Source organism: Bordetella petrii, from assembly GCF_000067205.1.
Classification (GTDB): Bacteria; Pseudomonadota; Gammaproteobacteria; order Burkholderiales; family Burkholderiaceae_B; genus Bordetella_A; species Bordetella_A petrii.
In genome coordinates, this window is record NC_010170.1 from 627,294 (window position 1) to 684,964 (window position 57,671).

Genomic DNA, 57,671 nt, shown 5'->3' on the forward strand with positions numbered 1-57,671 from the left:
TTGGGGCACGCCGATGGCCTCGTGCGGCAGGGCCTGGGTGCTCATGCGCACGCGCCCGGCCTGCTGCGAGCGATAGATGCCCGGCACGCCGTGCTGATGCAACAGGCCGCCCCACACATTGTTGGCCAGGATCATGTACTCGGCCACCATGCGGTCCAGCGGCGCATTGCGCTGGCGCGGCACCAGCCGCACCGGCGTGTCGGGGTTGTCCGGGTCGCCATCCAGGTAAAAGCTGTATTCCACCCGCGAATTGTTCTCGGGCTTGCCGCGCACGATGTCGCGCTGCGCCGACAGCGCGCTGGCCAGCCGCCACAGCGGCCGCAGCCAGTGCCCGTACGGCAGCGGCGCGTCCGGATCGTTCAGGGCGGCTTCGGTGACCTGCCCGTCGAGTTCGTTGTGGCGCAGGTTCTCGCGCACCACCACGCGCTCGACCCGCGTTTCCGTCGCCGAGATTTCGCCCGTGGCGGGGTCGGCCGTCACGTACAGCGAGAGCGCCGGCACCTCGCGGCCCGCATCCAGCGAGAACGCCTGGATGACGTGGTCGGGCTGCATGGGAATTTTCTCGCCGGGCATGTACACGGTAGACAGGCGCGCCCGCGCCAGCTTGTCGAGCTCGCTGCCGCGCGTCACGGCCAGGCCCGGCGCGGCCACATGGATGCCGACCCGCACCTTGCCGTCGGGCAGGGGGGTAACCGACAGGGCGTCGTCGATTTCGGTGGTGGTGATGTCGTCCACCGAATACAGTTCGGCATCGGCCAGCGGCAGGTCGCGCGCCAGCGGCGGGATGGCGGCATCCGGAAACCCGGTGCCGCGCGGAAAGTAGGTGGCCAGGAAGCGTCGCTTATGCAGAGCCAGCGGGTGCGGCCAGGCGCCCAGCTCCAGCAGCAGGCGGTCGGGGCTTTTCTGCTGCCGCGCGCAGGCGGCGTCCAGGGCCTTCCATTGCATGCTGTTCTTGTCGGGGCGAATCAGCAGCGATTCGGCCGCCTGGGCGATCTCGCCGGGCAGGCGGCCCGCCGCCATCTCGTCGACCCACTGCTGCTGCTGTTCGGCCTGCTTCTGCTTTTTTTCCAGCGCCGCCAGGGCCGCGGCCAGGATGTCCGGCGGCGCCGGCCGGTAGCGGCCCTTGCCGCGCCGGTGGAAGTACGCCGGCGCGCCGTGCAGGCGCATCAGCAGCGCAGCCTGTTCCACCGCGCTGGGCGCGTGCCCGAAATAATCGGCCGCCAGGGCGGCCGCGTCGAATTCTTCCTGCGGCGCGCATTCCCACAGAAACTGCAGATCCAGCGCGTCGGCGGCCTGCGCCGCCTCGGCCAACAGCGCGGCCGGCGCCGGCTCGGCGAACGTGAACAGCGTGTTGGCGCGCTTGATCTTGCTGCGCTTGCCCGATTCCGACTCCACCTGCAGGCTGGCGTCGGTTTCTGACAGGATGTTGGCAGCCTTGAAGCCGCCGTCTTCTTCGTAAAACACGTACATAATCAGTCCATCGAGGGCGCGGCATCCGCACCGGCCCGCGCGGGGCGGGCTTCTGCTTGTTTATATAGCTGGAATGGGGTTCAGGTCAGGCGCCGGGAGCCTCGAAGGCAAAATCCAGCACCTCGGGCAGCCAGCGCTCGAAATCCGACAGGCCATGGTCGCTGCCCGGCACGATGCGTTGCCGGCAACCGGCGTAACGCGCCTGCATCTCGCGCCAGTCCAGCACTTCGTCGCCGGTGGCCGCCACCAGGAAATAGCGCTCGGGCTTCGTCACGGCCGCCACGCGCACGGCGGCCAGTTCGTCGACATATTCGGCTCGGAATTCGAACGGCGCGTCGGAATGATACATGCGATGCTGGCCCACCTGGGTGGCCAGGTCGCGCGCCGCTTCGACGGCGGGGTTCAGCAGCACGGCCTTGCAGTCCAGTTGCTCGGCCAGCCAGGTAGCGTAGTAGCCGCCCAGCGACGACCCGATAATGGTAAGCCGGCGCGGGCTGTCGGCCTGGGCCAGTTGGCCGCGCGCCAGGCCCAGCGCCAGGTCGAGCGCCTGGCGGGGGCTGGCCGGCAATTGGGGGCACTGCCAGTCGCGCTCGCCCGCCAGGCCGCGCTCGCGCAGGGCTTGCGCCATCAGGCGCGCCTTGAACGACGCTGGCGACGACCGAAAACCGTGCAGGTACAGGATCATGGCGCCCCTCGCCGCGCCAGGGCGTCGAGCAGCTTGCCATGCACGCCGCCAAAGCCGCCGTTGCTCATGACCAGCACATGGTCGCCGGGCTGGGCTGCCTGGGCCACCGCGGCCACCAGAGCGTCCAGGTCGTCGTAGCTGCTGGCGCGCTCGCCCAGCGGGGCCAGCACCTCGTCCGGGTTCCAGCCCAGCGCATGCTTGCCGCTGCGCGCGCCGAAGCAGAACACCCGGTCGGCCCCTTGCAGCGCCGCGGGCAGGCGGGCCGCCATGGCGCCCAGCTTCATGGTGTTCGAGCGCGGCTCCAGCACGGCCAGGATGCGCGCCTGGCCCACCTGGCGGCGCAGGCCTTCCAGGGTGGTTTCGATGGCGGTGGGGTGGTGCGCGAAATCGTCGTAGACCTTGACGCCGCCGGCCGTGCCGCGCAGTTCCATGCGGCGCTTCACGCCGCCAAACCGGCTCAGCGCCGCCACGCCTTCGGCCGGGTCCACGCCGGCATGCTCGGCCGCTGCCAGGGCCGCCAGGGCATTCAGGCGGTTGTGCTCGCCGCCCAGCGTCCAGCGCACCGTACCGATGGCCTGGCCATGGCGCAGCACCTCGAACGCGCCGTCGGCGTCGGCCGGGCCGGCCTGCCATGCGCCGCCGGCGCCGAACCGCACGGTTTCCGACCAGCAGCCACGCGCCATGACGCGGTCGAGCGCGGCGCTGCCGGTGGGCAGCACGATGCGTCCGCGTTCCGGAATAGTGCGCACCAGATGATGGAACTGGGTCTCGATGGCCGCCAGGTCGGGGAAAATGTCGGCGTGATCGTATTCCAGGTTGTTCAAGATCGCCGTGCGCGGACGGTAGTGCACGAACTTCGAGCGCTTGTCGAAGAACGCGGTGTCGTATTCGTCGGCCTCGATCACGAACGGCCGCACCGCCGGGTCGTAGCGCGCCGACACTTTCAGGTCGTGCGCCACGCCGCCGATCAGGAAGTTCGGCCGCAGCCCGGCCGCTTCGAGTATCCAGGCCAGCATAGAGCTGGTGGTGGTCTTGCCGTGCGTGCCGGCCACCGCCAGCACGTGAGCCCCGGGCAGCACGTTGTCGCCCAGCCATTGCGGGCCCGACACATAGCGGGCGCCGGCATCCAGAATGGCCTCCATTAGCGGGTTGCCGCGCGTGACCACGTTGCCGATCACGTACAGGTCGGGCGCCAGGGCCAGTTGCTCGGACCCATAGCCTTCGATCAGGTCGATGCCCTGCTCGGCCAGCTGGGTGCTCATCGGCGGGTACACGGCGGTGTCGCAGCCCGTGACCCGGTGGCCGGCCGCCCGTGCGATCAGCGCCAGGCCGCCCATGAAAGTGCCGCAAATGCCAAGAATATGCAGGTGCATTGATGTTCTCCTGGGCGCATTGTAGAGGCTCGATCCACCCGCCGCCGCCAGCGGTTATGATCCGGGCATGAACCGTCGTATCTTCTTGTATGCCGGCGCCGCGGTGGCCGTCGCCGCAGCCGGCGGCTACGCTTACCGCCAGCGTGGCGGGCAGGCCGCCCACACTCCGGCCCCTGCCCCTGCCGGCGATCCCGTCGCGGCGCTGCAGGCGCTGTCGCTGCCCGATCTCGATGGTCAGCCCCACAGCTTGTCCCAGTGGCGGGGCCGGCCCATGGTGGTTAATTTCTGGGCAACCTGGTGCGCGCCGTGCGTGAAAGAAATGCCCGAATTGCAGGCATTGCATCAAAAATATCCGGCCATCCAGTTTGTGGGCATTGGCGTGGATAAAGCCGAAAACATGCGGCAATTCCTGCAAAAAGTGCCGGTGTCCTATCCCTTGCTGGTCATGGGCGCGGGCGCTGTCGATACCCTGCGCACCCTGGGCAACCCCGCCGGCGGCCTGCCATTTACCCTGGTTTTCGATGCAAATGGCCGAATTAACCGAAAAATCCTGGGCCAGATCCAGTCCGACGACCTCGATCGCACGCTGCAGGACCTGGCGGCCTGATGTCTCCCGCGACAGTGGCGCTAAAATAGGGCCACTACCGCGTAGCTGTTGGACAAATGATGTGAATAGGCGTAAAAAGGCGGTTTATCGATAGTTTTGCCGACACTTTGCGGCTGGCCTTCCGGCGCAACCCACATGGCGCAACAGATCCTGGTATTGCACGGCCCCAACCTGAACCTGCTGGGTTCGCGCGAGCCCCATCTCTACGGCAGCCTCACGCTGGCGCAGATCAACCAGGGCCTCGAAACGCTGGCTGCGCAACTTGGGGTGGGGCTTACCGCGTGGCAAAGCAACCACGAAGGCGCCCTGGTCGAGCGCATCCAGGCGGCCCGGCAAGACGGCACCGATTTCATCATCATCAACGCGGCAGCCTACACGCACACCAGTGTTGCCGTGCGCGACGCCCTGGCGGCGGTTGCGATCCCTTTTATTGAAGTACATTTGTCGAACTTGTATAAACGCGAGCCGTTCCGGCAGCATTCTTACCTGTCCGATCTGGCCGTCGGCCTGGTCTGCGGCCTGGGTGCCGACGGCTACGAGGCGGCAGTGCGTTATGCGGCACGGCATTAGTGCGGCACTCCAGTCTCCGGATTCACCTTTACTTTCACTACACGATACGGCGCGGCCCTGACGCAGACGCGCCGCTAACATTAATCGGGAAGCAGCTTCTATGGACCTCCGAAAACTCAAAACCCTGATCGACCTGGTGGCGGAATCGGGCATTGCCGAGCTTGAAATCACCGAAGGCGAAGGCAAGGTCCGCATCGTCAAGTTCTCGCAGACCCTGCAGCCGGTGGCCTACCATGTGCCCGAAGCGCCCGCGGCCGCCGCCGCGCCGGCCCCCGCGGCCGCCGCGCCGGCTCCCGAAGCCGCACCCGTGCCCCAGGGCCATGTGGTCAAGGCGCCCATGGTGGGCACCTTCTACCGCGCGCCCAACCCCGGCGCCGCGCCCTTCGTGGACGTGGGCCAGTCGGTCAAGGAAGGCGACGCGCTGTGCATCATCGAAGCCATGAAGCTGCTCAATGAAATCGAGGCCGACAAGTCCGGCGTCATCAAAGAGATCCTCGTCGAAAACGGCGAACCCGTCGAATACGGCCAACCGCTGTTCGTCATTGGCTGATTGCGCATATGTTTGAAAAAATCCTGATCGCCAACCGCGGCGAGATCGCGCTGCGCATCCAACGCGCCTGCCGCGAACTCGGCATCAAGACGGTGGTCGTGCACTCCGAGGCCGACCGCGACGCCAAGTATGTGCGCCTGGCCGATGAGTCCGTGTGTATCGGGCCGGCGCCGTCGCGCGAAAGTTACCTGAACATGCCGGCCATCATCTCGGCCGCCGAGGTCACCGATTCCGAGGCCATTCACCCCGGCTACGGCTTCCTGTCGGAGAACGCCGATTTTGCCGAGCGGGTCGAGAAAAGCGGCTTCGTGTTCATCGGGCCGCGTCCCGAAACCATCCGGCTGATGGGCGACAAGGTCAGCGCCAAGCGCGCCATGATCGAGGCCGGCGTGCCGGTGGTGCCGGGTTCCGAGGGCGCGCTGCCCGACGATCCGCAGGAAATCCTGCGCGTGGCCCGCGAAGTGGGCTATCCGGTGATCATCAAGGCGGCCGGCGGCGGCGGCGGGCGCGGCATGCGCGTGGTGTACACCGAAGCCGCGCTGCTCAACGCCGTCACCATGACGCGCTCGGAAGCCGGCGCGGCCTTCAACAACCCCGAAGTCTACATGGAGAAGTTCCTCGAGAACCCGCGCCATGTGGAAATCCAGATACTGGCCGACGGCGGGCGCAATGCCGTGTGGCTGGGCGAGCGCGACTGCTCCATGCAGCGGCGCCACCAGAAGGTCATCGAAGAGGCTCCCGCGCCGGGCATCGCCCGTCGCCTGATCGAGCGCATCGGCGACCGTTGCGCCGACGCCTGCCGCAAAATGGGCTATCGCGGCGCCGGCACGTTCGAGTTCCTGTATGAAAACGGCGAGTTCTATTTCATTGAAATGAACACGCGCATCCAGGTCGAGCACCCGGTCACCGAGCTCATCACCGGGGTCGACCTGGTCCAGCAGCAGATCCGCATCGCCTCGGGCGAAAAATTCCTGCTGCGCCAGCGCGACATCCAGTTCAAGGGCCATGCCATCGAATGCCGCATCAATGCCGAAGATCCGTTCCGCTTCGTGCCCAGCCCTGGCCGCATCACCAACTGGCACACGCCGGGCGGCCCCGGGGTGCGCATCGATTCGCACGCGTTCAACGGCTATTTCGTGCCGCCCAACTACGATTCGATGATCGCCAAGGTCATCACGTACGGCGACACGCGCGATCAGGCGCTGGCCCGCATGCGCATTGCGCTGTCCGAGATGGTGGTCGAAGGCATTTCCACCAACATCCCGCTGCATCGCGAACTGCTGCAAGATGCCCGCTTCATTGAAGGCGGCACCAGCATCCATTATCTCGAGCACAAGCTGGCCCAGCGCCCTTGATGCCCAGGCGGGCCCCTGCGGCCCGCCTCACCGGAAGAACCCGCCATGCGTGAACTTGTGCTTCATTGCCTCGAGGCGCAGGCCGAAGCGCTGTCCGATGCGCTGCTCGAAGCCGGCGTGCTGTCGGTCTCGGTGGAAGACGCCGACCTGGGTACCGACGCCGAGCGCCCCCTGTTCGGCGAACCGGGCACCGAACCCGACGTGCAGGCCTGGGAGCGCAACCGCGTCGTGGCGCTGCTGCCCGATGGCGCCGACCCGGCCCAGGTCTACGAACAGGCCATGGCCGGCGCGGGGCTCGACCCCATCCAGGCCGGCGGCTGGACCCTGCGCGACGTGCCCGATGCCGACTGGGTGCGGCTGACGCAATCGCAGTTCGGCCCCATTCACATCGCCCGCCGCCTCTGGATCGTGCCAAGCTGGCACCGTGACGACCCGGCCGTGCCGGGGCCGTCCGCGCCGGCCGAAGACGCCATTCACATCGAGCTGGACCCGGGCCTGGCCTTCGGTACGGGCAGCCATCCCACTACCCATTTATGCCTGGCCTGGCTCGAAGCCGAGCTGCCGGCCGGGGCCACCGTGCTCGACTACGGTTGCGGCTCCGGCATCCTGGCCATCGCGGCCCGCAAGCTGGGGGCCGGCGCCACTGACGCCGTCGATATCGACCCGCAGGCGGTGCAGGCCACGGCCGACAACGCGCGGGTCAACCAGGTCGACCTGCAGGCCATGTTGCCCGATGCGCTGGGCGATGGTACGTACCAGGTAGTGGTGGCCAACATCCTGTCCAATCCGCTGAAGGTGCTGGCCCCCATGCTGGCCGGGCGCGTGGCGGCGGGCGGCCAGCTGGTGCTGTCGGGCGTGCTCGAGCGCCAGGCCGACGAAGTGGCGGCCGCCTACGCGCCGTGGCTGGCCATGTCGGTCTGGCAGGCCCGCGATGGCTGGGTCTGCCTGCACGGACGCAAGACCTGAACGCGCCGCATGGGGTACGCGCCATGGCCATGACGACCCGCTGCCCGCAATGCGGCACCGCCTTCAAGGTGGTGCCCGACCAGCTTCGGGTGCGCAACGGCCTGGTGCGCTGCGGCGCCTGCAGCACCGTGTTCGATGGCCGGGCGTGCCTGGTGGCGCAGATTCCACAGGCGGCCCCGGCCGGCTTGGCCGTGCCGCCCGACCGGTCTCGGCCGCCAGCGCCACCCGCCCCGGCCGCGGTGCCCCCCGCAATTTCTGAAGCCCGGCCCGAGCCCGCCTTGGGGACCCTGCCGCCGGCCGTGCTGCGCGGCCGTCCGGATATCCGCAAGCATGATCCCTACGTCGGCGGGCACGCATCGCAAGATGATGACGATGCCTACGACGACGACCGCCTTGCCGATGACGAACCCGGCTTGCCGCAACCCCTTGCCGAAGCCCCTGCCGGCACGGACGCCGACCAGGACGCCGAAACCGGTACCGACGCAGAAATCGACGCAGAAGGCGACGCAGAAGCCGAAAACGACGCGGCAGCCAACGCCGGCGATCACGTCGAAGTCGAGCCGGTCGTGCTGGGCGAGGCCCGCACCCGTTACTACGGCGCCACCGATGTCGGCCGCACTCCGCCCGAATTCCTCGACACCGACCGTCAGGCTCGCCGCCATCTGGTGCGCAGCCTGTGGGGCTACGCCTGCGTGCTGGGCCTGTTGCTGCTGGCCCTGCAGGTGGTGTATGTATACCGCTCGGCCATCGCCACCGCGGCGCCGCCGCTGCGCCCGCTGCTGACCAGCCTGTGCCAGCCGTTGGGCTGCCAGATCGGCTATGCGCGCCGCATCGAACGCATTTTCATTACATCGTCGTCGCTGCAGCCGCCGCGCGGCCAGGCAGGGGCGCCCGCCGACGGCCACAGCCACCTGGTGCTGAGCGTGTCGCTGCGCAACCGCTACGACCAGCCCCAGCACTGGCCCGCGCTGCGGCTCGACCTGACCGATCTTTCCGATACCGTGGTGGTGCGCAAGGTGCTGCAGCCCCGCGACTACCTGCCGCCCGGCCAGGCCGAAGGCCCCTTCGAGCCCGGCGCCGAGATCAACGTCACGGTGCCCATTGAAGTGGCCGGCGTGCAGGTCAACGGCTTCCAACTCGACAAATTCTTTCCCTGAAGGATGACAAGCATGACGGCTCCCGTTCTGGTTTGCGGCTCGATGGCGTTCGACACCATCGCAGTGTTCGATGGCCGGTTCAAAGAACACATCCTTCCCGACCGCATCCAATCGCTCAGCGTGTCGTTCCTGGTGCCGGCCATGCGCAAAGAGTACGGCGGATGCGCCGGCAATATCGCCTATAACCTGAAGCTGCTGGGCGGCCACCCGGTGCCCGTGGCCACGGTGGGCGACGATGCCGCCGATTATCTGGAGCGCTTCACGGGCCTGGGCATCGACACCTCGCGCCTGCGCGTCATGCCGGGCACCTTCACGGCGCAGTGTTTCATTACCACCGACCTCGAAGACAACCAGATCGCGGCGTTCCACCCCGGCGCCATGGAGCTCTCGGCGCAGAACGACCTCAGCGGCGCGCGGGCGGACTGGGCCATCGTGGCGCCGGACGCCAAGGCCGGCATGTTTGCCCACGCCGAACGGCTGCACGCCGCCGGCATTCCGTTCATTTTCGATCTGGGCCAGGCCATGCCGCTGTTCGATGGCGCCGACCTCGACCGCATGCTGGGGCTGGCCCAGGCCCTGACGGTGAACGACTACGAGGCTGGCGTGGTCGAGCAGCGCACCGGGCGCAGCATGGCCGACATTGCCTCGCAGCTGCAGGCGGTGGTGGTAACGCGCGGCGGCGACGGCGCCACGTTGTTGACGGACGGCGCTACGGTGCACGTGCCGCCGGTGCGCCCCGCGGCGGTGGTCGATCCCACCGGCTGCGGCGATTCGCATCGCGCCGGACTGCTGTACGGGCTGACCAATGGCTGGAGCTGGCTGGACAGCTGCCGCCTGGCCAACCTGATGGGCGCCATCAAGATTGCCTCGCGCGGGCCGCAGAACCATGCCCCCAGCCGCGGCGAGATCGATGCCCAGCTGCGCGCGGCGTACGGCATCGGCCTGCCGGCCTAGGAACCCGGCGCGGCAAGGGCGGTCAGAAATCCTGGCGGGCCGCCCCGCAGGGTGTTACAGCCCCGTTACGCTGCGCTGCGGCAAGCGCTCTAAAAGTTGCATGCTGTTTCGTACCCGTATTTTTAGCGCACGCGAGAGTATTATCAGATGCATAAAATAGTGGTTACCTATGAAGGAGTCCACATGAGCCAAACCCTGTCCTCTCCCGTCATGGCGCCGCGCGCCGGCCGCTGGCTGGCCGTAGCGGCGGTCGTCGCTTCGATGGCCGTGCTGGGTGGTTGCGCCAATCGCAGCGCCTCTAGCGGCGTGTATTCGTACGACCAGGCCCAGCGCGAACAGATCGTGCGCATCGGCACGGTCACGGGCGTGCGCCCCATTACCATTCAAGACGATAAATCCAGCGGCGTGGGCATGATCGCCGGCGGCGCGCTGGGCGGCGTGGCAGGCAACGCAGTGGGTGGCGGCACGGGCCGCGCCCTGGCTACCGTAGGCGGCGCCATCCTGGGCGCGCTGGCCGGCAACGCGGTTGAAAACCGGGCGGGCCGCGCGTCCGGTCTGGAAATCACCGTGCGCCTGGACAACGGCGAAACCCGCGTCGTCGCCCAAGAGGCCGACGTGCCCATCAGCGTGGGCCAGCGCGTACAGGTAATCAGCGGCGCCGGCCCCACCCGCGTGGCGCCGTATTGATATTTTCCCCCCCGAAGCGCTACGCGCTTCCCCCGGGGGGCGACGCTGGCGGACCGGCCAAGCCGGCTCCGCGGCGTCCCCGCTTCAGCGGCGCCTGCTTTTAGCGTCTAACTTCGCTTCCCGCGATGCCTGTTTTAGCGGCTGATTTCGCATTCAGCGGCGCCTGTCGCAGCGTCTGGTTCGCATTCAGCAGCACCGCTGGGTCATCAGATATCTGATCGCCACCGGAAGGGCATATGCCCCCAGGTGTCTGACTCCCGCAGGGTGTCAGACACCGCCCAGAAAAGAACCGCAGGTGTAATCCGGCTACCAGTCCCACGTCGCCCGCCAAAGGCGGGGGCGGTGCGTTGGGCGGCGGGGTAGCCTGCGCAGCAGGCCTCGGGCGCCTGGTTGCGCCCGAGCCCGACGCACGTGCGCCGCCCCCGCCTTTGGCGGGCGGCGTGGGACGACCGCAAGAACTCAACCCCAGGCAGCAAGCCGCTACCCTTATACCCCCACCAACCCATACGTCAGCCGCGCCAGCATCATCAGCGCGATCTGCGCCAAAATCAGCAGCACCAGCGGCGAGAAATCGATGGCCGAGCTGCGCGGCAAGATGCGTCGGATGGGTTCGAGCAGCGGGGCGGTCAAGGTTTGCAGCAGCGCCATCAGCGGCGACATCGGGTTGATCCACGACAGCACCGCCTGCAGCAGCGTCAGCCATACGATCAGGTTCAGCGCCCACTTCGCCACCATCAGCAGCGATGAACCCAGCGCCGCCGGGATCAGCGAGGCTGGGATCAGCGCGCCCACGGCCAGCATCCAGACCAGCACCAGATAAACCAGCGCCGTCAGCCAGGCGGCGAACAGGCTGGACCAGTCGATAGAGTGGCCGGCCGGAATCAGTTTGCGAATGGGCAGTACCAGCCAGTTGGTGACCTGGAAAATGCCTCGTGCCAGCGGATTGAACGGGTGCAGGCGCACGGCGTGGATCCAGGCGCGCGCGATCAGGGCGGCGCCGAACAGCGTAAAAGTGATTTCAAGCAGGAAGCGGAGGATATCGCCGAACATATGGGACAGTCTGCCAAAAGGTAACTGCTTATTGTCGCACGGCCTCACGGCAGTGCGCGCGGGCGGGGGCACGCCCACAAAGCGCGTCGCGGCATACCACAGCCGCCAGAAAGCAAAAACCGCCTGGCCGAAGCCAGGCGGTTTGAGGATACCGCTAGTGAACGGCTACCGTCCGTATTACGGACGGCCGCCCGTCGGGAACGGCCACGACGCGGCGGGGTTCAGCGCGGTTTTCGCGCCCGGGGCGGCCGCCGTGGAAGGCGGCGTGGCGGGCTTCTTGGGGGCAGCCTTTTTAGCGGCAGGCTTCTTGGCGGCAGCCTTCTTGGCGGCAGGCTTCTTCGCAGCAGCCTTCTTCGCCGGCGCCTTCTTGGCTACCGCTTTCTTGGCAGCTTTCTTGGCGGGGGCCTTTTTGGCCGCTTTCTTGGCAGGCGCCTTCTTGACCGCTTTCTTGACGGCCTTCTTGGCTACTGCTTTCTTGACGGCTTTCTTGGCCGGAGCCTTTTTGACCGCTTTCTTCACGGTCTTCTTGGCAGCGACTTTCTTGACAGCCTTCTTGGCAACCGCTTTCTTCACCGCCTTCTTGGCAGCGGCTTTCTTCACGGTTTTCTTGGCGGCGGTCTTCTTCACTGCCGGCTTCTTGGCTGCCGTTTTCTTCACGGCGGGTTTCTTGGCCGCAACCTTCTTGGCCGCAACCTTCTTCACGGCGACTTTCTTGACGGCCTTCTTGGCCGGGGCTTTCTTGGCCGCGGCCTTCTTGGCGGCGGGTTTCTTCACCGCTTTCTTGGCGGCTTTCTTGGCTGTTGCCATGGTCATGCTCCTTAGGTTCAGGGGTCCCAGAACTTAAACCCGTGCCACCATCCGCCGAAAAACGGATCGCGCCCGGGCTATTCATCGGCGCATGCCGCTGTCCCATGCGGGCGACAGCTACTACGGTTTGCGCTAATGAATTCGGCACAGCCATTTGATATGGCCCCCGCACTATGCGCGAGCCATCTCAAATGGCGCCGGCAGGCGCCCGACATCGGGCGACCTACCGCTTGGTACTGCGTATTCGAATACCCAGGCCGACGGAGCCGGCATCGGGTCGCCACGCAAGCCACTGCGCGCGGCGACCGATGCGCATCATTCCCAGCTCAGCGTTCCGCCGGTCTGGTATTCGATCACGCGTGTTTCGAAAAAGTTGCGTTCCTTTTTAAGGTCGATCATTTCCGCCATCCACGGGAAGGGGTTTTCCTCCTGGGGATACAGCGGTTCTATCCCAATTTGCTGGCAACGGCGATTGGCGATGAAGCGCAGGTACGACTTGAACATAGGTGCGTTCAAGCCCAGCACGCCGCGCGGCATCGTGTCTTCGGCGTAAGCGTATTCGAGTTCTACCGCCTTCTGGAACAGGCCGCGGATTTCCTCGCGGAATTCCGGCGTCCACAGATGGGGGTTTTCCAGCTTGATGGTGTTGATCAGGTCGATGCCGAAATTGCAATGCATGGATTCATCGCGCAGGATGTACATGTATTGCTCGGCGGCGCCGGTCATCTTGTTCTGGCGGCCCAGCGCCAGGATCTGCGTGAACCCCACGTAGAAGAACAGGCCTTCCATCAGGCACGCAAACACGATCAGCGACTTCAGCAGTTTCTGGTCGGATTCGGGGGTGCCGGTATGGAAGGTGGGGTCGGCGATGGCTTCGATGAACGGAATCAGGAATTCGTCTTTGGCGCGAATGGACGGGACTTCGTTGTAGGCATTGAAGATCTCGGCTTCGTCCAGGTCGAGGCTTTCGACGATGTACTGATAGGCGTGCGTGTGGATGGCTTCTTCGAACGCCTGGCGCAGCAGGAACTGGCGGCATTCAGGCGCCGTGATGTGGCGGTAGGTGCCCAGCACGATGTTGTTCGCGGCCAGCGAGTCGGCCGTGACGAAGAAACCCAGGTTGCGCTTGACGATGCGGCGTTCGTCCTCGGTGAGCCCGTTGGGGTTCTTCCAGAGGGCGATGTCGCGCGACATGTTGATTTCCTGCGGCATCCAGTGGTTGGCGCAGGTGGCCAGGTATTTTTCCCAGGCCCATTTGTATTTGAACGGCACCAGCTGGTTGACGTCGGTCTTGCCGTTGATGATGCGCTTGTCGGCAACCTTGACGCGATGCGCGGCGGCATCGTCGCTGCTTTGCAGGCTGGCCGCATGCTGCGGCGCGGCCGGGGTAGGCAGTGCCGCGTCGCCGAACACGCCGGTGGCGGCGCGGGCCGGCTGCCCGCCCGCCGCGGGGGCGGGCGATTGCGCCGGTTGCACTGCGAGTTTGTCGTCTTCCCAATTAAGCATGAATGAATTCTCCGGGCGGTGGTTTACTGGCAGGCTTCGCACTCTTCGAAGCCGGGATCACCCGGCCGCATGGTGCAAACCGCCCCGAGGACTTCGGGTTCAGGCAAGTTGGGGGCTGCCGCCGTAACCGCCGTGGCGGCCTGGCCGGCGCTGACGGCGTTCAGTTCGCCGCCGCGGCCCGTGGATTTTTCGGCGCTGGTGGCGCCCAGCGTGCGCAGGTAGTAGGTGGTTTTCAGGCCACGCTGCCACGCCAGCTTGTAGGTGTCGTCGAGTTTCTTGCCCGAGGCGCCCGCCATGTAGATGTTGAGCGATTGGGCCTGGTCGATCCACTTTTGGCGACGCGACGCGCACTCGACCAGCCAGCGCGGTTCGACTTCGAACGCGGTGGCGTAGAGTTCGCGAAGTTCGGAAGGTACGCGATCGATACGGGACAGGCTGCCGTCGAAGTACTTGAGGTCGGCGACCATGACTTCGTCCCAGAGACCGAGTTTCTTCAGGTCACGCACGAGGTAATCGTTAACGACCGTGAACTCGCCGGAGAGATTCGATTTGACGTACAAGTTCTGGAAAGTAGGTTCGATGCACGCAGATACGCCAATGATATTGGAAATTGTCGCAGTTGGGGCAATTGCGATGCAGTTCGAGTTGCGCATGCCGTGTTCTTTGATGCGCGCACGCAACGCATTCCAATCGAGCGTGCTCGATTCATCGACTTCAACATGGCCGCCGCGTTCGTCGCGCAGCATCGCCAGCGTGTCTTGCGGCAAGATGCCGCGCGACCACAGCGAGCCTTCGTACGAAGGATAGCGGCCGCGTTCTTGCGCGAGTTCGCTCGATGCCCAGTACGCGTGATAGCACACGGCTTCCATCGAGCGGTCGGCGAATTCGACGGCGGCTTGCGAGGCGTAGGGCACGCGCATCATTTGCAGGCAGTCTTGGAAACCCATGATGCCCATGCCCACCGGACGGTGGCGCTCGTTCGAGTCCTTGGCTTTCTTGACCGCGTAGTAGTTGATGTCGATCACGTTGTCGAGCATGCGCATGGCGATGCCGACCGTGCGCTTGAGCTTGTCGTGATCGAGCTCAAAGCCGCCAGCGGCAGCCGGCTTCATGTGCGCGACCAGGTTCACCGAGCCCAGGTTGCAAACGGCGATTTCAGAATCGTTGGTGTTCAGGGTGATCTCGGTGCACAGGTTCGAGCTGTGCACCACGCCCACGTGCTGCTGCGGCGAGCGGATGTTGCACGGGTCCTTGAACGTGATCCAGGGGTGGCCGGTTTCGAACAGCATCGACAGCATCTTGCGCCACAGCGAAATGGCCGGCATTTTCTTGAACAGCTTGAGTTCGCCGCTGGCCACCTTGGCTTCGTAGCCCAGGTAGGCCTGCTCGAAGGCCTTGCCGTACTTGTCGTGCAGGTCGGGGCAGTCGGACGGCGAGAACAGGGTCCATTCGCCGTTTTCCATGACGCGCTTCATGAACAGGTCGGGAATCCAGTTGGCCGTGTTCATGTCGTGCGTGCGGCGGCGTTCGTCGCCGGTGTTCTTGCGCAGCTCGAGGAATTCTTCGATGTCCAGGTGCCACGTTTCCAGGTACGTGCACACCGCGCCCTTACGCTTGCCGCCCTGGTTCACCGCCACGGCGGTGTCGTTGACAACCTTCAGGAACGGCACCACGCCCTGGCTTTCGCCATTGGTGCCCTTGATGTGGCTGCGCAGCGCGCGCACCGGGGTCCAGTCGTTGCCCAGGCCGCCGGCGTACTTGGCCAGCAGCGCGTTTTCCTTGATGGCGTCGTAGATGCCTTCCAGGTCGTCGGACACGGTGGTCAGGTAGCACGACGACAGCTGCGAGTGCAGGGTGCCCGAGTTGAACAGCGTGGGCGTGGAGCTCATGAAGTCGAACGACGACAGAATCTCGTAGAACTCGATGGCGCGCGCTTCGCGGTCGGACTCGCGCAGGGCCAGGCCCATCGCCACGCGCATGAAGAACACCTGCGGCAGTTCGATGCGGGTGCCGCGGATGTGCAGGAAGTAGCGGTCGTACAGGGTTTGCAGGCCCAGGTAGCCGAACTGCAGGTCGCGGCGGGCGTCCAGCGCCGCGCCGACGCGGGCCAGGTCGTACTCGGCCAGCTTGGCGTCGAGCAGGCCGCCTTCGATGCCGCGCTGGATGAAGGTGGGGAAGTACTCGGCGTAGCGCGTGGCCATGCCGGCCTGCGACACTTCTTCGCCCAGCACTTCCTTGCGGATCGTATGCAGCAGCAGGCGCGCGGTGACCTGGCTATAGGCCGGGTCTTTTTCAACCAGCGCGCGCGCCGACAGGATGGCGGACTTGAACACCTCGTCGACGGGAATGCCGTCGTACAGGTTCTTGACCGTTTCCTTCAGGATCGCTTCGGTGTCGATGAACTCGCTCAGGCCTTCGCCGGCGGCCTCGATGGTGGCGCGCAGCGCGGCCAGGTCGAGCGGGCGGCGCACGCCGTTGTCGACCACGTTCAGGTGGCTTTCCTGGGCGACGGCCGGCGCGGTTTTTTCCAGCACTTCGGCGGCGGCGGCGCGCTCTTGCGCGCGCTTTTCACGGTACAGCACGTAGGCGCGGGCCACATCGTGCTCGCCCGAGCGCATCAGGGCCAGTTCGACCTGGTCCTGGATGTCTTCAATATGGAAGGTGCCGCCGGCCGGGCGGTTGCGCACCAGGGCGTTGACCGCCTGCGAGGCGAGGGTCTCGACCAGTTCGCGCACGCGCGCGGAAGCCGCGCCCTGGCCGCCGTTGACGGCCAGGAAGGCCTTGGTCATGGCGATGGCGATCTTGCTGGGCTCGAACCCCACCACGGAGCCATTGCGCCGGATGACGTTGTAGCTGGCCCACTGGCCGCCGTTGGCGTCGGCGGGAACATCGGTTTGGGAGGGCGGCACGGCGGAAGGCCGGGTCACAGAGGCGATCGTAGTCTGCATGGAAGCTCCTGTGGAAATAGCGGATAACGCATGGGACGTGCCCATGCCGGGTGCTGATGTATCTGGAGAGGGGGGTCGTACGGTGCCGGTGCGAACGCCCGGCTGCGCCAGGCGGAAGTGAATCCGACTATTCTGACGACCACTACATATAGTGTAACACCCCTCGTATGGCACTAATTCTAGTGATGAGGGGAGGGGGGAACAAGGAGAACTCGATCCTCGTTCCCCAATTAATTGCGACTAAATGTAACGCGCTAGCTGGTAAGGCGCGTATGGCATGGTTTTCGCATTTCAGGCCCCGATTTCATGCGCTTTTGCGCGCGGAAACCGCCGGAGAGCCCGATGGACCATAGTGTTGCAACATCTGCTCCAGGCGCTGCCGGTAGTGTGTCACGCTAGCCACCTTGACGTGCCCAAAGCCCCGCACCTGCTCGGGCAACGCCGCGATACCCGCCGCCTGGACCAGGTTGGCCGGCGACAGGTGCTTCAGCAGAGTCTCTACCGTCTGGCGGTACTCCTGGATCAGCTGGCGCTCCATGCGCCGTTCGGCGCTGTGGCCGAACGGGTCCAGCCAGGTGCCGCGCAGGCCCTTCAGACGCGCCAGGAGCCGCATGGCCGGCCAGGCGGCCGGCCCCAGCGCAAGCTTGCGGGGAATGCCGGTGTGCGGGTCCTTGCGCGCCAGCAGCGGCGGCGCCATATGAAAGCGCAGGGTGTAGCCGTCTTCGAACTGCTCGCGCAGTTGCTGCCGGAAGCTGCCGTCGGTATACAGCCGCGCGACTTCGTATTCGTCTTTATAGGCCATCAGCTTGAACAGGCTGCGGGCCACCGCCATGGCCAGCCGCGGCGTGCGCGCCGTGGGCGCCAGCTCGCGCTCGCGCTGCGCCACCCGGTCGACCAGTTCCCGGTACTGGCGGGCGTACGCGGCGTTCTGGTAGGCGGTCAGGTCGCGCTCGCGGCGCGCCACGGCGCGCTCGAACGATTCGGGCACGTGCAGCTGCACCACCTGCGCCGCCGGGCGCAGCGCGTCTTCGAGCGCCTGTGGCTGGTGCGCCGCCAGGCGGCCGGCCTCGAAGGCGTCCCGGTTGGCCTGCACGGCCACGCCGTTGAGCTCGATGGCGCGCGCCAGCGCGGCGTGCGACAGCGGCACCGCGCCGCGCTGCCAGGCGTAGCCCAGCATGAACATGTTCGACAGAATGCTGTCGCCGAACAGCGCCAGCGCGGCCTGGTGCGCGTCGAGCGCGGCCGTGCGGGCCTCGCCCGCGGCATGGCGGATCTTGGCCAGCAGCGCTTCGGGCCGCAGCGCCGCATCGGGGTTTCGGGTGAATTCCGATACCGGCGCCACGTAAGTGTTGACCACCACCTGCGTGTGCCCGCGGCGCAGCGCGCCCAGCGAATCGGGCGCTACCGCGGCCACCGGGTCGCACAGGATCGCGGCGTCGGCCTGTTGCCAGTCGAGCCGCACCGGGCCTTCGGGGGCGTGGGGCGGGGCCAGCCGGATGTGGCTGACGACCGTGCCGCCTTTCTGGGCCAGGCCGGTCAGGTCCAGCACCGAGGCAGACAGGCCCTGCAGGTGCGCGGCCACTGACACGATCGCGCCTATAGTAATGACGCCGGTGCCGCCCATGCCCGCCACCAGCATGCGGTAGGGTTGCTCGGGCGCGTGGGCGGGCGGCAGGGGCAGCGCGTCCAGGTGCCGCCGCCAGGCCGGCGCGCCGGGCGTCGGGGCGGCCCGCTTGCGCAGCGTGCCGTCCAGCACCGACACGAAGCTGGGGCAGAAGCCTTCGGCGCAGGAATAGTCTTTATTGCAGCTCGACTGGTCGATGGCGCGCTTGCGGCCATAAGGGGTTTCCAGCGGCACGATAGACAGGCAGTTCGACTGCACGCCGCAATCGCCGCAACCTTCGCACACGGCGCTATTGATCAGCAGGCGGCGCGGCGGGTCGGGAAACTGCTGCTTCTTGCGCCGCCGCCGCTTCTCGGCCGCGCAGGTCTGGTCGTGGATCAGCACGGTGACGCCGGGCGTGGCGCGCAATTCGCGCTGCAGGGCGTCGAGTTCGCGCCGATGGTGCACGGTGACGCCGGCCGGCAGCTCCACCCCCTGGTATTTGGCGGGTTCGTCGGTGGTGACCACGATGCGCGCCACGTTTTCGCCGCGCAGTTGCTGGCAAATCTGCGGCACCGAGATCGGGCCGTCCACCGGCTGGCCGCCGGTCATGGCGACCGCGTCGTTGAACAGGATCTTGTAGGTGATGTTGGCGCGCGCCGCCACCGCCTGGCGGATCGCCAGGTAGCCGGAATGATAATAGGTGCCTTCGCCCATGTTCTGGAACACGTGCGGCATCTCTATATAGCGCGACAGGCCGATCCAGTCGGCGCCTTCACCGCCCATCTGGGTCAGGCCGCCGGTATCGCGGTCCATCCACGCGGCCATGTAGTGGCAACCCACGCCGGCCAGCGCCTGGCTGCCTTCGGGCACTTTGGTCGAGCTATTGTGCGGGCAGCCCGAACAGAAATAGGGGCGCCGGCGCATGCCATCGGCGTCGTTGGACAGCGGCGCCGGACAGGCGAGCGCGGCCGGGTCGGCGGCGCTGCGCAGGCCGGCCGTGCGCGCCAGCCATGCGGCCAGCGGCGCAGCCAGCAGCGACGGCCGCAGTTGCCCGGCCGATGGCACCAGGGGCTCGCCATCCAGGCCGGTCTTGCCGGCCACGCCGGGGCGCGCGGGCAAGTTGTACAGCAGGTCCTTGATCTGGCCCTCTACCACCGCGCCTTTTTCTTCGATCACCAGAATATGCGACAAGCCGCGCGCGAAGTCATGCAGCCGGCCGGCGTCCAGCGGCCAGGTCAGGCCAGGCTTATAGATGCGCACCGGCGTATCGGCCGCCCACGGGTCGATGCCCAGCCGGGCCAGGGCTTCCAGGGTATCCAGGTGTGCCTTGCCCACGGTCACCAGGCCCACGCGCGCGTGGGGCGCGGCGCAGACCAGGCGGTCGATTGAATGGCGCCGCGCGAAGGCGCGCACGGCGCGCAGGCGCTTCTGCATGCGCAGTTCCACCGCCGGCGAAAGAAAGTCGCGCGCGGTGTATTCCAGCGCTTCGGGCGGCAGGTCGGGATCGGCCGGCATGTCGTAGCGGGCGGGCGGCGCCGGCGTATATGCCTGGCCGCTTTCCACCGTTTCGGAAATGGCCTTGAACGCCACCCACGCGCCGCTGTAGCGCGACAGCGCCCAGCCCCACAGCGCAAAGGTCTCGTATTCCTCGATGGAAGCGGGGTGCACGATCGGCATCTGCCAGCCGATCAACGAGGCTTCGCTGGCGTGCGGAATCGACGACGACACGGCCGTATGGTCGTCTCCCACCACGACCAGCACCCCGCCGTGGCGCGAGGCGCCGGCCGCGTTGCCGTGGTGCAGGGCGTCGCCGGCGCGGTCCACGCCGGGGCCCTTGCCGTACCACAGGGCGAACACGCCATCGACCTTGCGGTCGGCGCGCACGCCGGCCTGCTGCGTGCCCATGACGGCGGTGGCGGCCATGTCTTCGTTGATGCCGGGCACGAAGGTGATCTGGTGCGCATCGAGAATGGGCCGGGCCTTCCACATGGCCATGTCGACCCCGCCCAGCGGCGAGCCGCGATAGCCCGACACAAAACCGGCGGTGTTCAGGCCGCGTTCGCGGTCCAGCCGGCGCTGGGCCAGCAGTACGCGCACCAGCGCCTGCGTGCCGGTCAGGAATACGCGGCCGCGTGTACGCGTCAGGTTGTCCTGCAGCTGGTAGTCCAGGTCCAGGGCCGGTTCGGCCGCGGGGGTTCCGTCCATGATGGGCGCTCCTATTCGTTCTTACCATGATAGGTGCGCGCAACTGCCTGTTTATTGCGTTATTGGATCGTGTAATCCCTATAATTCGAAATGAACATTTCGTTTGGCGCTATTTGGCACTCAGGAGCAAACATGGACAAGACCGACATCGGCATTCTGCGCGCCCTGCAGGAAGACGGCCGGGCTTCGGCCCAGCAGTTATCCGAGCAGGTGGGCCTGTCGGCCGCGCCGGTGTGGCGCCGCGTCAAGGCGCTGGAATCGGCCGGGGTCATCCTGGGCTATAGCGCGCAGGTGGATCGCGCCAAGGTCGGGTTGCAGGGCTGCATGTTCGCGCAGATCAGTCTCGAGCGGCATTCGGCCAGCACGGTCGAAACCTTCGAGCGCTCGGTGCGCGATGCGCCCGAGATCCTCGAATGCTATGCGGTCACGGGCGATTCCGACTTCCTGCTGAAGATTCTGGTGGAAAGCCCGGAGGCTTACGACCGCTTTCTGCACCGGTTCCTGTTCAACCTGCCGGGCATCCGGCAGACGCGCACCATCGTGGCGCTGCGTGAGATCAAGCATGAGGTGCGCTTGCCGCTCAGCGCGGCTTGATGCCCGGGATGTCCTCCCACTCCCCTTCGGCAAGGAACTGTTGCTCTTACACACCATCTGCAAGTTGGTGTCATTGCATCCCAAGGGCGCCGTCATTAGAGTCCCACCTGCGCGAACGCACGTCCGGGCCGGCTTCTTGCTACCGGGCGGCGCGCGCTGTTTCGAGGACGTCATGAATAAAGTGTTGTGGTTTCGCCGTATCGGCGCCGTGGGCGCCGCGTTGATCCTGGCCGGCTGCGCGGCCCGCAAAACCGGGCAAGCGCCGTCGCCGGCCGCGCCCGCCGCGGCGCCGCCCCAGGTGGCCTGCACGCCGGCCGAGCCGGGCAGCCGCATGGTCGGAACCTGGCAGTCGAACACCCGGCCGCGCGGCGTGTCGGGCGAGTTCAGCGCGCTGTACACCCTGGCCGCCGACGGCACCATGACCTACACCACCCAGCTCAAGATCGGCAAGCGCATCCGCCCCGGCCTGCGCGAGGCAGGTTGCTGGCAACTGGCCGAGGGTGTCCTTACCTTGCAGACCACACGCTCCAACGGCGAAGCCGTCGATACGGCCGACCCCATCTACCAGAACCGCTACCGCGTGGAAAAGGCCGACGACAAGCGCCTGACGCTGCGCGAATTGCGCGCGGGCGGGCAGGTGGTCACGGCGCGCCGCATGCCGCCGGGCTACCACCTGCCTTACTGATATGCCGACGCCGACAGGCAGTTCACAGAATCGTGCCATTGCGCTGCTGGCGCTGGCCGCTTTCGTCAGCGCCAGCGCGTTCCGCATCTGCGATCCCATGCTGCCCCGGCTGGCCGCCGATTTCGGCACTTCCACCGGCCAGGCCGCGGCCACGGTGACCGCCTTCGCGGTGGCATACGGGCTGCTGCAGATGTTCTTCGGGCCGGTGGGCGACCGCTACGGCAAGTACCGCGTGGTGGCCGTGGCCACTTTTGCCTGCGCGATCGGCAGCATGGGCGCGGTGCTGGCGCCGTCGCTCGACGTGCTGGTGGTGTGCCGCGCGCTGTCCGGCGCGGCGGGCGCCGGCATCGTGCCACTGTCGATGGCCTGGATCGGCGACAACGTGCCTTACGAGCAGCGTCAGGCCACGTTGGCGCGGTTTCTTACCGGCACCATCCTGGGCATGGCGGCCGGCCAGCTGGCTGGCGGCTGGTTCGCCGACACGGTCGGCTGGCGCTGGGCATTCGGCGCCCTGGTGGCCGGCTACCTGATCGTGGGGCTGCTGCTGTGGCGTGAAGTCGCTCAGCAGGCCGCCGCGTCGGCGGCCCGTCCCGCGCCCGGCCCGCGCCAGGGCTTCGCGGCCCAGGTACGCGTGGTGCTGGGTGTGCCCTGGGCCCGTGTGGTGCTGGCAACCGTGTTCGTCGAGGGCCTGCTGGTGTTCGGCGCGCTGGCGTTCGCGCCGGCCTATCTGCATGCGCGCTTCGGGCTGTCGCTGACGGCGGCCGGCGCGGTGGTGGCGGTGTATGCCCTGGGCGGCCTGCTGTACACGCTGGTGGCCGGGCCGGTGCTGCGCCGCCTGGGCGAGCGCGGCCTGGCCGCCGCCGGCGGGCTGGTGCTGTGCAGCGCCTTCCTGATTTACTTGCTGGGTCCGGCCTGGGGCTGGGGCCTGGCGGCCAGCATGCTGGCCGGGTTCGGCTACTACCTGCTGCACGCCACGTTGCAGACCCACGCCACGCAGATGGTGCCCAACGCGCGCGGCACGGCGGTGGCCTGGTTCGCCTCGTGCCTGTTCCTGGGGCAGGCCGTGGGCGTGGCGCTGGCGGGGCTGGTGGTGGATGCGGCCGGCGCCGCCGCGCTGTTCGGCGTGGCGGCGGTGCTGCTGCCCCTGCTGGGCGGCAGCTTCGCCTGGGCCCTGCGCCGCCGCCTGGCAGCGCACTAAGCCGCCGCGCAGGTTCAGGTGCCTGACTCCCGCAGGGGTCAGACACCGAGGGTGCTCTTTAAAGCGCGGCCAGGCGCTGCAGCACGGCGTCTTTGCCTACCAGGGCCAGTACGGCGTCCACGGCCGGCGTCTGCGTCTGGCCCACCACGGCCACCCGCAGCGGGATGGCCAATTGCGGCATTTTCAGGCCGCGGTCGGCCAGCACCGCCTTGATCAGTGCGGCAATCGCTTCGCGGGTCCAGTCGGCGCCCTGGGCGCGCTGCGCAAAATCGGCCAGCGCCTCGCGCGCGGCGGGGGTCAGGTGCTGTTCGGCCAGTTCGGCGGGCGCCGGCTGGTACGGCTTGCAGAACAGCAACGCCGATTCCGCCAGCTGTTCCAGGGTTTCGGCGCGGTCTTTCAGCAGGCCCATGGCCGCGGCCAGGTCGACCGCCGCCGGGTTGCCGCCGCGCCGCTCGATGCGCGGCGCCACGCGGGCGGCCAGTTCGGCGTTATCCATCTGCTTGATGTAGTGCGCGTTGACCCAGTTCAGCTTCTTGGGGTCCCATTGCGAGGCCGACTTGGACAGGTGGCGGGTGTCGAACCACTGCACCAGCTGCTCGCGCGTGAACAGCTCGTCGTCGCCGTGGCTCCAGCCCAGCCGCGCCAGGTAATTGACCATGGCTTCAGGCAGATACCCCTGCGCGTCGTATTCCATGACGTTGACCGCGCCGTGGCGCTTGGACAGCTTTTCGCCGTCAGGTCCCAGGATCATCGGCACATGGCCGTATTCGGGCAGGGTGGCGCCCAGCGCACGCAGAATGTTGATCTGGCGCGGCGTGTTATTGACGTGGTCGTCGCCGCGCAGCACGTGGGTAATGCCCATGTCCCAGTCGTCGACCACCACGCAGAAATTGTAGGTGGGGGTGCCGTCGGGCCGGGCGATGATCAGGTCGTCGAGCTCGGTGTTGTCGAAGCTGATGGGGCCCTTGACCATGTCGTTCCAGCCCGTGGCGCCGTCTTGCGGATTCTTGAAGCGCACGACCGGCTTGCGGCCAGCTGGCACGGGCGGCAGCGTTTTGCCAGGCTCGGGACGCCAGGTGCCGTCGTAGCGCGGCTTCAGACCCCTGGCGCGGGCGGCTTCGCGCATCGCCTCGACTTCTTCGGGCGAGCTGTAGCAATGGTAGGCGGTGCCCGCCTGCAGCATCTGGGCAATGACCTCGCGGTAGCGGTCCATGCGCTGCATTTGATAGAACGGCCCTTCGTCGGGCTGCATGCCCAGCCAGTCCATGCTGTCCAGAATGGCCTGCACCGCTTCGGGGGTCGAGCGTTCGAGGTCGGTATCTTCAATGCGCAACACGAACACGCCCTGGTGGTGGCGCGCGAACGCCCAGGAAAACAGCGCGGTGCGCGCGCCGCCCAGGTGCAGGAAGCCGGTGGGCGAGGGCGCGAAGCGGGTACGGATGGTGGCAGGTGTAGAGGTCATGGGAAACAGGAAAAACAGCGTGGCGGGCCCGCGGGAATTGCGGGAAAGCACGGGGCGCGATCATGGCGGCCGCGCGCCGGTCTTTGTTACGATGGCCTTATTTTAGAATAGCGCCCGTTCCGCTCATGCTGCGCCACGCTCTTGCCCCGCTGTTCGAGCCTCGATCGCTGCTCATCGTAGCCGACCGGCCCCTGCCGGCAGCCGAATCCCTGCCTGCCGGGCTGCGCCAGCGCATCACGCGCGTCGACGCCGAACCGGGCGTGGCGCCCGAGCTGCCGGCAGCCTGTGCCGGCCTGGCCGATGGCCAGCGGCCCGACCTGGCGCTGGTCTGCGTGTCGCCCGCCGTGCTGCCCGAAACCCTGCGCCGCCTCGAGCCATTGCGCCCGCGCGCGGCCATCGTGCTGCCGCACGAACTGCCCGATCCCTATCCCGGCGGCACCCTGGCGCTGTGTCGCGCCTGGGCCGAGAAAAACGGCTGCGAGCTGCTCGGCCCCCGCGCCTTCGGCGCGCAACGGCCGCACGCGGGCCTGAACCTCAGCCAGCATCCCACCCTGGCGCGCGCCGGCCGCGTGGCCCTGGTGGCGCAGTCGCGCTCCATCACCGCCGCCGTCATGGATTGGGCCGAAGACGTTCACATCGGGTTCTCCACCGCGGTGTCGCTGGGCGATGAAGCCGCCGTCGGCATGGCCCAGGTGCTCGACTTCCTGGCCAGCGACCCGCGCACCGACAGCATCGTGCTGTACCTCGAAGACGTCGGCACCGCGCGCGAATTCATGAGCACGCTGCGCGCCGCGGCCAGCGTCAAGCCGGTCATCGTGCTCAAGGCTGGCCGCGACGGCCCGGCCGGCAGCGACGCCGTGCTCGACGCCGCCCTGCGCCGCGCCGGCGCGGTGCGGGTGCGGTACTTCGTGCAACTGTTCTCGGCCGTCAAGGTGCTGGGCTACACCCGGCGGCCGCGCGGCCGACGCGTTGCGCTGCTGTCCAACGGCAGTGGCCCGCCGCAGCTGGCGCTCGACCTCATCGGCCCCGACGCGGCCGTGCTCAAGGCCGAACTCGCGCCGTCCACCCGGCGCGCGCTGGCCGGCCTGCTCGAGCCCGACGCCGCCATCGACAATCCGGTCATCACCTATGTGCCGCTCACGCCCGAGCGCATCCAGGCGGTGCTCGACTGCCTCATCGACGACAACGGCGTCGACGGCGTGCTGGTGCTGCTGGCCCCCGACGCCCTGGCCGACATGCACGGCGTCGCGCGCCAACTGGCCCAGATCGCGCCCAAGGCGCCCAAGCCGGTGGTCAGCTGTTTCATGGGCGACGCCGGCATGCGCCCGTTGCGCCGCATGCTCGACGACGCGGGCACGTCGGCGTTCCGCACGCCCGAATCGGCCGCCGACGCCTTCGGCGTGCTGGCCACGCACTACTACAACCAGCAGTTGCTGCTGCAAACCCTGCCGCCCGAGCCGCCCAGCCGCCTGCCCGACATCGCCCGCGCGCGCGCCGTGCTCGACGGTGCGCGCCAGCAGGGCCGGCTGACCCTGTCCGCCGCCGAATGCCGCAGCGTGCTCGATGCCTTTTATGTACCGCTGCGCGACGTGCCGTCGGGCGTGCTGCCCGGCGAACCCGAATCGCGCCCCATGGCAATCCGCGTGCGGCGCGACCCGCGCTTTGGGCCGGTCATCCAGTTCGGCGCCGGCGGCCCCGATGCCGTGCTTGCCAGCGGCACCGACCGGGGCATGGATCTGCCCCCGCTCAACGGGTTCCTGGCGGGCCAGCTCATCGAGCGCAGCCGCGCCTGGCGCCGCGTGCTGGCGCCGCAGATCAGCGGCGCGGCAACCGAGGCCGTGCAGCAGGCGCTGGTGCACGTGTCAGAGCTGATTTCCGAGCTGCCCGACATCGAATCGCTCGACATCGATCCGCTCTACGCGGGCGAGGCGCAGCTGCGCGCCGCGGACCTGCGCATCACGCTGTGCGCCGAGCCCGCCTGCGCCACGCCGCAGGCCAGCGGCTATCCGCACATGGCCATCCATCCGTATCCCGCGCGCCTGGTGCGTGCGCGCGAATTCGACGATGGCACGGCCTGGACCATCCGCCCCATCCGGCCCGAAGACGGCCAGACCCTGCAGGAGTTCATTCGCGGCCTGTCCGAGCAGTCGCGCTATATGCGTTTCGTGTCCATGATGCGCGAGCTCACCCCGCGCATGGTGGCGCGCTATACGCAAATCGACTACCACCGCGAGCTGGCCCTGGTGGCCACCACGCAGGTGCCCAACCCCGAAAACCGCGGCCATCCGCGCGAGGTCATCATCGGCTTCGCGCATTACCTGCGCAACCCCGACGGGCGCGGCGCCGAATACGCCCTGGTCATCGGCGACGACTGGCAGCGCCGCAAGCTGGGTGGGCAGTTGATGGAAGTCCTGATCGACGCCGCGCGCGAACAGGGTCTCGAATACATCGACGGCCTGGTGCTGGCCAACAACCGGCCGATGCTCACGCTGATGACCCGGCTGGGCTTCACCAACGACCCCGACCCCGAAGACCCCACCATGCGCAGAGTATGGCTGGATTTGCTCCCTGGCCAGGGGTCAGGCTCCGCAGGTGCCTGACACCGCTGTGCGCGATGGGTGTCTCGATCGCACGGTGTCTGACACCTGCGGAGTCAGACACCTGGTCAGAACACTTCCCGGCAAGAATTCTGCGTTAGACACCTGGTAAGAGTACTTCCCGGCAAGAATTCTGCGTCAGAGACCTGGTCAGAGCACTTCCCGCAGGAACTCCGCTATATCCGCGATCTCCGGCGCGCACACCGAGTGCGGCATCGGATACGTGTGCCAGCGCACGTCGTAGTCCAGCGCCTGCAGTTGCGCCAGCGATGCCTGCGCGCGCGGCAGGGCTACCACCGGGTCGAACGTGCCATGCGCCAGGAAGATCGGCGTGTTCGCGTTGGCCGCATGGCGTTCGGCGGCTGCCGTGTCCAGCAGCGGCAGATAACCCGACAGGCCGATCATGCCGGCCAGCTTTTCTTCCAGCCGCAGGCCGGTGTGCAGCGTCATGGCGCAGCCTTGCGAAAAGCCCGCCAGCACGATGCGCGAAGTAGGGATGCCCCGGGCGTTCTCGCGCGCGATCAGCGCCCGCACCGCGGCCTCGGAGCGCCGGATGCCGGCCGCATCTTCCTGCCGCACCAGGTCGGTAACCAGAATGTCGTACCACGAGCGCATCGCCATGCCCCCGTTGATGGTGACCGGCTGCACCGGCGCGTGCGGAAACACAAAGCGCACCGGCGGGTGCGCACCCAGCCGCAGTTCGGGCACGATGGGGGCGAAATCGTTGCCGTCGGCCCCCAGGCCGTGCAGCCATATCACCGCGTGGGTCGGATTGGGGGCGGTTTCGAGTTCGATGCAGTCCAGCAGGGCGGGGTTGGCGCTCATGGTCGGGCAGGAAAAAAAGGGTAGTTCAGGCAGGCCGCTTCAGGCGGCCAGCGCCTTCAGGGCCTGGAACAGCGCGCGGTAATGCTTGCGCAGGGGCTCCTGGCCCGGCTGCAGGGCGGCATTGTGCTGCGCCTCTTTGCGGGCCGCGCGAATGGTGGCGCGCAGTTGCTGCACGTCGGCGCCCGGATGGGCATCCAGCAGTTCAGTCAGGGCGTCGTCGTCGGCCAGCAGCCGCTCGCGCAGCGTTTCCAGCCGGTGCATGGCGGCGGTTTCTTCGCGCGAGCCATTGCGCCAGGTGTCGAGTTGCGCGCGGATTTCATCGGCCGGCGCATCCCGCATCAGCTTGCCCACGAAATGGGTCTGGCGCCGCCGGCCTTCGCGGCTGGTCGTGCGCTGCGCCAGCCGTATGGCTTCGTACAGGCGCTCGGCCAGCGGCAATTGCTTCAGGCGGTCGTCGGGCAGGTCGATCAGCTGCTTGCCCAGGTCGAGCAGGGCATGCATTTCTCGCTTGACCTGCGACTTGCTGGGCCGGTCGTAGCCGTTGTCGTCAACATCGGCGTCGGCCGCCGGATCGGGAATAGGGGAAGTCATGGGAACAGCGCAAACACAGACTTGGCTATGATAACCGTCTCTGTACACTGGACTGCAATGGTCAACACTCCCGCTTCCTCCCTTCCCCTGGCCGCCAACCACGCCCGCTTCAGCGAACTGGTCGAACAGGCGCTGGCGCATGCCCGCCGTATCGGCGCCAGCGACGCCGCCGCCGAAGTCTCCGAAAGCCTGGGCCTGTCGGTGTCGGTGCGCAAAGACGACATCGAAACCGTCGAGCAAACTCGCGACCGCTCGCTGGATCTCACCGTCTACGCCGGCCAGAGCCGCGGTTCGGCCTCCACTTCCGACTTTTCCGAGGCGGCCCTGCGCCAGACGGTCGAGGCCGCCTGGCACATCGCGCGCCATACCGCCGCCGATCCGGCCGCCGGCCTGCCCGACGCCGACCAGCTGGCCGCCGATATCCCCGACCTGGCGCTGCACTACGGCTGGCCCGTTACCACCGAGCAGGCCGCCGAGCTGGCCCTGCGCGCCGAGCGCGCCGCCCGCGCGGTCGATCCGCGCATTACCAATACCGACGGCGCCACCGTAGGCACCTACGAAGGCCAGTTCGTCATGGGCAACACCCGCGGCTTCCTGGGCGGCTACCCGTATTCGCGCCATAGCCTGTCGGTGGCCCCCATTGCGGGGCGCGGCAACCACATGCAGCGCGACTACTGGTACACGTCCGAGCGCGACCCGGCCCGCCTGGCCTCGCCCGAGGCCATTGGCCGCTACGCCGGCGAACGCACCCTGTCGCGCCTGTCGGCCCGCCGCATCCGCACCGGCAAGTTCCCGGTGCTGTTCGAGGCGCCGCTGGCCCTGGGCCTGCTGGGCGCATTCACCCAGGCCACCAGCGGCGGCGCGCTGTACCGCAAGGCCAGCTTCCTGGTCGACGCGCTGGGCAAGCCGGTTTTCCCCGATCACATCGACATCTCCGAAGACCCCCACGTGCGCGGCGGCATGGGCAGCTCGCCGTTCGACGACGAGGGCGTGCGCACCCGGGCGCGCAGCGTGGTAACCGGCGGGGTGCTCGAAGGCTATTTCCTGTCCAGCTACACCGCGCGCAAGCTGGGCCTGGTCACCACCGGCAACGCCGGCGGCTCGCATAACCTCACCCTGTCTTCGCGGCACACCCGCCCCGGCGACGACTTCGAAGCCATGCTGCGCAAGCTCGGCACGGGCTTCCTGGTCACCGAGCTCATCGGCCAGGGCGTCAACTACGTTACGGGCGACTACTCCCGGGGAGCATTCGGGTATTGGGTCGAAAACGGCCAGATCCAGCACGCCGTGCAGGAAATCACCATCGCCGGCAACCTGGCCGAGATGTTCCGCCAGATCGTCGCCGTCGGGGCCGACACCATCGCGCGGGGCACCAAGCGCACCGGCTCGATCCTGATCGAACAGATGGCAATCGCCGGCACCTGATCCCCCGGCCGCCCGGCGGAAATCCCCATAGAGCGGAGTTATAACAACGTGTAATATCCGCCAGGTATCGCTAGCGATATCCCATACCGAGTTGCCACCGAGGAGCCAATAACATGCAACGTCGTTCCTTTTTGAAACATGCCGGCCTGGGCGCCGTCGCGGGTAGCGCCGCGGTTGCCGCGCCGGTATTCGCGCAGGACGCGCCCACCCTGAACTGGCGCATGGCGTCCAGCTTCCCGCGCAGCCTCGACACGCTGTTCGGCACGGGCGAGATCTTCTGCAAGTTCGTCAACGAGGCTTCCGGCGGCAAATTCACCATCCGCCACTTCCCCGGCGGCGAAATCGTGCCGGCGCTGCAGGTCATGGACTCGGTGTCCAACAACACCATCGAATGCGGCCACACCGTTTCGTACTATTACTACGGCAAGAGCCCGGCCTTCTGCTTCGACGCGGCCGTGCCGTTTGGCCTGAATGCCCGCCAGATGAACGCCTGGATGTTCGACGGCGACGGCATGAAGCTCACCCGCGAAATGTTCGCGCCGCACAAGATCATCAACTTCCCCATGGGTAACACCGGGGTGCAGATGGGCGGCTGGTACCGCCGCGAAATCAAGTCGGTCGACGACCTCAAGGGCCTGAAAATGCGCACCGCGGGCTTTGCCGGCGAAGTGCTGTCGCGCCTGGGCGTGGTGCCCCAGCAGATTGCCGGCGGCGACATCTACCCGTCGCTTGAAAAGGGCACCCTCGACGCCGTGGAATTCGTCGGCCCGTACGACGACGAAAAACTGGGCTTCAACAAGGTCGCCAAGTACTACTACTACCCGGGCTGGTGGGAAGGCGGTCCGCAAGTGTCGCTGTACCTGAACGAAGGCGCCTGGAACGGCCTGCCCAAGTCGTACCAGGCCATCGTCGAGGCCGCCAGCCGCGTGGCCCACGTGGCCATGACCTCGCGCTACGACGCCCTGAACCCGGGCGCGCTGCGTAAGCTCATCGCCGCCGGCGCCGAACTGCGCCCGTTCCCGCGCTCGGTCATGGATGCCTCGTATGCCGCCGCCCAGACGGTCTACAAGGAATTCTCCGACAAAGACCCGAAGTTCAAGGCCCTGTACGAAAACTACATGGGCTTCCGCGACAGCGTGGTGCCGTGGTTCCGCCTGGCCGAAGGCTCGTACGACCAGTACTTGGGCGTGGCCATGTCGGCGAAGAAGTAAAAACCCCCCTGCGAGAGCGCGCTGCGCTTTCGCCCAGGCGTCTACCCGGACCAGGCGCTCCGCCTGGGTCCGGGTGTCTGGCTCCCGCGCGGTGTCAGAGGCCTCTTACGCACGGCATGCCCAATATTTGCGCAATCGTGCTAGAATAATCAGCTTTCCCTCGTTCCGGCTGGGTAGCACGGGCGGTTAACAACGCTTAGGCCAGCCATCAGGTATTTCCTCGTGGCACAGCGGAACAGGAAAAAATTCTTGCCCGGCTTTTCCGGCAAGAAAAATTTTCACCTTTTAGGAACCAATCATGAAGACCTTTGTGGCCAAGCCGCATGAAGTCCAGCGTGACTGGTTTGTGATCGACGCCAAGGGCAAAGTCCTCGGTCGTGTGGCCAGCGAAGTCGCACGCCGCCTGCGTGGCAAGCACAAACCCGAATTCACGCCGCACGTTGATACCGGCGACTACATCGTCATTATCAACGCCGCTGAAATCGTCGTCACCGGTAACAAGGCGCAAGACAAGAAGTACTTCCGCCACACCACCTACCCGGGTGGTATCCGTGAAACGAACTTCGAGAAACTGCAGCAGCGGTTTCCCGGCCGCGCCATCCAGAAGGCCGTCAAGGGCATGCTGCCCAAGGGTCCGCTGGGCTACGCCATGATCAAGAAACTCAAGGTGTACGCCGGTGCCGAGCACCCGCACACCGCTCAGCAGCCCAAGCCGCTGGATATCTAAGGAAACGCCATGATCGGTAACTGGAACTACGGAACCGGCCGTCGCAAAACCTCGGTGGCTCGTGTTTTCATCAAGAAAGGGTCGGGCAAGATTATCGTCAACGGCAAGCCCGTCGACGAATTCTTCGCGCGCGAAACCGGCCGCATGATCGTGCGCCAGCCGCTCGAGCTCACCGGCCACCTCGAATCGTTCGACATCAAGGTCAACGTGCACGGTGGCGGCGAAACCGGCCAGGCCGGCGCGGTGCGCCACGGCATCACGCGCGCCCTGATCGACTACGACGCGGACCTCAAGCCCGCGCTGTCGCAAGCTGGCTTCGTCACCCGCGACGCCCGCGAAGTCGAACGCAAGAAAGTCGGCTTCCGCAAGGCACGTCGGCGCAAGCAGTTCAGCAAGCGCTAATGTCCAGCAAAAAGGCCGCGAAAGCGGCCTTTTTGTTGCCGCACGCCTGCTGCCGCGCGAAGCGATACAATTCTTTTTCGTCCTATTGAAGCATCTTGCACCATGGCCCACGCATCGAATTCCCGCATCAAGGTCGGCATCGTCGGCGGCACCGGCTACACCGGCGTCGAGCTGCTGCGCCTGCTGTCGCAGCATCCTCATGTGGAGCTCACCGCCATCACGTCGCGCAAAGAAGACGGGCTGCCCGTGGCGGACATGTACCCCAACCTGCGCGGCCGTGTCAGCCTGGCGTTCTCCACGCCCGAAAAAGCCAACCTGGCTGATTGCGACGTGGTGTTCTTCGCCACTCCGCACGGCGTGGCCATGGCCCAGGCGCAAGAGTTGCTGGCCGCGGGCACCCGCATCATCGACCTGGCCGCCGACTTCCGCCTGCAAGATACCGCCACGTTCGAGCGCTGGTACAAAATGCCGCACGCGTGCCCCGACATCCTGGCCGAATCGGTCTATGGCCTGGTCGAGCTCAACCGCGAGGCCGTGTCCAAGGCGCGCGTCATCGGCAACCCCGGCTGCTACCCCACTACCGTGCTGCTGGGCCTGGCGCCGCTGCTCGAAAACGGCGCCGCGCTGGTCGATACCCAAACCCTCATCGCCGACTGCAAGTCCGGCGTGTCGGGCGCCGGCCGCAAGGCTGAAGTCAGCACGCTGTTCTCCGAAGCCAGCGACAACTTCAAGGCATATGGGGTGGCCGGCCACCGCCATCATCCCGAAATCTCCGAACAGCTCGAAAAGCTGGCCGGCGGCAAGGTCGGCCTGACCTTCGTGCCCCACCTGGTGCCCATGATCCGCGGCATGTTCTCCACCCTGTACGCGCGCATCCGGCCCGAAGCCCTGGGCACCGATTTCCAGGCCCTGTACGAAAAGCGCTACGCCGACGAGCATTTCATCGACGTCATGCCGGCCGGCAGCCTGCCCGAAACCCGTTCGGTGCGCGCCTCCAACAACCTGCGTATCGCTGTGCAGCGCCCCAATGGCGGCGACCTGCTTATCGTGCTGGTCATTCAAGACAACCTCGTCAAGGGGGCCTCGGGCCAAGCCGTGCAGAACATGAACCTGATGTTCGGCCTGCCCGAATCGGCCGGCCTGGACCAGGTCGCCATCCTGCCGTAGGCGCAAGCCGTTGCCCGGCCTGCCCATGCCAGGGCCGGCCGGGCGGATGCAATGCAACAAATACCCGAGCCCACTGCCGCACCCCGTTCCCGCCCTCTGATGCGCTGGCTGACGCTGCTGTGCGTACTGGCCGTGGGACTGGCCATCGGGGCCGCCGCGGGTTATCGCCAGGGGCGGCAATCGGCCGCCGCCAACAATACCGTGGTGGTCACGGCCGAGCAGGTGGCCGCGCAAGATGCCGCCATCCGACAGAGCCAGGCCGAAAGCCGCTTCCTGCGCGCCCAGCTCGACACGGCCGACGGCGAAATTGCCGTCGAACGCGCCGCCCGCCAGGAACTCGAAACCCAGTTGCGCTCTGCCCAGGACGAACTGGGCCGCGTGCGCGACCGTCTGGCCTTTTTCGAGCAGCTGCTGCCGCCCGGCCCCGAAGGCGCGGTAGACATCCGCGGCGCCGAAGTGCAGCGCGTGGGGCAGGGGCTGAAATACCGCGTGCTGCTCATGCGCAGCGGCCGTAGCGACACCCCGTTCACCGGCACCTTGCGGTTCCAGGCGGCCGGCGTGCTAAAGGGCGAAACCGTGTCGGTCGACCTGGCGCCCATGCAGCTCAAGGCCGATGCGTCGGCGCCTGCGGCAGGGGCAGGGGCAGGGGCAGAGGCCGCCGCCGGCGGGCCCCTGGCGTTACAGTTCGACCAGTACCAGCGCAGCGAAGGGGTGCTCGAGCTGCCCGAGGGATTTGTCCCCGAAACTGTCACCGTCAGCGTGCTGGAAGGCGCCACGGTGCGTGCCTCACGCAGCGTCAAGCTCGAATTTTGAACCCCGCCGCGTCTGCGCTATAGTCAATACATTAGTGGCGGCGTGGCCGCCCACCCAATACGGCCGTTCGCGGCCAGGAGCTCCACCATGAATGCAGTCACCGAAACCGTCGATCTCCAGGCGCCGCCGTCGCCGTTGATCTTCACCGATTCCGCCGCGGCCAAGGTCAAAGACCTGCTGGCCGAAGAAGGCAACCCTGAACTGAAGCTGCGCGTGTTCGTGCAAGGCGGCGGCTGTTCCGGCTTCCAGTATGGCTTCACGTTCGACGAGGCCGTCAACGAAGACGACACCGTGCTCGACAAGAACGGCGTGCAGCTGTTGGTCGACCCGATGAGCTTCCAGTACCTGGTCGGCGCGGAAATCGACTACAAAGAAGACCTCGAAGGCGCCCAGTTCGTCATCCGCAACCCCAACGCCAGCACCACCTGCGGCTGCGGGTCGTCGTTCTCGGTGTAAGCCTGGTGGGCGGCTAGCCGCCATCTGCCCCAGAGCCCCCGCAAGGGGGCTTTTCATTTCACGCGAGTCCAGCGTCGCATTTCGCGGCGGCCACGCGCCGCGTCAGCCCCCAGAACGCCAGGGCCAGCAGGCTCACCGCCGCGCCCAGCAAGCACACGCCCTGCCAGCCCGCATGGGCATAGGTGGCGGTGGCGCCGATTGCGCCCATTCCACTGCCCACGGCATAAAACAGCATGTAGAGCCCGACCAGCCGGCTGTGCGCCTCGGGACGCGTGCGCAAGATCAGGCTTTGATTGGTGACGTGCAGCGCCTGGCCGCCCAGGTCGAGCAGCACGATGCCGATGATCAGTGCCCACAGTGACGATGCCATCAGCGACAGCGGCCACCAGGCCAGCACCAGCGCGGCCAGCGCCGCCGCGCTGGTGCGCTGGGCGCGACCGCGGTCGGCCCACTGCCCGGCGCGCGCCGCGGCCAGGGCGCCCACCACGCCAACCAGGCCAAATGCACCGATGACCGTGTGCGAAAAGCGGTACGGCGGCGCGCTCAATGGCAGCACCAGCGCGCTCCAGAAGATGTTCAGCGCCGCGAACATCAACAACGCCAGCATGCCGCGCACCTGCAGCATTCTTTCTTCCCGCAACAGCGTCAGCATGGAAGCGATCAGGCGCGGGTAAGGCATCGTGTTCAAGGCCGCGGGCAGGGCCGGCAAGCGCCGCCATAGTGGCAGCGCAATCGCCAGCATCAGCGCGGCGGCGCAGAAGTACACGCCTCGCCAACCCGCCAGGTCGCTGACGCCGCCGGCGAACGCGCGCGCGAGCAGCAGGCCGATGAACACGCCGCTCTGCGCCGTGCCGACCACGCGGCCTTGCTCGTGGGGGGCGGCCGCGCTGGCCGCGTAGGCGATCAGCCCTTGCGTCATCGCCGTGCCCAGCATTCCCACGGCCGTCATTCCCGCCAGCAAGACCGGCGCCGAGCGGGCGGCGCCGACTGTTGCCAAGGCCGCCACCAGGGCCAACAGCTGCGCCGCCATCAACCGGCGGCGATCGACGCGATCGCCCAGCGGCACCAGCAACAGCAGGGCCACGGCGCAGCCGATCTGCGTGGCCGTTATCACGCTACCCACCGCGGCACGGCTGATGCTGAAATCGCGAGCCAGCGCATCCAGCAAGGGCTGCGCGTAGTACACGTTGGCCACGCTCAGGCCGCTGGCGGCGGCAAACAGCAGCACCAGGCTGCGCGGCATGTCGGCTTTCCGGGATGACTTCATGCTCCATCGCTCATTCAATGTAGTTTCAAATAACAACCGATTGAATGCTAGGCGATGCAGTTTTAAAATGCAACCAGATAATTGGCGATAATCGCCATTTGCCAGGAGAGGCCATGCCACGCCGTCCTATCAACGACGAACCCTGTCCCGTTGCCCGCGCCGTCGAAATCGTCGGCGACCGCTGGTCACTGTTGATCGTGCGCGATGCGTTCGACGGCACACGCCGCTTTGGCGACTTCCAGCGCGGGCTGGGCATGGCCCGCAATATCCTGTCTGACCGTCTGCGCAAACTGGTCGAGGCGGGCATCCTCGAAACGCAGGACGCCTCGGATGGCACGGCCTATCAGGAATATGTGCTCACGCCGCAGGGGGAAAGCCTGTTTCCCGTGGTGGTGGCGTTGCGGCAATGGGGCGAACAGCATCTGTTCAAGCGGGGCGAACGCCATTCGGTGCTGATCGACACGCGCACCGGAAAACCGATTCCACGCATGGCGCCGCAAGCCAGGGATGGATCAGTGCTGACGCCCGCCGCCACCGCCGTGCGGAAGGTAGCGTGACGCAATGCGCCAGGGCTGGCCAAGTCAGCCACAAAACGCAGCGTCCAGCGAACGAGCCGCCGTTCGTTGACTGCGCAAAATCAATGATTGTGACTATATAAGTTAATAATAGTTAAGTTTAGGTACAGGTTGCCGTTCATCGCGTTAGTCTCCCGCAACTTACAAAGGAGGCAGACGCGATGCGCACTGAGATGGCGCGTGGCAGCCCATGGCTGGGCGCCGCGGCCATGGGTGTCCTGGCAGTGGCGATGGCCGCAAGCAGCGTGGCCCAGTCGTTGCCCGATGCCGCCGCTCGAGCCATTGACATAGAACGGCGACAGGCGCAGGAACTCGACGCCCAGCGCGCCCGTGCCAATCAACGTCCCGATGTCCTTCCGGCCGAGCTGCCGGGCGCTTCGGGGCCGGTGCAATTTCCTGCTGAACAGCCCTGCTTCAACATCGTCCAAGTCACCTGGGACGGCGACTTGCCGCCTGGCCGGGTACGCGCGGCAAGCCAGGCAGCGGTGGGCCATTGCGTGGGCGCCAGCGGCCTGCGCAACCTGCAAACTCACCTGCTGGGTTTGCTGATTGATGACGGCCTGGTCACCTCGCGTGTGCTGGTGCCCGAACAATCGCTCGCGGCCGGCGAATTGACGCTGCACTACGTGCCGGGCCGCATCTCAGCCGTCCAGAGTACGGGCGGCATCGGCTGGTGGCGTACGGTAGTGCCGGGCGGGCCTGGCGATGCCCTCAACCAGCGCGACCTCGACCAGGCGCTGGAAAACATCCGGCGCTTGGGCGGGCAGGCCGATGCCACCATCGACGTCGCGCCCGGGCCGGGCATGGGCGAATCCGATCTGCTGATCCGCCCCGGCACCGGCAAACGCTGGCATGCCTACGTGGGGGGCGACAACGCCGGGCTGGACGCCATTGGCAAATACCAGATCAATGCCGGGCTGACGCTGGATTCTCCGCTGTTTCTGTACGACCAATTATCGGTGTCGTGGAATAGCAATGCGCATTGGCGCGACAGCCAGGCCAATACGCGCGCGGCATCGGTCAATTACAACCTCCCATTCGGCTATTGGGCCTTGTTCGCCAGCGCCAGCAAGTCGACGTATCGCCAGACCGTGGCGGGTTTCGAAGAACCCATCGTCTATGGCGGCACCACCAGACAAGCGCAGGTGGGCGTGTCGGTGGTGCCGTACCGGGGCGCCACCTATAAAGGCAGCGCATCGTTCAGCCTGTCGCGCAAACGGGTTTCCAGCACGCTGAACGATGTAGACATCGAAGTGCAGCGCCGCGACGTCACGGGATACAGCTTCAACCTGGGCCATCGGCAATACCTGGGCCCGGTGGTTCTGGACGTGGGTGGCGGCGTGCAGGGCACGCTGCCCAGCCTGTCGGACCGGCCGGGCTATGTCTATGGCGATCCAGACTGGGACGGCCGCAGCACCATCGTCACCGCCAATGCAAGCCTTTATGCGCCATTCCAGATAGCCGGCCAGCACTTCGCCTACCAGGGAACCTGGCAGATCCAGCACGCCAAGACGGCCATTGTGCCCGCCGATTACTTCGCGATCGGCAACCGGTACACGGTGCGCGGCTTCGACGGCCAGATGACGCTGGCCGCCGAAGACGGCTGGAGCCTGCGCAACGAGTTGTCGCTGAACCTGGAGCCCCTGGGCATTCCGGGCCAGCAGCTGTATGCCGGCGTGGATGTGGGCCGGGTCGGCGGGCCATCGGCCGAGTACCTGTCGGGGCGCACCCTGGTAGGCGCGGTCCTGGGTCTGCGCGGCCGCCTGCCCATGCCTTATCTCAACGCCAGCTATGACTTCTCGGCAGGCTGGCCGCTACACAAGCCCGATTCATTGAAGACCGCGTCCACCGTATTCGCGGCTGCCCTGATGTTTGAGTTCTGACCCGTTCGCGCGTGGCGGCCCGTAGCCGTGGCGCTTTTTTCGATTTCTGTCCGCCTTATGTCCAAGTTCCGTTCTCTCACTATCTGGCTGGTACTGATCACGCAGGTATGGACGCCGGTGCTGGCGCAGACCTTGCCCATATCGGTAGACAAGCGCGTGTCCGGCGCCAAGCCTGTCGTGGGCGTCAGCAATGGCGTACCCGTGGTGAACATCGCGCCGCCTTCCGCTGGCGGGGTATCGAACAACCGGTACATCCAGTTCAACGTCGGGCCGTCCGGCGTCGTGCTGAACAACAGCGGCGGCGCCAGCCAGACGCAGCTGGCCGGGCAGATCGGTGGCAACCCCATGCTGGGCAACCAGCGCGCCACGACGATTCTGAATCAGGTCACCGCGCCCAATCCCAGCCGCTTGCTGGGAACCCTGGAAGTGGCGGGCCATCGCGCCAACGTCATCGTTGCCAACCCCGCGGGCATTACTTGCGACGGCTGCGGTTTTCTCAATGCCAACCGCGCCACCCTGACGACGGGCCGGCCGCAAATCGGTTCCGGCGGTATCGACTTCGATGTGTCGGCCGGGCAATTGCGCATCGAAGGCGACGGCCTGTATGGCGGCGAGGCCGCGCAAGTGGACCTGCTGGCGCGTTCACTGCAAATCAACGCCAGCGTCTGGGCCAAGAAACTGAACGTGGTCGCCGGGGCCAGCCGCGTCGATTTCGGTAGCGGCCAGGTGACCGCGGGCGCCGCGCAAGAGCCCGCGCCCGAATTCGCGCTGGACACGGCGGCGCTGGGCGGCATGTATGCGAACAGCATCCGCCTGGTGGGCACCGAAGCCGGCGTTGGCGTGAATATCGGCAACAACCTGGTGGCCCTGACGGGCGACCTGCAGGTTTCCGCCGCCGGCGACGTGCGCATACGGCCGACCGCCACGTTGCAGGCGGGGGCGGGCCTCAGCCTGCATAGCGGATCGAATGTCGACGTGGCGGCCGGCGGCCGCCTGCAGGGCGTCGGCGTGGCTATCGTGGCCGGGCAGGATGCACGGCTGGATGGCACGCTGTCCTCCGCCGGCGATGTGTCGGTGCAAGCGGGGCGCGACATTGCCACCGCCGGCAAACTGGGCGTGGACGGCGGCGCGGTCTTGCAGGCCGGCCGGCACCTGGACCTCGCGGCGGCGGCGCAGATCGAAACCGCGCGCGCCATCGATGCCCGGGCGGGCAACCGGCTTATCCTGGCTGGCGACGCGCGCAGCGGCGGCGATATGGCATTGGCGGCCGGCGGCGCGCTCGAGGCCCGCGGCAATGCCAGCGCGGCGGGCAACATGTTCCTGCATGCGGGCGGCGATGTATCCGTTGCCGGCCAGCTGCTGGCCGGCCGCGACCTGAGCCTGTCCGCCGACGGCGCCGTCGATCTGGCCGGCACCGCCGTGGCCGACCGCATGCTGCGAGTGAATGCCGGCGCCGACATCGTGCTGCGGGAAGATGCATTGGCGCAAGGCAGCCAGACCCTGGCCATGACGGCCGCCCGTGACCTGCATGTGGCGGGTACGACCGGCACCGCGGAAACCGCCGCGTCGCAAGGCGGCTTGCTGCAACTGGCGGCGGGCCGAGATCTTGCCGTCGCGCCGGGTGGCATTGTCACCGCCAGTTCGCCCGCCATCATCACCGCCGCGCGCGATCTGCGGCTGGACGGCATTGCCGTCGCGCTGGCCGGCGACCTGGACCTGCAGGCAGGCGGCCAACTGGCCGTGGGCGAGCACGGCCGCGCGCAGGCATCGAACCGCCTAGTCGCCGATGCCGGCGCGGGGCTGGCAGTAGACGGCATCGTCGCGGCAGGCGACACCGTGGCGCTGCGGGCTGGCCAATCCGCCGAGATCAATGGACTCATCGCCGCGCTGGGCGGCGCCGGCACTGGTGGCCTGACCGTCGCCAGCGGGCAAGACATTTCGGTGGGCCGGCTGGCGCGGGTGCAGGCGGCCGGCGCGGCCGCCATGCAAGCGGGGCAAGATCTGCGTTTGGACGGCGCCGTCACCGCCATCGACGGCCTCACCCTGGCTACCGCGCGCGATACCTGGATAAACGGCTCTGCCGCGACCGACGGCGACCTTGCCTGGACCGGCCGCCGGCTTGGCATGGGCGAGCACGGGCTGGCGCAGGCCGGCCAGCGTCTGGCGGCGCAGGCGCAAGACAGCATGACCCTCGCGGGCACGCTGGTCGCCGGGCAAGCCCTCGCGCTGGGGGCCGTCAATGATGTACAGCTCGATGGCACGGCGGCCGCGCTGCAGGGGGATGTGGCCGTGCGCAGCACCGTGGGCGACGTGCGTCTGGGGGCGCAGGCGCACGTCCAGGCGGGCGGCGAACTGGTGGCCGAGGCGGGCCGCGACCTGATCGCGGCCGGCACGCTGGCGTCCGGGCAAGACATGCGCCTGCGGGCGGGCCGTCATGTCCAACTGGACGGCATAGCCGCGGCGCAAGGCGCCCTGGACGCGGCTGCCGCGGGCGATTTGTCGGTGGCCGCGGCGGGGCGCGTGCAAGCTGACGGCGCACTGGCGTTGGCCGCGGGCGGGGCTCTAAGCAATGCCGGCGTTGCCGCTGGCGCAACAACTGCGACATTGTCCGCCGGCACCGCATTCGACAACACCGGCACGGTCTTGTCGGGCGGCGATCTTGCAGCCAGTGCCGGCATCCTGCGAAACAGCGGCCAACTGGCCGCTGGCGTCGATGCCGACGGCAGACTGACCCAAACCGGCAGCCTGGCCTTGCGCGCCGGGCGCATCGTCAACAGCGGCGCGGTGCTGGCCAGCACCGAAATGCTGCTGGCCGCCGACGCGGTGGACAACACGGGAGGCTCCCTGGCCGCGACCGGCGCCGCCACCATCGAGGCGCGCACATTGAATAACCAGGCCGGCATTCTCGCGGCCGGAGACATATCCATTCAGGCACTCGACCAGGTACACAACAGCGGCGACGGCACAATTGCCGCCGCCCGCTCGCTGAACCTGGATACCGCCGAACTGCTCAACACCAGCGGCCTGGTGTCTTCGCAAGGGTCGGCCGACATTGACGCCGCGTCCTTGCGCAACGCCGATGGGCGTCTGCTGGCTGAAGACAGGCTAGCACTGCAGGCCCAGGAGATCGACGGCGTCGGCACAGTGCACGCGGGCGGCGATCTGGCCGTGAGCGTGGCCGGGTCTCTAACCCAGGACGGCACCCTGGTGGCCGGGCGCGACTTGAGCCTGGCCGTGGGCGACAGGCTGGACAACCAGGGCCAGGTGTCCGCGGGCCGCGACCTGACGGTGGCAGCGGCCAACCTGGACAATGCCGCCGGCGCGCAATTGCTGGCGGGCCGCGTCAATACGCTGCACGTGGCGCAGGCCCTGAACAACGCCGGCCTGATTGACGGCGCTACCACGCGCATTACCGCCGCCGACGTGACCAACCTGGGGCGCATTTACGGCGACGACATCGCCATCCAGGCAAACACCCTGCTTAACGACGCTGGCGCTTCCGGCGCCGCCGTGATCGCCGCCCGCCGAGACCTGGACCTGGGCGTGAAGTCGCTGATGAACCGCGAGCATGCGCTGATCTACGCCGGGGGCGACTTGCGTGTAGGCGGCGCGCTCGATGCCGGCGGCAGGGCGGCGGGGCAAGCCGACAGCCTGGTCAACGCGTCGGCCACCATCGAAACAGCCGGCGATGCCTCGATATCGGCGGCATCCATCCAGAACCTGAACAACCATTTCGCCAGCGAACTGGTGCAGGTCAGCACGACACCCAAGGTGTTCTACCGCCCCGAGGGCAGCACCGACATGTATGACGCCGCCACCACCTGGTTGTGCGATCTGGTTACTCCCCAGTGCAGCAAAGATCCCAACTGGCTGGGAGACGATCAAGAGCGGCGCATGCTCAAGCCCTCGTCCAAGTATCCCGAGGCGCAGTACGGCCCGCCTTTCGATTACGCCTTGAACAAACGGGGCAAGCGCGGCGAGACCTCGCCCGTCTATCCCGCCTACGCGCCCGAAAAGTACACGTGCACGGGGCCGGGCGGCGATGCCGGTTACGACTGGTGCGGCATGCAGCCTGCCGAGTACTTTTACTCGCCCAGCGCCCGCATCTGGAGCGTGTTCGGCGTGACGCCGCCCGCGGCCTCGAAACCGCCCGTGGCCCCCACACCTCCCGGCGAGTCCGCGGGCTACAAGGCGCAGGCGGCCTACCAGCAGGCGCTGGCCGTGTATGAGAAGGAGCTGGCGGCCTACCAGGCGCCCTATGCCAAGTTGAACCAGCGCATCTCTGCGTTCAACGCCGATTTCGATGCGCGCATGGTGAAGAACATCACCATTTATCGCGTCAATGAAATCATCACCGAAAGCCGCACTGTCTCGACCGACCCCGGCAAGATACTGGTAGGCGGCGACGCCAGCCTGGCAGGCGCCGTCATCAACGACAAAAGCCAGATCGCCGCCGGCGGCACCCTGGCCGTAGACGGCCCGGCCATACAGAACATTGGCGCTACCGGCGAGCGCCGCGTCGTGCTCAAAGGCACCGCCACCCGCAGCTACGAAGAAGACGACGAACGCGAGTACGAGCCCGCCCAGCCCTACACCGGCGCCGTTTCCGTGACACCGGTCGAGCTTGCGGTGGCGGGCGCGGGCGGCAACCAGACGGTGGCGCCGCAAGGGTCTGCTCCGGCCGGCAGCGATATCGGCACGGCCTTGCCGCCGGTGGAAATCGGCAGCCTGCCGCTGCCGGGTGACGGCGAAGTGCGTACCGTCACCTCGCCGGCCCAACTGCCCGACAGCCAGCTTTTCGTGGTGGACCGCGAGGCCGACGCGCCGTACCTGGTGGCGACCGACCCGCAATTCACCGGCCAGCGCCCGTTCGTGTCCAGCGACTATCTGCTGGACTTGCTGCGCCAGGCCGGCGCGTTGACCGGCATACCCGACGGCGCGCCGTTCCTCACCCCGTCGGGCCAACCCCGGCGCCTGGGCGACGGCTTCTATGAACAGAAACTGGTGTCCGACCAGATACTCGCCACCACCGGCCAGCGCTTCCTGGAAAACTACGCGGATGCCGGCGCGCAATACCAGGCATTGCTGCAGGCCGGCGCCGATTTCGCCGCGCAACACGGCGTCCAACTGGGCGTGGCCCTGACCGATGCGCAACAGCGCCAGTTGACCAGCGACCTGGTGTGGCTGGTGGCGCAAACCGTGACGCTACCCGATGGCACTACCGAGCAGGTGTTGGTGCCGCAGGTATACCTGCTGGTGCGCGACGGCGACCTGCGAGGCGACGGCACGCTCATGGCGGGCCGCGATGTCAGCCTGAACGCCGACGGCGACGTGGCCAACTCGGGCACCATCGGCGCGCGCGGCGCAACGGTGATCACCGCCGAAAACATCGTCAACCAGGCCGGCGGGCGCATCCAGGCCGCCAGCGTCGACCTGAACGCGCGCCAGGACCTGGCCAATATCGCGGCCCTGATCAAAGGCGACACCGTGGTCCTGGCAGCCGGCAACGACATTGCACTGACCTCTACCACCACGTCGTTCAAGCACGGCGCCACGTCGGGCGTGAACCTGGGCGGGCTGTCGCAGATCGACGCCGGCAGCCTGGACATGGCCGCCGGGCGTGACCTGCGCCTGGCCGCCGCCGACCTGTCCATCGAGGGCGATGCGCGCCTGCAAGCCGGCCGGGACATCGACCTGGGGACCGTCAAGCAAAGCCACAGCGAAGCATATGTGTACGGCAAGCGCAACGACTCCAAGGTGCGCACCGCCTCTGAAATCGGCACCACCATTGCCGCCGGCGGCGACGTGGCGCTGGTCGCCGGCCAGGACATCAAGGCCCGCGCCGCCGACGTTACCGCCGGCGGCCAACTGGCCGCGGCCGCCGGCCGCGACGTCGCGATCAGTGCCGGCCAGGCCAGCGGCTACGCGCGCGACGAGCACTACTACAAAACCAGCGGGTTCATGTCCAGCAGCAGCACGCACACGGTCAAGTCCACCGACTGGACCCAGGCCCAGGGCAGCACGCTGACAGGCGATACCGCGGTCGTAATGGCGGGGCGCGACGTCAATGTGGCGGGCTCCAACCTTGCCGCGCAGAACGACCTTGTAGTGTCCGCCGACCGCGACGTCAACATAGTGGCCGGCAAAAACACCACTGACGACTACCAGTACGAAAAAATCAAGAAGTCCGGCTTCGGCGCCCTGGGCGGCATCAGCTACGGCAAGTACGAGCAGACCGACAGCCTGGACGGCAAGCGCGTGTTCCACACCGCCAGCACGGTTGGCAGCGTGGAAGGCGACGCACTGCTCAACGCCGGCAACACGCTGACCGTGGCCGGCAGCAACGTGCTGGCTCGCCAGGGCGACGTCACCCTGATCGGCCGCAACATCGACATCACGTCGGTTACCGACACGACGTGGCAACGCGAATTCCACGAAATCAAGCAGACCGGCCTGACGGTTACGGCCAGCACGCCGCTGGTCAGCGCGATGCAGACTGCCCAGCGCATGGGCGAGGCCGCCGGCAAGACCGACAATGCGGTCATGCAGGGGCTGGCGGGCGCCACCACTGCGCTGGCCGCCGCCAACGCCTATGACGCGGTCATGAAAGACCCGGCCAGCGCGGGCGGCGTCAGCATCAAGATCAGTCTCGGCACCAGCAAGACCAGCAGCACCACTGAACGCAAATCGTCCACGGCCATGGGTTCCACCGTGGCCGCCGGCCGCGACCTGGCCATCGTCGCACAGGGCGGCGGCCAGGCATCCGGCATTACGGTCACCGGCTCGGGGCTGTCGGCGGGCAACAACGCCGTGCTGCAGGCCGAAGGCGACATCCTGCTGCAAGCGGCCAAGAACAGCGCGTCGCAGAAGACTGACAGCAAGAGCAGTGGGGCGAGCATCGGTGTTGGCATCAGCCTGGGCGCGAACGGCGCCGGCATCACGGCGGAGGCGGGCGTGTCGGCCTCGCGCGGCAAGGCGAGCGGCAAAGACACCACCTGGACTCCCACCACCATCGCAGCCGGCAACACGCTGGCCCTGCAGTCGGGCGGCGACACGTCGCTGGTGGGCGCGGCGGGCAAGGCCGCGCAGATCGTTGCCGACGTGGGCGGCGACCTGCTGGTGCAAAGCCTGCAAGACAGCAGCCGCTACGACAGCAAGCAGACCAGCGTCGGCTTCGGCGCCTCGGCATGCGTGACGGGCTGCGTGGGCGGGTCGGTGTCGGCCAACGCCGGCGCGGGCAAGATGCACAGCGAGTACGACTCGGTCACCCAGCAGGCGGGCCTGTGGGCCGGCGATGGCGGGTTCCAGGTGAAGGTGGGCGAGAACACGACGCTGGTGGGCGGCGTGATCGCCAGCAGCCAGCAGGCGGTGGCCGAGGCGCTGAACAGCTTGTCGACGGGCACGCTGGTGGTGCGCGACATCGAGAACCGGGCCGACTACAGCGCCAGCCAGATCGCGTTGGGCGGGGGCATGGGTTTTGGTGGAGGCGGCGGCGACGACCTGGGCACCACCAAGGACAACGAAGTCGCGGGCGGCGCCACCAAGGAGCACGGCACTTCGGTGCCCAGCACCGGCGGGGGGCTGGGCCTGGGCACGCCGGTTGTGGCGGCTGCCAGCGGTGACGCCCGCTCGACCACGCAAAGCGCGATCAGTGGCGGCGCGATCGAGATCCGTGACGAGGCGGGCCAGCAAGCGCTGACAGGGCAGACGGCGGCCGAGGCGGTGGCGTCGGTGAACCGGGACACGTCGAATACGCTGAACGTGCTGGATCCGATTTTCGACAAGGAGAAGATCGAAGCGGGCTTCGAGATCGTGTCCGAGGCGAGCCGGCAGTTGGGGCAGTTTCTGACGAATCGGGCCAAGGAGATCGACGCGCTGGAAGATCGGGCGAATGACGCCGATCTGTCGAAGGCCGAACGTGATCAGGCCGGGGCCGAAGCAGAACGGTTGCGACTGCAATGGGGGCCGGGAGGCAGTTATCGGCGCTGGATGACGGCGGTGATGGGCGCTGCAAGCGGCAACGTGACAGGCGCGACGGGCGAGATCGTGCAAGCGGCGGTGGTGAACTATCTGCAGGGGCTGGCGGCTACCGAGGTCAAGCGCATTGCGGATGGGATGGGATCAGGCGCCAACGCCGAGGCGGCGCGGGCCGCGCTGCACGCTATTGTCGGTTGCGCAGGGGCGGCGGGTGGCGGTGCAAGCTGCGGGGCCGGCGCGTTGGGAGCCGGGGCAAGCTCAGTGTTGGCCACGCTGCTTGCGAGCGTTGCAGGCGATGACCTGTCAGCGCAAGAAAAAGAGGCGCGCAGCAATCTGATCCAGAGCATCGTGGCAGGTACGGCTACCGGTCTGGCCATGGATGCAGCAACCAGCGCCTCGTCGGCGGCAACGGAACTGGCCAACAATGCACTGTCGCTGGGCGAGCTGAAATCCTTTGCCGCCGAGGCCAGCACGTGCCGCGCGCTGGGCACCTGCGACGAGATCCAGCAAAAGTACCGGGATCTGAGCGTCGAGAATCAGGAGAAGATGATTGCGCTGTGCGCGCAAGACCCGGTAGCCTGCCGAACGCAGTATGGGGACTTTGTTGAGGGGGTGACGGATTACCGGAAAGAGCTCGACGCGGCGTTTGGTCTGGACATCCCGCCCGGCCTGAAAGCCGACTTGGCCATCTATCTGTATCAGCACCAGGAAGCCATAGGCGTAGCGCTGAATACTGAGATTGCTGAGCAACTGCAGGAAAAGTATGGTCTGACGTCAGAGGCTGCGGCGCAATGGGCTGCAATCGCTGCCGCTGCTGTGGGAGTCACTCGTGGTCAAAAAGGCAATAATCTTGGTGGAACTCTCATCAAGATTAGTCAGAAACAACTCGATAAAAAATTCAAGCATGCATCCGATTTTGGTATTTCGACAACGAAGAAGAATTCTGAAACTCTCGCTCTATTTGAGTCAAAAATCAAGACTCATATAAGCTCTGCATCTACTGTTCAGCAAGGAACATATGGTTTTGTTAAAGATTCGAAAGTGTTTTTCAATTCGGAGACCAACAATGCTGTTGTTATTGATGGCGCAGGAAATTTTGTTACGGGATTCAAATTATCGCCTGGTACAAAGCAGTTTGAAAACTTTATAAAGAACGGTGTGTTGAGATGAGCTTTGTTCTTCTGGAATTTGCAAAATCTTTTGTCGAAGGTAGAATTTCTGCCCCCGTATTCTCCGAAGCATATATGGAGCTTTGGAAAATTGAAAGAGACAGTGGGTCACTCATTAGAGATGAGTCAGCATTGAGCGAGAGATTGTCTAGTATATTTTGTGCGGCAGATATGTACAACTCCGATAGCGAATCTCGAGAGGAATATGAGTTCGATGATGAGCAACTAAGATTTGAAGTGTGCAAATTGGTAGAAGGGATAATATCCAAATAGCTGAGGCGGATAAGACAATAAAGATTTTTTCTATCAATGAAAAAGCACGGTTGGGTGATTTTCATTTAATAATCGTGGTCGCGATTAATGTTGCAAAAGTAAGGTGCAGGCTAATTCTGGCCATGTTTGGAATATGTCTTGGCTAATAAATCAACTTGAAGTTGTTCAGATTTCATTTGGTAAAAATGGTTTTGCGGGTGACCATAGTCACTTGGGTGATGATATTTTCTCAATTCCTGCAATTTTCAGGGCATGTATACGGAACGCCTGAGTTCAAATTTGAGAATTGAAAATCTCTACCGCTCTTTAATAAATCGTTAGGTAATCAAGGCCGGCAACACGCTGGCCCTGCAGTCGGGCGGCGACACGTCGCTGGTGGGCGCGGCGGGCAAGGCCGCGCAGATCGTTGCCGACGTGGGCGGCGACCTGCTGGTGCAAAGCCTGCAAGACAGCAGCCGCTACGACAGCAAGCAGACCAGCGTCGGCTTCGGCGCCTCGGCATGCGTGACGGGCTGCGTGGGCGGGTCGGTGTCGGCCAACGCCGGCGCGGGCAAGATGCACAGCGAGTACGACTCGGTCACCCAGCAGGCGGGCCTGTGGGCCGGCGATGGCGGGTTCCAGGTGAAGGTGGGCGAGAACACGACGCTGCGGCGTCTGTCAAGGCAGTTGGAACCTGATTCATGCGGCCTCTAATACTGGATCGGTGTCTTGCTCATGTTGATCCGGCTCGGGGTTGAGCCAGACGCTGCCGATGGGCTGCCAGTTGCGTAGTTTTCCCGACCATCGTGCTGGGTGGCGTTGCCTGGCTTGTTGGTACAGGCGCTGTCGGGCTTGCAGAATGGGGGCATCCAGGCCCGCATGACGCTGCGCCGGAGCCAAGTAGCGAATGGCGCTGTGGCGATGCTCATGGTTGTACCAGTGGATGAACTGATGCACCCACAGGCGTGCGGCCTGCACGCTTGCAAAGCCGTCGATCGGGTAACCGGGCCGGTACTTGCAGGTGCGGAACAGGGCCTCGGAATACGCGTTGTCGTTGGATACCTGGGGTCGGCTGTGCGAGGCGGTAATGCCCAGCTTCTCGAGCGTGACCTGCAAGGTCGAGCCTTTCATGGCGCTACCATTATCGGCATGCAATACCAGGGGTCGGTGCTGACACTGCTCGCGCAGCACGGCGCGCTGGATGATGGTGGCACTGTTGGCCATGTTCTCCGATTCAAACACCTCGGCCCCGACGATTTTCCGGCTGTAGATGTCCAGGATCAGATACAGGTAATAGAACCGGCCGCGGATACGCGTATGCAGGTACGTGACGTCCCAGCTCCAGAGCTGGTTGGGTGCGTCGGCACAGTGGCGCCGTGGTGCTCCAGCGTGACGTGGCGCGCGCGCCCGGCCACGGCGGTGCTGCTCATCGGCTTGGCGCAGCACGCGATAGAAGGTCGACTCCGACGCCAGGTACCGGCCCTCTTCATCGAGCAGCCGTACCACGATCTGCGCCGGCGGCAGGCTGGCGAACTCGGGACGGTGGCAGGCCTGCAGCACGGCCTGGCGCTCGGCGTCTGTCAGTGCATGCGATGGCGTGGCATGTATGGCGTGCGGGCGTCTGTCCTCATCGCCCGTCGCCCAGCGACGATAAGTGTTCAAGCCGATACCGAGTTCGATGCATGCGCTCTGCAAGCGTGCACCGGCCTGGCGAGCCTCATCGACCAACGCTACAGCTTGACGGCGATCCTGGGCATTGGTCATTCTTCCTCGTCCCCCCAGATCGCCCGGGCTTTTTTTCGCAAGGTCAGCAATGCTGCCGTCTCAGCCAGCGCGGCGTTCTTGCGGCGCAGCTCGCGCTCCAAATCGCGCGTGCGGCGACGTTCAGCCTTGAGCGCGTCGGCCTCCTGCCGGGCGGCGCTCTGGCTCTGCGCGTTGGCCTGCTCGCAACTCGTTCGCCAGCGGCGCAACTGCTCGGCATACAGTCCCCGGCGCCGGCAGTACTCGGCCAGCTCCACTTCGGACAGCGCAGCGCTTTCCAGCACGGCGTTGAACTTGTCCTGCGAGCTCCAGCCCTCGCTGTCCGACGCCTGGTCTGGCAACAAACGGCCCTGGCCGCGGGCCTGTTTGCGCCAGTTATAGATCGTGGCCTCGGAAATGCCTTCTTCGCGTGCCAGGTCGGAGACCGTGCGGTTGTGCGGGGCCAGTAACTTCTTCAGGATGGCTTCCCGGCGTTCTGCGGAATACTTCATCGGAACCTTCTCTTTGCCCCCAATGGTTTGGGACTCTAACAGCAACTGAGGTTCCAACTATTCTGACAGCGGGGGGGGCCAAGGTGGCCGAACTGTGCCGCAAGCACGGGATCTCGGAGGCCACCTACTACAACTGGAAGGCGAAGTTCGGCGGTATGACCGTCTCGGACGTCCAGCGCCTGAAGGAACTGGAGCAAGAGAACAACAAGCTCAAGAAGCTGTTGGCTGAATCGATGCTGGACAAGGCTGCGCTTCAGGACCTTTTGAGCCGAAAGTAGCAAGCCCGCAGGCCAAACGCGAAGCGGTCAGAACGTTGATGACCGAGCGCGGCATGGGTGTCACCCGGGCCTGCGGGCTGGTAGGCATTTCCCGGTCGCTATTCGCTTATGAAAGTAAGCGTACGGGCGATGTAGCATTGACCGAGCGCATGAAGGAGATGGCAGCGCTCAAGCGACGCTACGGCTATCGGCGCATCCATATTCTGCTGCGCCGTGAAGGCTGGCAGACGAATCACAAGCGGGTCTGGCGGCTTTACAGCCAAGCCGGCTTGAGCGTTCGTAAGCGTCGCGGCAAGCGCATCGCTCCCGCAGAGCGGGTAGTTCGTCCCGTTGCGACGGCGCCGAATCAGAGCTGGTCGATGGACTTCGTGTCCGACGGTCTGGCCTATGGCCGCAGGTTCCGGTGCTTGAACATCGTCGATGACTACACGCGCGAGTGTCTTGCCATCGAGGTCGATACATCACTGCCGGGATTGCGGGTGGCGCAGGTGCTGCAACGGCTTGCGGAACTGCATGGGCTGCCCAAATCCATCACCGTAGACAACGGCCCAGAGTTTGCCGGCAGGGCCCTGGACGCTTGGGCCTATCAGGTCGGCGTGAAGCTGTCGTTCATCAGACCAGGCAAACCCGTGGAGAATGCATACATCGAGAGCTTCAACGGTAAATTCCGCGATGAATGCCTCAATGAGCATTGGTTCATGTCGCTGCGCCAAGCCAAATCCTTGATCGAAGACTGGCGCGTCGAGTACAACACCGAACGCCCGCATAGCGCGCTGAGATACTTAACGCCGGAGCAGTTTGCTCAGGCGCATCGACAACAACGGTTTTTAACCCTGGACTCTATGTCGGTGCCGTACTAAGTCTGGGGGCAGGTCACATCCAGCCAGGCAAGCCGCAGCAAAATGCCTATGTGGAGCGGTTCAACAGAACCGTACGCTACGAGTGGCTGTCCCAGTATCACTGGGACGACCTGGACCACGTTCAGCGCGCCGCTACTCAGTGGATGTGGTCCTACAATCACGAGCGCCCAAACATGGCTCTGGGCGGATTTACCCCGAAACAGCGGTTGGCCATGACCGTATAGCATTCCTACTTCTGGCAATCGCTATAAATGGGGGGATTACCGTTCTTTGTCGTGCGGCCTGCGGGCTGCGGATTGTTCGAGCCATTCGTGCCGGCTATCGCCGGGATAAAAAGCCCCGCCTACGAGATCACGGACGGCTTTCGGCATCGCTATGTGTTTCTGCGCAAGGGCACGAGCCTGCAGCAGACCCTGAATTCCTGATCAAGCCGGATACAACGCTCCCAGCACGCGCGGCCCGCGCGCGCCGGTAACCTGTGGCACGCCGGCTGGCGTACGGTCCAGGAAGGCCTGCGCCAGCCAGGCGAACGCCATGGCCTCGACCCATTGCGCGGGGACGCCCGCGGCGTCGGTGGCTTGCACCGGGCGTTGCAGGCACATGGCCAGTTCGGCCTTCAGCCCCTGGTTGCGCGCGCCGCCGCCGCACACCAGCACGTCGCGCGTGGCGGGCGCCGCGGCTTCCAGGGCATCGGCCACCGTGCGGGCGGTGAAGCGTTGCAGGGTGGCCTGCACGTCTTGCGGCGCGGGCGCGGGGCCGTCGTAGCTTTGCAGGCGCTGGTCCAGCCAGGCGGCGTCGAACAGGTCGCGGCCGGTGGATTTAGGCGGCGGCAGGGCCAGCCAGGGCTCGTCGGCCAGCAGGTGTTCCAGCAGTGCTGCCTGCACCTGGCCGGTAGCGGCCCAGCGGCCGTTGTCATCGTACGGCTGGCCGGTATGGCGCCGGCACCAGGTGTCGAGCAGCACGTTTGCCGGGCCGGTGTCGAACCCGCGCGGCGGTTGGCCGGGCACAAGCAGCGTCAGGTTGGCGATGCCGCCCAGGTTCAGCACGGCGCGCTCGTGTGGCGCCGCGAACATGGCCGCATGAAAAGGCGGTACCAGGGGCGCGCCCTGGCCGCCGGCCGCCACGTCGCGGCTGCGGAAATCGGCCACCACGTCGATGCCGGTCAGTTCGGCCAGCAGGGCGGGGGCATTGAGCTGCAGGGTGTAGCCCAATTCAGGGCGATGGCGCACGGTCTGGCCGTGCACGCCTATGGCGGTGACGGCCGTTGCAGGCTGGCGGGCTTGCTGCAGCAGCGCCTGCACAGCATCGGCATACACCCGCGCCAGCGCCTGAGCGGCCAGGGCCGCCCGGTGAAGTTCGTCGGCGCCACTGCGGTTCAGGGCAAGCAGTTCGGCACGCAGCGCGTCGGGCATGGGCAGCCCCGCAGTGGCCAGCACTTGCGGCGCCTGCCCGGCAGCCAGGCGCACCAGCACCCCATCGGCGCCATCCAGGCTGGTGCCCGACATCAGGCCAATAAAAAGGCGGCCGGGCGTGGAAACGCGCGGGCCGCCTGATCGGGTCATGGCACGAGGGCGCCGCGTCAGCGGCTGGCCACGTTGGTGGTGGATTCGGGCAGCGTCTGCTGGAACTGGGTCAGCAGGGCGATCTGCTGCTTGTAGGGCAGTACCGCGGCCTTGAACTTGCGGGCCTCGGCCGCGTCCAGCGGACGCGACACGGGCAGGTCGGCCGCCAGCGGGTTGACCGGCTGGTTGTCGATGCGGAATTCGTAGTGCAGGTGCGGGCCGGTGGCCCAGCCGGTGGAGCCCACGTAGCCGATCAACTGGCCCTGCGACACCTTGACGCCGGGCTTGATGCCGGCGGCGATGCGGCTTTGGTGCGCGTAGACCGTGGAGTACTTGCCGAAATGCTTGATGATGACCACATTGCCGTAGCCGCGCTGCTGGCCGGCGAATTCGACCGTGCCCTCGGCGGTGGAATGGATGGGCGTGCCGCTGGGCGCGGCGTAGTCGACGCCTTTGTGGCCCGTCCAGGTTTTGTGAATGGGGTGCATGCGCATGCCGAACGTGGAGCTGATGCGCGAGAACTTGAGGGCGGTGCGCAGGAACGCGCCGCGCAGGCTGACGCCGTCGAAGTCGTAGTAGCTGCCCGACTTGCCGTCGGGGCTGAACCAGACGGCGTTGTAGGTTTTGCCGTTGTTGACGAATTCCAGCGCCAGCACGCGCCCGGCGCCGGCATAGCGACCCTGGTGCGAGCGAACCTCGTACACGACGCGGAACTGGTCGCCGCGGCGGATGTCGCGCAGGAAGTCGACCTTGGAATTCAGGATGTCGGCCATCTGCAGGGTGACCGAATCGGGCACGCCGGCGGCATCGGTGGCGCCAAACAGCGACGAGCGGATGGTGCCGACCGCCACGCGGGTCTGGCGGTCGGTGTTGTCGGCGATTTCGCGGGCGGTGTAGCCCTCTTGGGACGGCGTGACCAGCAGCATGCGGGTGGTGACCTGGCCGTTTTCTTCGTCGCCGGGGGTATGGATGTAGCGCAACCATACCAGCTTGCCTTCGGCGTCGGTGGCGGCCTGCACGGCGCGGCCGGGGTACAGCTTGTAGATGCTGCGCGCGCTGGGGGCCTGGGTCAGGAAGCGTTGCAGGCCGGGGGCGTCGATTTCCAGGCGCTGCAGCACGGCGGCCAGGGTGTCGCCCGGCCGGATGCGGGTTTCGCTGATGTACGGGGCGCTGCTGTCGTCGGTGCTGAGGCTGACCTGGTCGGGCTGCAGGGGCAGTATGCTCTGGATCTGGCGCGAGGGCGGCAGTTCGCTGTGGTCGGGCTGTTGCACCATGCCCAGCGCGGCGGCGCCGGCGAACAGGCCGATGGCGGTAACCATGAGAGTGCGGCGGACAAGGCCGCCGCGGTGGGACGTGGGCTCGGAGCGGGGGGCGAACAGGGCGGCAACTTTGCTTCGGAAGCCAGCCGGGCTGTTTGAGCCACGATTCATCGTGCAGGACCTTTCAGGGTGGCGTGAGTCCCCAGGATGCTTGCGCGGGGTGCAGGTTTCCACGGCGCGCATGGCGGCGCGCGGCGGGCTTGCGCCCTGCGACACATCTTGTGAACAACGGGTGTTTAGCCGGGACAGCAACTGTAACGGCCACAGTTGCGTATGATTAGGGCAGTATCCTAGCTGATTCAGCTAGAATTTTCGACCGATTTTCAGGCCTTTTTGGCACTTTTTTCATCTTTTTTGCGCTTCCCAGCCCTGTTTCGCCCCGAAATGTCCCAATCCGAAGCCCCTATCACTCCCGAAGTCGAAGCCGACCTCCGCGTCGCCAAGCGCGGCTGCGATGAACTGCTGGTCGAATCCGAGTTCGCCCGCAAGCTGGCCAACAGCCGTGCCACCGGCGTGCCGCTGCGCATCAAGCTGGGGCTGGATCCCACCGCGCCCGACATCCACCTGGGCCACACGGTGGTGCTGAACAAGATGCGGCAGTTGCAAGACCTGGGCCATAACGTCATTTTCCTGATCGGCGACTTCACCTCGATGATCGGCGACCCCAGCGGCCGCAATTCCACGCGCCCGCCCCTGACACGCGAGCAGATCGAGGCCAACGCCAAGACCTATTACGCTCAGGCCAGTTTGGTGCTGGACCCGGCCCGCACCGAGATCCGCTACAACTCCGAATGGAGCGATCCCCTCGGCGCGCGCGGGCTGATCCAGCTGGCCTCGCGCTACACGGTGGCGCGCATGATGGAGCGCGAAGATTTCACCAAGCGCTTCAAGGGCGGCGTGCCGATCGCCGTGCACGAATTCCTGTACCCCCTGATGCAGGGCTACGATTCGGTGGCCTTGAAGTCCGACCTGGAACTGGGCGGCACCGACCAGAAATTCAACCTGCTGGTCGGCCGCGAACTCCAGAAAGAATACGGCCAGGCGCCGCAGTGCGTGTTGACCATGCCGCTGCTCGAAGGCACCGACGGCGTCGAGAAAATGTCGAAGTCCAAGGGCAACTACATCGGCATCTCTGAAAGCCCCGACTCGATGTTCGGCAAGCTGATGTCGATTTCCGACACGCTCATGTGGCGCTATTTCGAGCTGCTGTCGTTCCGTTCGCTCGAAGACATTGCGGCGCTGAAGGCCGGCATCGAAGCCGGCGCCAATCCGCGCGACGCGAAAGTTGCGCTGGCCCAGGAAATCGTGGCGCGTTTTCACTCGGCCCAGGCCGCCGAGGCGGCGCTTGCGGCCTTCCAGGCGCGCTTTCGCGATGGCGCCATGCCCGACGACATGCCCGAGATCAATATCGCCGGCGCGCCGTTGGGTATCCTGAAGGTACTGCGCGAAGCGGGCCTGGTGGCATCGGGCGCCGAAGCGCAGCGCAACGTCGAACAGGGCGGGGTGCGCGTCGATGGCGACCGCATCGAAGACAAATCGTTGCAATTACAGGCCGGTACGTATGTAGTGCAGGTGGGCAAGCGCAAGTTTGCCCGTGTTAACTTGGCAGGGTAGGAAGCACCTACGGTCCCGCAGGAGCACGACATGAAACTCTCGAGTCTGTCTTTTTCCGATAACGAATCGATTCCCGATCGCTACGCTTTCGGCAAGATCGACCCGCAGTCGCACGTCGCATTGGCGGAAAACTTCAATCCGCAGTTTTCCTGGGACGACGTCCCCGAGGGCACGCGTTCGTTCGTCCTCATCTGCCACGATCCCGACGTGCCGTCCAAGCCCGACGACGTCAACCAGGAAGGGCGCGTCGTGCCGGCCGATCTGCCGCGCGTCGACTTCTTCCACTGGGTGCTCATCGACCTGCCCGCCGACAAGCGCGACATCCAGGAAGGCGATTTCTCCAGCGGCATCACCCCGCGCGGCAAGGGCGGCCCGCTGGCTCCCGGCGACGCGCGCCAGGGCATCAACGACTACACCTCGTGGTTCGCCGCCGACCGCGACATGAGCGGCGACTACTTCGGCTACGACGGCCCGTGCCCGCCCTGGAACGACGCGCTGCCGCACCGCTACGTATTCACCTTGTACGCGCTGGACGTGCCCAGGCTCGACGTGCAGGGCAACTTCGGCGGCAACGACGTCCTGAAGGCTCTGCAGGGCCACGTGCTGGCCCAGGCCAGCATCACCGGCATATACACCCTGAACCCCGAACTGGCGCCCAAACAAATCGGCGACACCTCGGCCTGACGCACGCGCGGTCTGGTCAGCCACCCGCCAGGTGTCTGACACCCTGCGGGAGTCAGACACCTAGCCTGCTCCGGTCGGGCCAGGTATCAGCCAGGGGGTCAGACACCCGCCTCCGGTCGGGCCAGGTATCAGCCAGGGGTCAGACACCCGCCTCCGGTCGGGCCAGGTATCAGCCAAGGGTCTGACACCCGCCTCCGGTTGGGCCAGGTATCAGCCAGGGGTCCGACACCCGCCTCCGGTTTGGCCAGGTATCAGCCAGGTGTCTGACTCCCGCAGGGTGTCAGACACCGAAAACGGCCAGGCACGCCTCCATGGCGCGGTGTCCGGCACTTTACGGGTGTCAGACACCTGCCTTACAGCGAGATGCTTCAATACTTTGAATATTCCTCAAGCTGACTTGAGCCGGCTTGCGGGTTGCGCGGGGTTGCGCGCGTTTTCGGCGGGGCTGGGGCCATTTTGCGTGGTTTTTCCGGCCGCAAAGGCCGGTGGCGGGGCGGCGGCGCGGTAAACTAACGGCCATCCCCCATCCCGGCTATTCTCTTTTCACGCTCCAGGAACCTCCCGTCATGTTTGACCGCAAACTCACCCTGTCCCAGGTAGACCCCGAAGTCTGGGCCGCCATCCAGAAAGAAGACGTCCGCCAGGAACAGCATATCGAGCTCATCGCTTCCGAAAACTATGCCAGCCCAGCGGTCATGCAGGCCCAGGGCACGCAGCTCACCAACAAGTACGCCGAAGGCTATCCGGGCAAGCGCTACTACGGCGGCTGCGAGTACGTCGACGTGGTCGAACAACTGGCCATCGACCGCCTGAAGCAGCTGTTCGGCGCCGAAGCCGCCAACGTGCAGCCCAATTCGGGTTCGCAGGCCAACCAGGGCGTGTACATGGCCGTGCTCAAGCCGGGCGATACCGTGCTGGGCATGAGCCTGGCCGAAGGCGGCCACCTGACGCACGGCGCGTCGGTCAATGCCTCGGGCAAGCTGTACAACTTCATTTCGTACGGGCTGGACGCCAACGAAGTGCTCGACTACGCCCAGGTTGAGCAACTGGCTAAAGAACACAAGCCCAAGCTCATTGTGGCCGGCGCGTCGGCCTACGCCCTGCACATCGACTTCGAACGCCTGGCGCGCATCGCCCACGATAACGGCGCGCTGCTGATGGTCGACATTGCCCACTATGCCGGCCTGGTGGCCGGCGGCGCCTACCCCAACCCGGTGCCGCACGCTGATTTCGTCACGTCCACCACGCACAAGTCGCTGCGCGGCCCGCGCGGCGGCGTCATCATGATGAAGGCCGAATACGAAAAAATCATCAATTCGGCCATCTTCCC

Annotated in this window: 42 protein-coding genes and 2 pseudogenes (2 of these 44 cut by a window edge); 29 read left to right on the forward strand and 15 right to left on the reverse strand. The window is 66.3% G+C overall.

Features of this window, described 5'->3' with window-relative positions; all coding sequences use genetic code 11:
- The 3 genes from BPET_RS02855 to mpl all read right to left on the reverse strand — a co-directional run.
- Window positions 1-1,470, reverse strand: the 5' portion of a protein-coding gene (locus tag BPET_RS02855) for a ribonuclease catalytic domain-containing protein (RefSeq protein WP_012247591.1). Its footprint begins 420 nt before the window's first position; the window shows 1,470 of its 1,890 coding nt (coding positions 1-1,470); it begins with the start codon at window positions 1,468-1,470; its stop codon lies off the left edge, out of view.
- Window positions 1,471-1,555: 85 nt separating this feature from the next.
- On the reverse strand, window positions 1,556-2,155 hold the full coding sequence (locus BPET_RS02860; protein WP_012247592.1) for a YqiA/YcfP family alpha/beta fold hydrolase: 600 nt from the start codon (window positions 2,153-2,155) through the stop codon (window positions 1,556-1,558).
- Window positions 2,152-3,528: a UDP-N-acetylmuramate:L-alanyl-gamma-D-glutamyl-meso-diaminopimelate ligase gene (gene mpl, locus BPET_RS02865; RefSeq protein WP_012247593.1), complete on the reverse strand. Its 1,377-nt coding sequence runs from the start codon at window positions 3,526-3,528 to the stop codon at window positions 2,152-2,154. The genes BPET_RS02860 and mpl overlap by 4 nt, the downstream gene beginning before the upstream one ends.
- 67 nt (window positions 3,529-3,595) lie before the next feature.
- Between mpl and BPET_RS02870 the strand changes: the two genes are divergently transcribed.
- The 8 genes from BPET_RS02870 to BPET_RS02905 all read left to right on the forward strand — a co-directional run bounded on the left by BPET_RS02870 (window position 3,596) and on the right by BPET_RS02905 (window position 10,374).
- On the forward strand, window positions 3,596-4,135 hold the full coding sequence (locus tag BPET_RS02870; protein ID WP_012247594.1) for a TlpA family protein disulfide reductase: 540 nt from the start codon (window positions 3,596-3,598) through the stop codon (window positions 4,133-4,135).
- A 135-nt stretch (window positions 4,136-4,270) separates the two neighbouring features.
- Window positions 4,271-4,705 (forward strand): type II 3-dehydroquinate dehydratase, encoded by a 435-nt coding sequence (gene aroQ / locus BPET_RS02875; protein WP_012247595.1) that lies wholly within the window; start codon window positions 4,271-4,273, stop codon window positions 4,703-4,705.
- A 100-nt stretch (window positions 4,706-4,805) separates the two neighbouring features.
- Window positions 4,806-5,255 (forward strand): acetyl-CoA carboxylase biotin carboxyl carrier protein, encoded by a 450-nt coding sequence (accB, locus tag BPET_RS02880; protein WP_012247596.1) that lies wholly within the window; start codon window positions 4,806-4,808, stop codon window positions 5,253-5,255.
- A gap of 8 nt (window positions 5,256-5,263) precedes the next feature.
- The gene (accC, locus tag BPET_RS02885; protein WP_012247597.1) at window positions 5,264-6,610 is read left to right on the forward strand and encodes an acetyl-CoA carboxylase biotin carboxylase subunit; all 1,347 of its coding nucleotides are present in this window, start codon (window positions 5,264-5,266) and stop codon (window positions 6,608-6,610) included.
- A 45-nt stretch (window positions 6,611-6,655) separates the two neighbouring features.
- Window positions 6,656-7,576, forward strand: coding sequence for a 50S ribosomal protein L11 methyltransferase (gene prmA / locus BPET_RS02890; RefSeq protein ID WP_012247598.1), 921 nt, complete (start codon window positions 6,656-6,658; stop codon window positions 7,574-7,576).
- Window positions 7,577-7,599: 23 nt separating this feature from the next.
- The gene (locus BPET_RS02895) at window positions 7,600-8,733 is read left to right on the forward strand and encodes a DUF3426 domain-containing protein (RefSeq protein WP_012247599.1); all 1,134 of its coding nucleotides are present in this window, start codon (window positions 7,600-7,602) and stop codon (window positions 8,731-8,733) included.
- Window positions 8,734-8,745: 12 nt separating this feature from the next.
- Window positions 8,746-9,687: a carbohydrate kinase family protein gene (locus BPET_RS02900; protein WP_012247600.1), complete on the forward strand. Its 942-nt coding sequence runs from the start codon at window positions 8,746-8,748 to the stop codon at window positions 9,685-9,687.
- Window positions 9,688-9,870: 183 nt separating this feature from the next.
- A complete protein-coding gene (locus BPET_RS02905; protein ID WP_041862661.1) occupies window positions 9,871-10,374 on the forward strand; it encodes an outer membrane lipoprotein in 504 nt (167 codons plus the stop codon).
- A gap of 486 nt (window positions 10,375-10,860) precedes the next feature.
- Here the strand turns inward: BPET_RS02905 and BPET_RS02910 are convergent, their stop codons facing one another.
- From BPET_RS02910 to BPET_RS02930, 5 genes are all read right to left on the reverse strand, one after another.
- On the reverse strand, window positions 10,861-11,424 hold the full coding sequence (locus BPET_RS02910; protein WP_012247602.1) for a YggT family protein: 564 nt from the start codon (window positions 11,422-11,424) through the stop codon (window positions 10,861-10,863).
- A 177-nt stretch (window positions 11,425-11,601) separates the two neighbouring features.
- Complete coding sequence (locus BPET_RS02915; RefSeq protein WP_012247603.1) at window positions 11,602-12,231, reverse strand: histone H1-like DNA-binding protein; 630 nt, start codon at window positions 12,229-12,231, stop codon at window positions 11,602-11,604.
- 315 nt (window positions 12,232-12,546) lie between these two features.
- Entirely contained in the window at window positions 12,547-13,737 is a 1,191-nt protein-coding gene (locus tag BPET_RS02920) for a ribonucleotide-diphosphate reductase subunit beta (protein WP_012247604.1), read from the reverse strand.
- A gap of 23 nt (window positions 13,738-13,760) precedes the next feature.
- Window positions 13,761-16,685 carry a ribonucleoside-diphosphate reductase subunit alpha gene (locus BPET_RS02925; RefSeq protein ID WP_012247605.1) on the reverse strand — a complete coding sequence of 975 codons (2,925 nt, stop codon included), beginning with the start codon at window positions 16,683-16,685 and terminating at the stop codon, window positions 13,761-13,763.
- A 304-nt stretch (window positions 16,686-16,989) separates the two neighbouring features.
- Window positions 16,990-20,496, reverse strand: a complete 3,507-nt coding sequence (locus tag BPET_RS02930) for an indolepyruvate ferredoxin oxidoreductase family protein (RefSeq protein WP_012247606.1) — start codon at window positions 20,494-20,496, stop codon at window positions 16,990-16,992.
- A gap of 132 nt (window positions 20,497-20,628) precedes the next feature.
- On the opposite strand from BPET_RS02930, the gene BPET_RS02935 reads away from it, so the two are divergent.
- From BPET_RS02935 to BPET_RS02945, 3 genes are all read left to right on the forward strand, one after another.
- Window positions 20,629-21,090, forward strand: a complete 462-nt coding sequence (locus BPET_RS02935) for an Lrp/AsnC family transcriptional regulator (RefSeq protein WP_012247607.1) — start codon at window positions 20,629-20,631, stop codon at window positions 21,088-21,090.
- A gap of 172 nt (window positions 21,091-21,262) precedes the next feature.
- Window positions 21,263-21,775, forward strand: coding sequence for a hypothetical protein (locus BPET_RS02940; RefSeq protein ID WP_041862663.1), 513 nt, complete (start codon window positions 21,263-21,265; stop codon window positions 21,773-21,775).
- A 1-nt stretch (window position 21,776) separates the two neighbouring features.
- Window positions 21,777-22,973 carry an MFS transporter gene (locus tag BPET_RS02945; RefSeq protein ID WP_012247609.1) on the forward strand — a complete coding sequence of 399 codons (1,197 nt, stop codon included), beginning with the start codon at window positions 21,777-21,779 and terminating at the stop codon, window positions 22,971-22,973.
- A 58-nt stretch (window positions 22,974-23,031) separates the two neighbouring features.
- Here BPET_RS02945 and gltX read toward each other — a convergent pair whose 3' ends face one another.
- Window positions 23,032-24,435, reverse strand: a complete 1,404-nt coding sequence (gene gltX / locus BPET_RS02950; RefSeq protein WP_012247610.1) for a glutamate--tRNA ligase — start codon at window positions 24,433-24,435, stop codon at window positions 23,032-23,034.
- Window positions 24,436-24,560: 125 nt separating this feature from the next.
- Here gltX and BPET_RS02955 point away from each other — a divergent pair, with 125 nt between their 5' ends.
- The gene (locus BPET_RS02955; RefSeq protein ID WP_012247611.1) at window positions 24,561-27,035 is read left to right on the forward strand and encodes a bifunctional acetate--CoA ligase family protein/GNAT family N-acetyltransferase; all 2,475 of its coding nucleotides are present in this window, start codon (window positions 24,561-24,563) and stop codon (window positions 27,033-27,035) included.
- Between the two features lie 147 nt (window positions 27,036-27,182).
- On the opposite strand, the gene BPET_RS02960 is transcribed toward BPET_RS02955, so the two are convergent.
- Together BPET_RS02960 and yjgA are read right to left on the reverse strand one after the other, a co-directional pair.
- Window positions 27,183-27,857: an alpha/beta hydrolase gene (locus tag BPET_RS02960; RefSeq protein ID WP_012247612.1), complete on the reverse strand. Its 675-nt coding sequence runs from the start codon at window positions 27,855-27,857 to the stop codon at window positions 27,183-27,185.
- Between the two features lie 39 nt (window positions 27,858-27,896).
- The gene (yjgA, locus tag BPET_RS02965) at window positions 27,897-28,448 is read right to left on the reverse strand and encodes a ribosome biogenesis factor YjgA (RefSeq protein WP_041862664.1); all 552 of its coding nucleotides are present in this window, start codon (window positions 28,446-28,448) and stop codon (window positions 27,897-27,899) included.
- Between the two features lie 57 nt (window positions 28,449-28,505).
- On the opposite strand from yjgA, the gene pmbA reads away from it, so the two are divergent.
- The 7 genes from pmbA (at window position 28,506) to erpA (ending at window position 34,649) form a co-directional block, all read left to right on the forward strand.
- Window positions 28,506-29,873, forward strand: coding sequence for a metalloprotease PmbA (pmbA, locus tag BPET_RS02970; RefSeq protein ID WP_041862666.1), 1,368 nt, complete (start codon window positions 28,506-28,508; stop codon window positions 29,871-29,873).
- A gap of 113 nt (window positions 29,874-29,986) precedes the next feature.
- Window positions 29,987-31,084 carry a TRAP transporter substrate-binding protein gene (locus BPET_RS02975; RefSeq protein WP_012247614.1) on the forward strand — a complete coding sequence of 366 codons (1,098 nt, stop codon included), beginning with the start codon at window positions 29,987-29,989 and terminating at the stop codon, window positions 31,082-31,084.
- A gap of 298 nt (window positions 31,085-31,382) precedes the next feature.
- Window positions 31,383-31,811 (forward strand): 50S ribosomal protein L13, encoded by a 429-nt coding sequence (rplM, locus tag BPET_RS02980; protein ID WP_012247615.1) that lies wholly within the window; start codon window positions 31,383-31,385, stop codon window positions 31,809-31,811.
- Between the two features lie 9 nt (window positions 31,812-31,820).
- The gene (gene rpsI, locus BPET_RS02985) at window positions 31,821-32,213 is read left to right on the forward strand and encodes a 30S ribosomal protein S9 (RefSeq protein ID WP_012247616.1); all 393 of its coding nucleotides are present in this window, start codon (window positions 31,821-31,823) and stop codon (window positions 32,211-32,213) included.
- A 102-nt stretch (window positions 32,214-32,315) separates the two neighbouring features.
- The gene (argC, locus tag BPET_RS02990) at window positions 32,316-33,380 is read left to right on the forward strand and encodes an N-acetyl-gamma-glutamyl-phosphate reductase (RefSeq protein WP_012247617.1); all 1,065 of its coding nucleotides are present in this window, start codon (window positions 32,316-32,318) and stop codon (window positions 33,378-33,380) included.
- A gap of 51 nt (window positions 33,381-33,431) precedes the next feature.
- The gene (locus tag BPET_RS02995; RefSeq protein ID WP_012247618.1) at window positions 33,432-34,193 is read left to right on the forward strand and encodes a DUF6776 family protein; all 762 of its coding nucleotides are present in this window, start codon (window positions 33,432-33,434) and stop codon (window positions 34,191-34,193) included.
- An 87-nt stretch (window positions 34,194-34,280) separates the two neighbouring features.
- Window positions 34,281-34,649, forward strand: a complete 369-nt coding sequence (gene erpA, locus BPET_RS03000) for an iron-sulfur cluster insertion protein ErpA (RefSeq protein ID WP_012247619.1) — start codon at window positions 34,281-34,283, stop codon at window positions 34,647-34,649.
- Window positions 34,650-34,707: 58 nt separating this feature from the next.
- Here the strand turns inward: erpA and BPET_RS03005 are convergent, their stop codons facing one another.
- On the reverse strand, window positions 34,708-35,916 hold the full coding sequence (locus BPET_RS03005; RefSeq protein WP_012247620.1) for an MFS transporter: 1,209 nt from the start codon (window positions 35,914-35,916) through the stop codon (window positions 34,708-34,710).
- A 113-nt stretch (window positions 35,917-36,029) separates the two neighbouring features.
- Here BPET_RS03005 and BPET_RS03010 point away from each other — a divergent pair, with 113 nt between their 5' ends.
- From BPET_RS03010 to BPET_RS03025, 5 genes are all read left to right on the forward strand, one after another.
- Complete coding sequence (locus BPET_RS03010; protein ID WP_012247621.1) at window positions 36,030-36,473, forward strand: winged helix-turn-helix transcriptional regulator; 444 nt, start codon at window positions 36,030-36,032, stop codon at window positions 36,471-36,473.
- Window positions 36,474-36,652: 179 nt separating this feature from the next.
- Window positions 36,653-38,374 (forward strand): ShlB/FhaC/HecB family hemolysin secretion/activation protein, encoded by a 1,722-nt coding sequence (locus BPET_RS03015; protein ID WP_012247622.1) that lies wholly within the window; start codon window positions 36,653-36,655, stop codon window positions 38,372-38,374.
- 57 nt (window positions 38,375-38,431) lie between these two features.
- Window positions 38,432-47,521, forward strand: coding sequence for a hemagglutinin repeat-containing protein (locus tag BPET_RS27140; protein ID WP_050978194.1), 9,090 nt, complete (start codon window positions 38,432-38,434; stop codon window positions 47,519-47,521).
- On the forward strand, window positions 47,518-47,793 hold the full coding sequence (locus tag BPET_RS25680; RefSeq protein ID WP_012247624.1) for a colicin immunity domain-containing protein: 276 nt from the start codon (window positions 47,518-47,520) through the stop codon (window positions 47,791-47,793). The genes BPET_RS27140 and BPET_RS25680 overlap by 4 nt, the downstream gene beginning before the upstream one ends.
- Before the next feature lie 375 nt (window positions 47,794-48,168).
- Window positions 48,169-48,486: a hemagglutinin repeat-containing protein gene (locus BPET_RS03025; RefSeq protein WP_012247625.1), complete on the forward strand. Its 318-nt coding sequence runs from the start codon at window positions 48,169-48,171 to the stop codon at window positions 48,484-48,486.
- On the opposite strand, the pseudogene BPET_RS03030 reads toward BPET_RS03025, so the two are convergent.
- A pseudogene (locus BPET_RS03030) lies at window positions 48,472-50,024 on the reverse strand (IS3 family transposase). The gene BPET_RS03025 and the pseudogene BPET_RS03030 overlap by 15 nt on opposite strands.
- A 59-nt stretch (window positions 50,025-50,083) precedes the next feature.
- Here BPET_RS03030 and BPET_RS25685 point away from each other — a divergent pair.
- Window positions 50,084-51,162, forward strand: a protein-coding gene (locus tag BPET_RS25685) for an IS3 family transposase (RefSeq protein WP_085970239.1) whose coding sequence is annotated in 2 segments (ribosomal slippage) — window positions 50,084-50,300 and window positions 50,300-51,162 — 1,080 coding nt in all. Because the reading frame shifts where the segments join, the coding sequence is not laid out codon by codon here.
- Between the two features lie 17 nt (window positions 51,163-51,179).
- Window positions 51,180-51,386, forward strand: a pseudogene (locus tag BPET_RS25690) (integrase core domain-containing protein); the annotation flags it as partial.
- Between the two features lie 201 nt (window positions 51,387-51,587).
- On the opposite strand, the gene BPET_RS03050 reads toward BPET_RS25690, so the two are convergent.
- Entirely contained in the window at window positions 51,588-52,724 is a 1,137-nt protein-coding gene (locus BPET_RS03050; RefSeq protein ID WP_012247630.1) for an anhydro-N-acetylmuramic acid kinase, read from the reverse strand.
- Between the two features lie 17 nt (window positions 52,725-52,741).
- Window positions 52,742-54,154, reverse strand: coding sequence for a M23 family metallopeptidase (locus BPET_RS03055; protein ID WP_041862667.1), 1,413 nt, complete (start codon window positions 54,152-54,154; stop codon window positions 52,742-52,744).
- Between the two features lie 273 nt (window positions 54,155-54,427).
- On the opposite strand from BPET_RS03055, the gene tyrS reads away from it, so the two are divergent.
- The 3 genes from tyrS to glyA all read left to right on the forward strand — a co-directional run.
- Window positions 54,428-55,657: a tyrosine--tRNA ligase gene (gene tyrS, locus BPET_RS03060; RefSeq protein ID WP_012247632.1), complete on the forward strand. Its 1,230-nt coding sequence runs from the start codon at window positions 54,428-54,430 to the stop codon at window positions 55,655-55,657.
- 30 nt (window positions 55,658-55,687) lie between these two features.
- On the forward strand, window positions 55,688-56,341 hold the full coding sequence (locus BPET_RS03065) for a YbhB/YbcL family Raf kinase inhibitor-like protein (RefSeq protein ID WP_012247633.1): 654 nt from the start codon (window positions 55,688-55,690) through the stop codon (window positions 56,339-56,341).
- A gap of 566 nt (window positions 56,342-56,907) precedes the next feature.
- On the forward strand, window positions 56,908-57,671 hold the 5' portion of the coding sequence (gene glyA, locus BPET_RS03070) for a serine hydroxymethyltransferase (RefSeq protein ID WP_012247634.1). 484 nt of this gene lie beyond the right edge of the window; only the first 764 of its 1,248 coding nucleotides appear in the window; it begins with the start codon at window positions 56,908-56,910; the stop codon falls past the right edge of the window.

What these genes read in the sequence shown, in the direction of transcription:
- BPET_RS02975 (WP_012247614.1), top strand. Translation starts at nt 29,987, where the DNA reads ATGCAACGTCGTTCCTTTTTGAAACATGCCGGCCTGGGCGCCGTCGCG.
- BPET_RS02955 (WP_012247611.1), top strand. Translation starts at nt 24,561, where the DNA reads ATGCTGCGCCACGCTCTTGCCCCGCTGTTCGAGCCTCGATCGCTGCTC.
- BPET_RS02945 (WP_012247609.1), top strand. Translation starts at nt 21,777, where the DNA reads ATGCCGACGCCGACAGGCAGTTCACAGAATCGTGCCATTGCGCTGCTG.
- BPET_RS03010 (WP_012247621.1), top strand. Translation starts at nt 36,030, where the DNA reads ATGCCACGCCGTCCTATCAACGACGAACCCTGTCCCGTTGCCCGCGCC.
- BPET_RS02925 (WP_012247605.1), bottom strand. Translation starts at nt 16,685, where the DNA reads ATGCAGACTACGATCGCCTCTGTGACCCGGCCTTCCGCCGTGCCGCCC.
- aroQ (WP_012247595.1), top strand. Translation starts at nt 4,271, where the DNA reads ATGGCGCAACAGATCCTGGTATTGCACGGCCCCAACCTGAACCTGCTG.
- BPET_RS03015 (WP_012247622.1), top strand. Translation starts at nt 36,653, where the DNA reads ATGCGCACTGAGATGGCGCGTGGCAGCCCATGGCTGGGCGCCGCGGCC.
- BPET_RS02935 (WP_012247607.1), top strand. Translation starts at nt 20,629, where the DNA reads ATGGACAAGACCGACATCGGCATTCTGCGCGCCCTGCAGGAAGACGGC.
- BPET_RS25680 (WP_012247624.1), top strand. Translation starts at nt 47,518, where the DNA reads ATGAGCTTTGTTCTTCTGGAATTTGCAAAATCTTTTGTCGAAGGTAGA.
- argC (WP_012247617.1), top strand. Translation starts at nt 32,316, where the DNA reads ATGGCCCACGCATCGAATTCCCGCATCAAGGTCGGCATCGTCGGCGGC.
- BPET_RS02860 (WP_012247592.1), bottom strand. Translation starts at nt 2,155, where the DNA reads ATGATCCTGTACCTGCACGGTTTTCGGTCGTCGCCAGCGTCGTTCAAG.
- BPET_RS03005 (WP_012247620.1), bottom strand. Translation starts at nt 35,916, where the DNA reads ATGAAGTCATCCCGGAAAGCCGACATGCCGCGCAGCCTGGTGCTGCTG.
- BPET_RS02930 (WP_012247606.1), bottom strand. Translation starts at nt 20,496, where the DNA reads ATGGACGGAACCCCCGCGGCCGAACCGGCCCTGGACCTGGACTACCAG.
- BPET_RS02995 (WP_012247618.1), top strand. Translation starts at nt 33,432, where the DNA reads ATGCAACAAATACCCGAGCCCACTGCCGCACCCCGTTCCCGCCCTCTG.
- BPET_RS02900 (WP_012247600.1), top strand. Translation starts at nt 8,746, where the DNA reads ATGACGGCTCCCGTTCTGGTTTGCGGCTCGATGGCGTTCGACACCATC.
- BPET_RS03050 (WP_012247630.1), bottom strand. Translation starts at nt 52,724, where the DNA reads ATGACCCGATCAGGCGGCCCGCGCGTTTCCACGCCCGGCCGCCTTTTT.
- BPET_RS02870 (WP_012247594.1), top strand. Translation starts at nt 3,596, where the DNA reads ATGAACCGTCGTATCTTCTTGTATGCCGGCGCCGCGGTGGCCGTCGCC.
- prmA (WP_012247598.1), top strand. Translation starts at nt 6,656, where the DNA reads ATGCGTGAACTTGTGCTTCATTGCCTCGAGGCGCAGGCCGAAGCGCTG.
- BPET_RS02895 (WP_012247599.1), top strand. Translation starts at nt 7,600, where the DNA reads ATGGCCATGACGACCCGCTGCCCGCAATGCGGCACCGCCTTCAAGGTG.
- mpl (WP_012247593.1), bottom strand. Translation starts at nt 3,528, where the DNA reads ATGCACCTGCATATTCTTGGCATTTGCGGCACTTTCATGGGCGGCCTG.
- tyrS (WP_012247632.1), top strand. Translation starts at nt 54,428, where the DNA reads ATGTCCCAATCCGAAGCCCCTATCACTCCCGAAGTCGAAGCCGACCTC.
- accB (WP_012247596.1), top strand. Translation starts at nt 4,806, where the DNA reads ATGGACCTCCGAAAACTCAAAACCCTGATCGACCTGGTGGCGGAATCG.
- BPET_RS03055 (WP_041862667.1), bottom strand. Translation starts at nt 54,154, where the DNA reads ATGAATCGTGGCTCAAACAGCCCGGCTGGCTTCCGAAGCAAAGTTGCC.
- BPET_RS02920 (WP_012247604.1), bottom strand. Translation starts at nt 13,737, where the DNA reads ATGCTTAATTGGGAAGACGACAAACTCGCAGTGCAACCGGCGCAATCG.
- erpA (WP_012247619.1), top strand. Translation starts at nt 34,281, where the DNA reads ATGAATGCAGTCACCGAAACCGTCGATCTCCAGGCGCCGCCGTCGCCG.
- BPET_RS02940 (WP_041862663.1), top strand. Translation starts at nt 21,263, where the DNA reads ATGAATAAAGTGTTGTGGTTTCGCCGTATCGGCGCCGTGGGCGCCGCG.
- BPET_RS27140 (WP_050978194.1), top strand. Translation starts at nt 38,432, where the DNA reads ATGTCCAAGTTCCGTTCTCTCACTATCTGGCTGGTACTGATCACGCAG.
- BPET_RS02905 (WP_041862661.1), top strand. Translation starts at nt 9,871, where the DNA reads ATGAGCCAAACCCTGTCCTCTCCCGTCATGGCGCCGCGCGCCGGCCGC.
- BPET_RS02960 (WP_012247612.1), bottom strand. Translation starts at nt 27,857, where the DNA reads ATGAGCGCCAACCCCGCCCTGCTGGACTGCATCGAACTCGAAACCGCC.
- rpsI (WP_012247616.1), top strand. Translation starts at nt 31,821, where the DNA reads ATGATCGGTAACTGGAACTACGGAACCGGCCGTCGCAAAACCTCGGTG.
- BPET_RS03065 (WP_012247633.1), top strand. Translation starts at nt 55,688, where the DNA reads ATGAAACTCTCGAGTCTGTCTTTTTCCGATAACGAATCGATTCCCGAT.
- pmbA (WP_041862666.1), top strand. Translation starts at nt 28,506, where the DNA reads ATGGTCAACACTCCCGCTTCCTCCCTTCCCCTGGCCGCCAACCACGCC.
- rplM (WP_012247615.1), top strand. Translation starts at nt 31,383, where the DNA reads ATGAAGACCTTTGTGGCCAAGCCGCATGAAGTCCAGCGTGACTGGTTT.
- gltX (WP_012247610.1), bottom strand. Translation starts at nt 24,435, where the DNA reads ATGACCTCTACACCTGCCACCATCCGTACCCGCTTCGCGCCCTCGCCC.
- yjgA (WP_041862664.1), bottom strand. Translation starts at nt 28,448, where the DNA reads ATGACTTCCCCTATTCCCGATCCGGCGGCCGACGCCGATGTTGACGAC.
- accC (WP_012247597.1), top strand. Translation starts at nt 5,264, where the DNA reads ATGTTTGAAAAAATCCTGATCGCCAACCGCGGCGAGATCGCGCTGCGC.
- BPET_RS02915 (WP_012247603.1), bottom strand. Translation starts at nt 12,231, where the DNA reads ATGGCAACAGCCAAGAAAGCCGCCAAGAAAGCGGTGAAGAAACCCGCC.
- BPET_RS02910 (WP_012247602.1), bottom strand. Translation starts at nt 11,424, where the DNA reads ATGTTCGGCGATATCCTCCGCTTCCTGCTTGAAATCACTTTTACGCTG.